The organism is Eubacteriales bacterium, assembly GCA_041390245.1.
Classification (GTDB): domain Bacteria; phylum Bacillota; class Clostridia; order Christensenellales; family JAWKQI01; genus JAWKQI01.
Map to the genome: position 1 here is coordinate 115,344 of JAWKQI010000005.1, position 49,306 is coordinate 164,649.

40 protein-coding genes, 2 tRNA genes, 1 pseudogene and 1 riboswitch (1 of these 44 running past the window's edge) are annotated in these 49,306 nt (G+C 38.9%); of the genes and pseudogenes, 22 read left to right on the top strand and 21 right to left on the bottom strand.

What is annotated here, in order from left to right; translation table 11 throughout:
• The 3 genes from R2876_07235 to R2876_07245 form a co-directional block, all read left to right on the top strand.
• Nucleotides 1-433: the 3' portion of a glycerate kinase gene (locus R2876_07235; protein ID MEZ4358392.1), read on the top strand. 704 nt of this gene lie to the left of the window's left edge; the window shows 433 of its 1,137 coding nt (coding positions 705-1,137); its start codon lies beyond the left edge, outside the window; it ends in the stop codon at nucleotides 431-433.
• An 80-nt stretch (nucleotides 434-513) separates the two neighbouring features.
• On the top strand, nucleotides 514-657 hold the full coding sequence (locus R2876_07240) for a hypothetical protein (GenBank protein ID MEZ4358393.1): 144 nt from the start codon (nucleotides 514-516) through the stop codon (nucleotides 655-657).
• Between the two features lie 80 nt (nucleotides 658-737).
• Nucleotides 738-2,648 (top strand): hypothetical protein, encoded by a 1,911-nt coding sequence (locus tag R2876_07245; GenBank protein MEZ4358394.1) that lies wholly within the window; start codon nucleotides 738-740, stop codon nucleotides 2,646-2,648.
• Between the two features lie 44 nt (nucleotides 2,649-2,692).
• Here the strand turns inward: R2876_07245 and R2876_07250 are convergent, their stop codons facing one another.
• A complete protein-coding gene (locus R2876_07250; GenBank protein ID MEZ4358395.1) occupies nucleotides 2,693-3,928 on the bottom strand; it encodes an LL-diaminopimelate aminotransferase in 1,236 nt (411 codons plus the stop codon).
• Between the two features lie 156 nt (nucleotides 3,929-4,084).
• Here R2876_07250 and R2876_07255 point away from each other — a divergent pair, with 156 nt between their 5' ends.
• A complete protein-coding gene (locus R2876_07255) occupies nucleotides 4,085-4,759 on the top strand; it encodes an NlpC/P60 family protein (protein ID MEZ4358396.1) in 675 nt (224 codons plus the stop codon).
• Nucleotides 4,760-4,992: 233 nt separating this feature from the next.
• Nucleotides 4,993-7,464, top strand: a complete 2,472-nt coding sequence (locus tag R2876_07260) for an FAD-dependent oxidoreductase (GenBank protein ID MEZ4358397.1) — start codon at nucleotides 4,993-4,995, stop codon at nucleotides 7,462-7,464.
• A 234-nt stretch (nucleotides 7,465-7,698) separates the two neighbouring features.
• Here the strand turns inward: R2876_07260 and R2876_07265 are convergent, their stop codons facing one another.
• Complete coding sequence (locus R2876_07265; protein ID MEZ4358398.1) at nucleotides 7,699-8,163, bottom strand: methylated DNA-protein cysteine methyltransferase; 465 nt, start codon at nucleotides 8,161-8,163, stop codon at nucleotides 7,699-7,701.
• 337 nt (nucleotides 8,164-8,500) lie between these two features.
• Here R2876_07265 and R2876_07270 point away from each other — a divergent pair, with 337 nt between their 5' ends.
• Nucleotides 8,501-9,994, top strand: a complete 1,494-nt coding sequence (locus R2876_07270) for a sodium:solute symporter (protein ID MEZ4358399.1) — start codon at nucleotides 8,501-8,503, stop codon at nucleotides 9,992-9,994.
• Between the two features lie 66 nt (nucleotides 9,995-10,060).
• Here R2876_07270 and R2876_07275 read toward each other — a convergent pair whose 3' ends face one another.
• The 10 genes from R2876_07275 to yabP all read right to left on the bottom strand — a co-directional run bounded on the left by R2876_07275 (nucleotide 10,061) and on the right by yabP (nucleotide 17,025).
• Nucleotides 10,061-10,801, bottom strand: coding sequence for a hypothetical protein (locus R2876_07275; protein ID MEZ4358400.1), 741 nt, complete (start codon nucleotides 10,799-10,801; stop codon nucleotides 10,061-10,063).
• Nucleotides 10,782-11,291 carry an RNA polymerase sigma factor gene (locus R2876_07280; protein ID MEZ4358401.1) on the bottom strand — a complete coding sequence of 170 codons (510 nt, stop codon included), beginning with the start codon at nucleotides 11,289-11,291 and terminating at the stop codon, nucleotides 10,782-10,784. Before R2876_07280 ends, R2876_07275 begins: the two co-directional genes overlap by 20 nt.
• A gap of 220 nt (nucleotides 11,292-11,511) precedes the next feature.
• Nucleotides 11,512-13,623 carry a hypothetical protein gene (locus R2876_07285; protein MEZ4358402.1) on the bottom strand — a complete coding sequence of 704 codons (2,112 nt, stop codon included), beginning with the start codon at nucleotides 13,621-13,623 and terminating at the stop codon, nucleotides 11,512-11,514.
• A gap of 323 nt (nucleotides 13,624-13,946) precedes the next feature.
• Nucleotides 13,947-14,023 (bottom strand) — tRNA-Met (locus R2876_07290).
• A 51-nt stretch (nucleotides 14,024-14,074) separates the two neighbouring features.
• Nucleotides 14,075-14,151: transfer RNA gene (locus R2876_07295), tRNA-Met, on the bottom strand.
• A gap of 86 nt (nucleotides 14,152-14,237) precedes the next feature.
• Complete coding sequence (locus tag R2876_07300; protein MEZ4358403.1) at nucleotides 14,238-14,843, bottom strand: ECF transporter S component; 606 nt, start codon at nucleotides 14,841-14,843, stop codon at nucleotides 14,238-14,240.
• Between the two features lie 90 nt (nucleotides 14,844-14,933).
• Nucleotides 14,934-15,059: riboswitch (FMN riboswitch) on the bottom strand.
• Nucleotides 15,060-15,099: 40 nt separating this feature from the next.
• Nucleotides 15,100-15,990: a hypothetical protein gene (locus R2876_07305; GenBank protein MEZ4358404.1), complete on the bottom strand. Its 891-nt coding sequence runs from the start codon at nucleotides 15,988-15,990 to the stop codon at nucleotides 15,100-15,102.
• A gap of 52 nt (nucleotides 15,991-16,042) precedes the next feature.
• Entirely contained in the window at nucleotides 16,043-16,327 is a 285-nt protein-coding gene (locus tag R2876_07310) for a septum formation initiator family protein (protein ID MEZ4358405.1), read from the bottom strand.
• Nucleotides 16,328-16,390: 63 nt separating this feature from the next.
• Entirely contained in the window at nucleotides 16,391-16,720 is a 330-nt protein-coding gene (yabQ, locus tag R2876_07315) for a spore cortex biosynthesis protein YabQ (GenBank protein MEZ4358406.1), read from the bottom strand.
• An 11-nt stretch (nucleotides 16,721-16,731) separates the two neighbouring features.
• Nucleotides 16,732-17,025 (bottom strand): sporulation protein YabP, encoded by a 294-nt coding sequence (gene yabP / locus R2876_07320; protein MEZ4358407.1) that lies wholly within the window; start codon nucleotides 17,023-17,025, stop codon nucleotides 16,732-16,734.
• 151 nt (nucleotides 17,026-17,176) lie between these two features.
• Here yabP and R2876_07325 point away from each other — a divergent pair, with 151 nt between their 5' ends.
• Entirely contained in the window at nucleotides 17,177-18,202 is a 1,026-nt protein-coding gene (locus tag R2876_07325; GenBank protein ID MEZ4358408.1) for a DUF3048 domain-containing protein, read from the top strand.
• Between the two features lie 43 nt (nucleotides 18,203-18,245).
• Here the strand turns inward: R2876_07325 and R2876_07330 are convergent, their stop codons facing one another.
• The 8 genes and pseudogenes from R2876_07330 to metK all read right to left on the bottom strand — a co-directional run bounded on the left by R2876_07330 (nucleotide 18,246) and on the right by metK (nucleotide 28,238).
• Nucleotides 18,246-18,755 (bottom strand): flavin reductase family protein, encoded by a 510-nt coding sequence (locus tag R2876_07330; protein ID MEZ4358409.1) that lies wholly within the window; start codon nucleotides 18,753-18,755, stop codon nucleotides 18,246-18,248.
• A gap of 22 nt (nucleotides 18,756-18,777) precedes the next feature.
• Nucleotides 18,778-19,876: pseudogene (prfB, locus tag R2876_07335) on the bottom strand (peptide chain release factor 2).
• Nucleotides 19,877-19,888: 12 nt separating this feature from the next.
• A complete protein-coding gene (gene secA / locus R2876_07340; GenBank protein MEZ4358410.1) occupies nucleotides 19,889-22,585 on the bottom strand; it encodes a preprotein translocase subunit SecA in 2,697 nt (898 codons plus the stop codon).
• A 104-nt stretch (nucleotides 22,586-22,689) separates the two neighbouring features.
• Nucleotides 22,690-23,388, bottom strand: a complete 699-nt coding sequence (locus R2876_07345) for a DNA alkylation repair protein (GenBank protein ID MEZ4358411.1) — start codon at nucleotides 23,386-23,388, stop codon at nucleotides 22,690-22,692.
• A 138-nt stretch (nucleotides 23,389-23,526) separates the two neighbouring features.
• A complete protein-coding gene (gene raiA / locus R2876_07350; GenBank protein MEZ4358412.1) occupies nucleotides 23,527-24,060 on the bottom strand; it encodes a ribosome-associated translation inhibitor RaiA in 534 nt (177 codons plus the stop codon).
• A 157-nt stretch (nucleotides 24,061-24,217) separates the two neighbouring features.
• The gene (locus tag R2876_07355) at nucleotides 24,218-24,865 is read right to left on the bottom strand and encodes a ComF family protein (GenBank protein MEZ4358413.1); all 648 of its coding nucleotides are present in this window, start codon (nucleotides 24,863-24,865) and stop codon (nucleotides 24,218-24,220) included.
• 11 nt (nucleotides 24,866-24,876) lie between these two features.
• Nucleotides 24,877-27,069 (bottom strand): ATP-dependent RecD-like DNA helicase, encoded by a 2,193-nt coding sequence (locus tag R2876_07360; protein MEZ4358414.1) that lies wholly within the window; start codon nucleotides 27,067-27,069, stop codon nucleotides 24,877-24,879.
• The gene (metK, locus tag R2876_07365) at nucleotides 27,066-28,238 is read right to left on the bottom strand and encodes a methionine adenosyltransferase (GenBank protein MEZ4358415.1); all 1,173 of its coding nucleotides are present in this window, start codon (nucleotides 28,236-28,238) and stop codon (nucleotides 27,066-27,068) included. Before metK ends, R2876_07360 begins: the two co-directional genes overlap by 4 nt.
• 184 nt (nucleotides 28,239-28,422) lie before the next feature.
• On the opposite strand from metK, the gene R2876_07370 reads away from it, so the two are divergent.
• From R2876_07370 to radA, 7 genes are all read left to right on the top strand, one after another.
• Nucleotides 28,423-30,054: a polysaccharide biosynthesis protein gene (locus R2876_07370; GenBank protein MEZ4358416.1), complete on the top strand. Its 1,632-nt coding sequence runs from the start codon at nucleotides 28,423-28,425 to the stop codon at nucleotides 30,052-30,054.
• Nucleotides 30,044-31,468 carry a nucleoside triphosphate pyrophosphohydrolase gene (gene mazG, locus R2876_07375; GenBank protein ID MEZ4358417.1) on the top strand — a complete coding sequence of 475 codons (1,425 nt, stop codon included), beginning with the start codon at nucleotides 30,044-30,046 and terminating at the stop codon, nucleotides 31,466-31,468. Before R2876_07370 ends, mazG begins: the two co-directional genes overlap by 11 nt.
• A gap of 105 nt (nucleotides 31,469-31,573) precedes the next feature.
• Nucleotides 31,574-31,846: an HU family DNA-binding protein gene (locus R2876_07380; GenBank protein ID MEZ4358418.1), complete on the top strand. Its 273-nt coding sequence runs from the start codon at nucleotides 31,574-31,576 to the stop codon at nucleotides 31,844-31,846.
• Nucleotides 31,847-31,931: 85 nt separating this feature from the next.
• Nucleotides 31,932-32,174, top strand: a complete 243-nt coding sequence (locus R2876_07385; protein ID MEZ4358419.1) for an RNA-binding S4 domain-containing protein — start codon at nucleotides 31,932-31,934, stop codon at nucleotides 32,172-32,174.
• A gap of 6 nt (nucleotides 32,175-32,180) precedes the next feature.
• Nucleotides 32,181-33,329, top strand: a complete 1,149-nt coding sequence (ispD, locus tag R2876_07390; GenBank protein MEZ4358420.1) for a 2-C-methyl-D-erythritol 4-phosphate cytidylyltransferase — start codon at nucleotides 32,181-32,183, stop codon at nucleotides 33,327-33,329.
• A 30-nt stretch (nucleotides 33,330-33,359) separates the two neighbouring features.
• Nucleotides 33,360-34,574 carry a hypothetical protein gene (locus R2876_07395; protein MEZ4358421.1) on the top strand — a complete coding sequence of 405 codons (1,215 nt, stop codon included), beginning with the start codon at nucleotides 33,360-33,362 and terminating at the stop codon, nucleotides 34,572-34,574.
• Nucleotides 34,561-35,919 carry a DNA repair protein RadA gene (gene radA, locus R2876_07400; GenBank protein ID MEZ4358422.1) on the top strand — a complete coding sequence of 453 codons (1,359 nt, stop codon included), beginning with the start codon at nucleotides 34,561-34,563 and terminating at the stop codon, nucleotides 35,917-35,919. The genes R2876_07395 and radA overlap by 14 nt, the downstream gene beginning before the upstream one ends.
• 4 nt (nucleotides 35,920-35,923) lie before the next feature.
• Here the strand turns inward: radA and R2876_07405 are convergent, their stop codons facing one another.
• Nucleotides 35,924-36,331 (bottom strand): DUF1573 domain-containing protein, encoded by a 408-nt coding sequence (locus R2876_07405; GenBank protein ID MEZ4358423.1) that lies wholly within the window; start codon nucleotides 36,329-36,331, stop codon nucleotides 35,924-35,926.
• Nucleotides 36,332-36,491: 160 nt separating this feature from the next.
• On the opposite strand from R2876_07405, the gene R2876_07410 reads away from it, so the two are divergent.
• From R2876_07410 to fusA, 8 genes are all read left to right on the top strand, one after another.
• Entirely contained in the window at nucleotides 36,492-36,965 is a 474-nt protein-coding gene (locus R2876_07410) for a CarD family transcriptional regulator (protein MEZ4358424.1), read from the top strand.
• Nucleotides 36,966-36,999: 34 nt separating this feature from the next.
• Complete coding sequence (locus R2876_07415) at nucleotides 37,000-38,106, top strand: TRAM domain-containing protein (protein MEZ4358425.1); 1,107 nt, start codon at nucleotides 37,000-37,002, stop codon at nucleotides 38,104-38,106.
• Between the two features lie 337 nt (nucleotides 38,107-38,443).
• A complete protein-coding gene (gene rpoB / locus R2876_07420) occupies nucleotides 38,444-42,181 on the top strand; it encodes a DNA-directed RNA polymerase subunit beta (GenBank protein ID MEZ4358426.1) in 3,738 nt (1,245 codons plus the stop codon).
• A gap of 66 nt (nucleotides 42,182-42,247) precedes the next feature.
• On the top strand, nucleotides 42,248-45,832 hold the full coding sequence (gene rpoC, locus R2876_07425) for a DNA-directed RNA polymerase subunit beta' (GenBank protein ID MEZ4358427.1): 3,585 nt from the start codon (nucleotides 42,248-42,250) through the stop codon (nucleotides 45,830-45,832).
• Between the two features lie 92 nt (nucleotides 45,833-45,924).
• Nucleotides 45,925-46,170 (top strand): ribosomal L7Ae/L30e/S12e/Gadd45 family protein, encoded by a 246-nt coding sequence (locus R2876_07430; protein ID MEZ4358428.1) that lies wholly within the window; start codon nucleotides 45,925-45,927, stop codon nucleotides 46,168-46,170.
• 71 nt (nucleotides 46,171-46,241) lie between these two features.
• Nucleotides 46,242-46,616 carry a 30S ribosomal protein S12 gene (rpsL, locus tag R2876_07435; protein ID MEZ4358429.1) on the top strand — a complete coding sequence of 125 codons (375 nt, stop codon included), beginning with the start codon at nucleotides 46,242-46,244 and terminating at the stop codon, nucleotides 46,614-46,616.
• A 67-nt stretch (nucleotides 46,617-46,683) separates the two neighbouring features.
• Nucleotides 46,684-47,154 carry a 30S ribosomal protein S7 gene (rpsG, locus tag R2876_07440; GenBank protein ID MEZ4358430.1) on the top strand — a complete coding sequence of 157 codons (471 nt, stop codon included), beginning with the start codon at nucleotides 46,684-46,686 and terminating at the stop codon, nucleotides 47,152-47,154.
• 47 nt (nucleotides 47,155-47,201) lie between these two features.
• Nucleotides 47,202-49,277 carry an elongation factor G gene (fusA, locus tag R2876_07445; protein ID MEZ4358431.1) on the top strand — a complete coding sequence of 692 codons (2,076 nt, stop codon included), beginning with the start codon at nucleotides 47,202-47,204 and terminating at the stop codon, nucleotides 49,275-49,277.
• Nucleotides 49,278-49,306: the final 29 nt, after the last annotated feature.

Here is a 49,306-nt window from a genome sequence, read left to right on the forward strand (position 1 = left end):
GGAGCTTGATATAGATATATCAAATATGCCGTGTGCAGGTGCCGCAGGCGGTATGGGAGGCGGTATGATAGCTTTCTTAGATGCCAAAATAAAAAAGGGTATAGATACGATACTTAATACCGTTGATTTTGATTCTCTCTTAATGGATACAGATGTGGTAATAACGGGAGAAGGTACGCTTAACTCCCAGAGTTTTGACGGCAAGGCTGTTGTTGGTATTGCTGAGAGGGCAAAGAAATACTCAGTTCCCGTTATCGCTGTAGTAGGATATATGGATGAAGAAGAAAAAAAGGCAAAAGCACACGGGATTTCTGCCGTATTTGCTATAAATAAGGATTTAAGGCCGTTTGATGAAATAAAAGCAAACGCGAAAAAAGACCTTTATGCGGCAATGCTTAAAATGTTAAATCATATAGGTAAATATATAAATTAAAACCTTTCTTTTAATTAAGTTTGAATAAAGCCTTTTTTATAAGGGATACTAAACTTATAAGTATAAAAGGAGGGAATAAATTGACAAAGCAAAGCAAGACGAAAAAAATGCCGGTTTTTACAACTCTTCCGTTAACAAATGTAGTCAATCAGGAAATGTCTAATAAGATGAAGGAAATCAACATTAAAGAAGCAAAAGAATGGGTTGATTATAACGAAAAATAAACTTCATTAATTCCGATAGACAAATTAATAATTGTTGGTATAATTAGGTATAACAAAAACATCTTACAAAAGAGGACATTATGACAATAACTCTCGTAATTTCAATGTTTATTATTTTTTCAGGCAGCATTATAGTTGCCGTTCTTTTGAAGAGACGCGGAGAAGAAGTTATTCCAACAGCTTTTTTATCAGCTGTATTTATTTTATATTTTTTCTATTGTTTAAACATTCTTAAAGTTGGCTGGTACCTTATATTAGGTGTCTGGCTATTTTTAATCGTATTTTATATCATAAAATTAATCATTAAAAAAGATTTGCTGAAAGTAAGTATAAAGACTGTCATAACGCCAGGTGTATTGATTTTTTGTATTTTATGCATCATTTTCATATTTATTTCAAGAGGTAAACTCGTAGGGCTTTGGGATGAGTTAAGGCTATGGGGTGCTTATCCTAAGATATTGCATTATACAAATACACTTCAAATAGGTGATAAAGCAATTTTGTTTAATATCATGCAGTCTTATCCGCCAGGAATGCCGCTGTTTATCTATTATTTAACTAGTTTTACTAAGACCTTTACAGATTGGCATATTTTTTATGGCTATGCAATTTTAGGCGTATCTTTATTTCTTCCTGCGATAAAGAATATGAAATGGAAAAATGCCTGGTTCATAATACCTATGGCAGCAATTATAATTTTTTTCCCAAGGTTGTTTTACAGTTTTGGTATAGACTTTGAATACTATTACAATAGTTTATTTATAGATGCAACTTTAGGCCTGTTTTTTGGCTATAGTTTTTATTTAGCTTTAACCTCTTGCTTTAAGACAAAATTTGATACATATTCTTTTGCTATGAGTTTATTTATGCTTGTGGTATTAAAGGATTCGGGAACTATTTTTGCGCTTATGTCTTTAACTACAGCTATTGTAAATTATATTTTGCGCAAAGGTAAATTAAAACTTATAAAGTGGAAGTTAGGGTTTGTTTCTTTACTGCCTTTAGCAGCAGTGTTGGTTTGGAAACTTTTAATGGCACAAAATGGAATAACAAACCATATTTCGTATTCATTGGAAAGCATGCGGTTATCGTCTTTAATAAAAATTATAAAACAGCTTATTATAGAGCCTATGACTTCTTTAAACCTTTATTTTGGAACGGTATCATTATCGTTTATAGCACTAGGTTTTATAATGGCATTATTAGATACATTCATGATTTTCAAAGCAAAAAAAGAAGAAAGAAAAACATTAATAATTACATCTGCAATTTTAATCATAACAAATATTTTATTTATAATCGGGTACTATATTTTAGTTGATTCTGCTTTTTATGGATATATACCGAGTTTTCATAGATATATGAGTACTATATTGCTGGGGGATGCATTATATTTGTTTTTACGTTTTATAAGCTATCGGTTTTCATCTGGCACATTATTTAAAGAACATAATACCCTACCTAAATTGAAGACTCCGGTAAAAGTTTTTGTTATGACTGCATCAACTCTTATTTTAATAGCATATTCAGCCTTTTTAATATCAAACTGGGCAAAGTTTGACGGAGGGTGGTACAGTAAAGCACAATATTATGCAAATGATATACTGTCTGCCGTTGAAGATGACGGGTACGACGATACTGGCGGGCCTGCAAATGTATACATTCTTATAAGTGGAGATGAGGTTGTAAGTGCGGGGCTTCATCATAGAATATATTACGATTTAATAGGTACGTCTGCAAATATAAAAAATTTCTATGATGAAACAAATATCACATTAGACGAAGCCTCTGATAAGGAAATAGATACAATAGTTTTGGAATGGAAAAGTACTTTGGTAAACGATGGATTTGACTATGTATATATTTCAGACGAAAATCCTCTTTTTAAAGAGCAATTTGGATCTCTGTTTAAAAATTCAAATATAACACCTGAAACTTTATACCGCATAGAGGGATCCGGTGATTCAATACAATTAGTGCCATGCGATTAATGAAAAAAAGCCTGTAACGGTTTGTTACAGGCTTTTACTATTTTTTAAAGTTTTAAATTGGACAGCCTTTCAATAGCCTTTAAAGTATTTTCTTTTGTATTAAATCCGGTTAATCTAAAGTATCCTTCTCCAGCACGTCCGAACCCTGCACCAGGAGTTCCGACTATATAGGCGGAGGATAAAAGCTTATCGAAAAATTCCCAAGAGGAAAGGCCTTTAGGGCATTTAAGCCATACATAAGGCGAGTTTATACCGCCGTAAGCAGCTATGTTTATTAAAGCTAACCCTTCTAAAATTATCTTTGTATTTTCAAGATAGTACTTTACTTCATTTGCTATTTGTTTTTTTCCTTCTTTTGAGTAGCAAGCCTCGGCACCCCTCTGTGTCATATACGATACGCCGTTGAATTTAGTCGTATGCCTGCGGTTCCAAAGAGCATTTAAGGAATGTGCTTTGCCGCGGCTGTCATATCCCAAAATTTCTTTTGGAACGACAGTGTATGCACATCTGGTACCAGTAAATCCCGCTGTTTTTGAAAAAGACTTAAATTCTATAGCGACTTCCTTGGCATTTGGGATTTCATATATGCTTTTTGGAATATTCGGCTCCGTTATATATGCTTCATAAGCGGCATCAAATAATATGAGCGCTTTATTTTGCCTTGCGAAGTCCACCCATTTTTTAAGCTCGTCCTTATTTAAAACAGTGCCTGTCGGGTTGTTGGGATAGCATAGGTAAATAACGTCTGGATTGTTTTTAGGAAGGTCTGGTATAAAGTTATTTTCAGCCGATACCGTTATATATTCTATATTTTCATAGCAGCCTGTTTTATCGTTGAAAAGCCCGCTTCTGCCAGCCATTACATTGGTATCTAAATATACCGTATAAACCGGGTCTGTTACTGCTATTTTAGCGTCAGCGCTGAATAGTTCCTGAATATTCCCTACGTCGCATTTAGCACCGTCTGATACAAAGATTTCATCTGCTGATATATCTATACCACGGGATATATAATCTCCTTTTACAATTGCTTCTCTTAAAAAATCGTACCCTTGTTCAGGGCCATAGCCTCGAAAAGTAGAAGAAGAACCCATTTCATCTACAGCTGCCTTCATTGCTTTTAAAACCGCATCGCAAAGAGGCAATGTTACATCCCCGATACCAAGGCGTATTATATCTGCATCGGGATGCTGGCCTTTAAACGCTGAAACCCTTTTTGCTACGTTGGAGAAAAGGTAACTTCCCTGAAGGTTTAGATAGTTTTCGTTAATTTTGATCATCTTAATTCTCCTATTGTGTTAAAGATATATTGATATTGTATTATACAAAGGATAATATATCAAATGGTTTTTGCCTTTTTAAGTGATATATGTTGTTAAAAATTTATGTTTATAATAGAATATATGTAAATACAAACTTGAGAGAGGATTAAGCTTTTGGAAAAAGAAAAAAGACTTAATACCGCAAAATTCACACAAAGAATAATACTTCCTGCATTGGTAATATTGGTTGCGATTGCAGTAGTAACTATATTTTTATTCCGTGCAGCTAAAGTTGCCGAATATAATAACCCACTTGATCAAACTAAAATAAATGAAGCAATTGCAAGAAATGAAGGCCTTTCAGTTAAAAGGCAGGCTTTAGTTGATGCGGCAGTATCCCTTGTTGGCAAAGTCAACTATTTTTGGGGCGGTAAAAGTGACGCTATCGGCTGGGATGATGAATGGGGCACACTAAAGGAAGTAGACTCTCAAGGAAGCGACACAACGGGAAGCATGCGCCCTTATGGGCTGGACTGTTCCGGATATATATCCTGGTGTTATATACAGCTTGGAATGTCTTTTAGAGAGATGGAAGAAAAAGTCGGCAACGGATCTACCAACCAATGGAAAAAGTCTTTTGAAATTGAGTTAAGCGAGGTAGAACCAGGAGATTTGATATTTCAGTATGAACCAAACAGCTCAGACGGAAACCATGTCGGTATATGTATCGGGTTTAACGAGAACGGAGACCCTCTTATCGCGCACTGTTCAGCACAATTTGACAATGTGGTTGTAACTACTAGGGGCGTCATTTTCAATTACGCAAGACGTCTATCATTTCTAGATTAATTTTATTTATAAAAAGCTTTTAAATATATATAAAAAACGCGCCGCCCATAATAAGGCCAAAAATACCGTAAATTATAAACGGCACGTTTAAATTTTTTTCTTTTAGCGAATTTTATTGCAGTTAGGACATACTATACCGTGACTAAATCACTATCATATTTAATTTTGATGATTATAATAAAAATAGTTAATATTCTTTCGTAATTTGCTTACTGAAAGTAAGGAGGGTATTTATGAGCAAAAAAATATTAATAGTCGGGGGAGTTGCAGGCGGGGCCAGTACTGCAGCAAGGCTTAGAAGGCTTGACGAATCGGCTGAGATCATTTTATTTGAAAGAGGAGAGTATATTTCTTACGCAAATTGCGGGCTTCCATATTACGTGGGCGATGTTATAAAATCAAGGGATTCTTTATTGTTACAGACACCTGAAAAATTAAGTAAGAAGATAAATACAGATATAAGAATTAAGCAGGAAGTTATTTCGATAGACAGGGAGAAAAAGACTGTTTCAGTCAAAAAGGTCGATACTGATGAAACCTATGAAGAAAGCTATGACAAATTGGTATTGGCAACAGGGTCTTCTCCTATAAGGCCGCCAATACCGGGAATAGACTCTGACCGCATTAAAACGCTTTGGACTATTCCTGATACAGATAATATTAAACAGTTTATAGACGAAAAACAGGTCAAAAAAGCTGTTGTTGTAGGTGGAGGTTTTATCGGCCTTGAGATGGTGGAAAATCTACACGCTAATGGATGCGAAGTAACTTTGGTTGAAATGCTTCCACAGGTTATGCCTACATTGGATTTTGAGATGGCGCAATTGCTTCATGAAAATTTAAGGCAAAATGGAGTTAACCTACACCTAGGAGACGGTGTTTCAAGTTTCAAAGAAGAAGAGTCTTTTATAAATATCACTCTATCAAGCGGCAAGGAAGTAAGCGCAGAACTTGTTATCCTTGCTATCGGCGTTAGGCCAAACAGTAAATTAGCTGCAGATTGCGGTCTTACACTTAATGCAAGGGGCGGCATCGTAGTAGATGAATATTTAAAAACTTCTGACCCGGATATTTATGCGGTAGGTGACGTAATTGAAGTTGAAGATTTTATAGATAAAAGCCGTACGATGATACCGTTAGCCGGCCCGGCCAATAAGCAGGGCAGGATATGCGCTGACAATATCTGCGGATTAAATCAAAAGTATGAAGGGACACAAGGGACTTCTGTAGCCAAGGTGTTTGATTTAACTGCGGCATCGACAGGGGCTAGTGAAAAATTACTGATAAAACGTGGCTTAACTTATGGTAAGGACTATGAAAGGGCAATAGTATTGCAGCATTCCCATGCAGGATATTATCCTGGAGCTACGATGCTTACGATGAAGATTTTATTTTCGCCGGACGGAAGTAAAATTTTCGGTGCACAGATAGTAGGCCGTGAAGGTGTAGATAAACGTATTGATACGGTTGCCACGGCGATTAGGTTAAATGCATCGGTCATTGATTTAAAGGAACTGGAATTTGCTTATGCGCCTCCTTATTCTTCAGCCAAAGACCCGGTAAATATGCTTGGCTTTGTAGCTGAAAATATAATTACTAAAAAAGTTGCGTTTGTTAAGTGGGATGAACTTAAGGAAAAAGACGAAAACAGAATTTTGCTTGACATTCGTGAAGATATGGAAAGGCTTGCATATGAAATTCCGGGAGCTAAAGCTATTCCACTTAATCAGTTGAGAAACAGACTTGATGAAGTAGATAAGTCAAAGGAGATCGTAGTATTTTGCTCTATGGGCGCAAGGTCGTATAATGGTGCGAGAGTCTTGATGCAAAATGGGTATGAAAACGTCAAGGTATATCCTGGCGGAACTATGTTCTTTAGGTCGGTATTCCATGATGAAACAGATCAAATCAAAGAGGGAGGCGTTGAAGATATGAAAGAAAATGAACAGGTACGTTCGGGGGATATAGTAACTGCTGTGCAGGTAAACTGCAGCGGGCTTCAGTGCCCCGGGCCAATCATGAAAGTGTTTGAGACTATAAAAGGAATTGAGGACGGGCAGATAATAGAGGTTTCGGCAACGGATCCCGGCTTTGCACGGGATATAGATGCTTGGTGCAGAAGAACAGGCAATACTTTGCTTAAATCAGAGAAACGCGGCAACGAATATTTTGTATATATACAAAAGGGAATAGCTAAAAATGATTTAGCCGTCCCCGCTAATGTTTCCGGCGGTAACGACAACAAGACTATTATAGTATTCAGCGGAGATCTAGACAAAGTAATTGCTTCCTTTATAATAGCCAATGGTGCGGCCGCTATGGGGCGCCACGTAACTATGTTCTTTACCTTCTGGGGGTTAAACGTGCTTAGAAAGCCAAAAAAGCAGCATGTTAAAAAGTCATTTGTGGAGTCTATGTTCGGCGGAATGATGCCAAGAGGCCTAGGGAAACTTAAATTATCCAAGATGAACATGGCAGGCATGGGTACTGCTATGATGAAGAAGGTCATGAGAGATAAAAATATAGATTCTTTGGAGACGCTTGTTAAAAAAGCTATGGATAACGGAGTTAAGATCATCGCCTGTACAATGTCTATGGATGTAATGGGCATCCGCGAGGAAGAACTGATAAACGGTGTTGAACTTGGCGGAGTTGCAGCCTACTTAGGAGATGCAGAAGAATCAAACGTAAACTTGTTTATATAAAATATAAATTAAAAGCCCTACCATTTAAAAAACGGCAGGGCTTTTAATTTACGACAACAATAAAGGGTTTAAGCCTCTTTAAGTACGCTATGCGAACCGATTAACGGAGGTCTTAAACCCTTATGTCAACACCAAACTACCGTATATACGGTAACGGCGTCAATAGTAGTATATGCACAAAAAATTGATATGATACTTAAAATATAAAATTTGTATTAAGTAACTAAAAAATTATTATGTAATATCCCATAAATATTTTTCGAAGTCTTTTACAAAATATTTTTTGCCTTTTTGTACTATTTCAAACCCATCCATTATAAGCTTTAACTTTTGATTATCATATCCACCAGGATATTTTTCATTTAGTTCGCCTTTTGCCTTAAGAGTGCGCCACCATGGGAAATTTTTGTCTTCTCTTTCAACTGCGGCATTGGCACAGATATTTATAAAAATACCTGCCGTAAGAGGGCATGTGATATCCGCACCTTCCTTACGGGCAAGATGCTCACGGATTTTATCTATAGTAATAAGCTTATTTTTTGGTACTTTTGCCATTACCTCGTTATATTGTATCGGTGCGGCAATTAACATAGTAGCCGCTTTATAACGTGCAACTAATTCCGGCTTTTTATTAAGATTTTCTATTTTTGGCAAGTCTCCTGTAAAATTAAGTTTTTCATTAAAGGTTTTCTTAGCCATATAAAGCGCCTCCTTTTATTTAATACCATTTTATCATAATGTCATAAAAACATACCAATATTGAAAACAAAGGACAAAAATGATATATTTAAAAATAGAGTGTAAAAGAGTGAGGGAAACATATGAAAAGGGACATAACAGTAAAAATTGATACTTTAAGTATCTAAGTTTTACGATTTTTAGATGTTTAAATAAGCTAAAATAGACTGTTATTATGCAATTTTTCCTTGCATAATAATATCTATTATAGTAATATTATTTTACAAATAGCAGGAAAAGTAGTATGGTAGGTTATATTTTTTTGCTTAAAATTGTGTAGTATGGGAGGATGGTACTTATGGCTTTACAGTACATTATTATTAGTGCATACGTTTTAATTTTATTGTTCATTGCAATTTATTCCAGAAAAAAAGCAAAAACAACTAATGATTTCTTTTTAGGCGGCCGGAAGATAGGCGCGTGGATGTCTGCTTTTGCCTACGGCACGACGTATTTTAGCGCAGTAATTTTTATGGGCTATGCCGGTAACTTTGGGTGGAAATTAGGCCTTTCCGTAACATGGATAGGAATTGCCAATGCAATCATAGGCACATGGCTGGTATGGAGGCTTATGGCAAGGCAGACCCGCAGTATTACTCAGAGGCTGGATGCCTCTACTATGCCGGATTTCTTTTTGAAGAGGTATAAATCCCGTGGGATGAAGATAACTGCGGCGCTTCTTATTTTCGTTTTTCTAGTTCCTTATTGCGCAAGCGTATATCAGGGGCTTGGATACTTTTTTGAAAGCGTTTTAGGGATAAGTTACGAATACTGCATGGTAGCCATGGCTGTTCTTACAGCAATATATCTTTTGGCAGGAGGCTATATCGCGACAGCTATGACTGATTTTATTCAGGGTATTATCATGGTTTTCGGTATTATTCTAATGGTTGTGTTTGTTGTAAGTAATGAAGCAGTCGGCGGAATTTCAGCAGGCCTTTCAAAAATTGCGGAAATCGATCCGTCTTTAGCTTCGCCGTTTGGTTCGGCCGGTAACATAATAACCCTGGTTTCGCTTGTATTACTGACTAGCCTAGGCACTTGGGGAATGCCACAGATGGTTCATAAATTTTATGCAATAAGAGATAAGAGTGCTATTAAAAGAGGAACTATAATTTCAACGCTGTTTGCATTATTAATCGGCGGTTCCGCATATTTTGTAGGAACTTTCGGGCGTTTGTTTTTAACAGAAGCACCGGAAAACTTTGACACTATCATGCCAGCAGTATTAGGCGCGGCGCTGCCTTCTGCAGTTCTTGCTTTAATTCTAGTACTTCTGCTTGCCGCTTCAATGTCTACTCTTTCATCATTGGTATTGGTATCGGCATCATCTATTTCTATGGACTTAGTTAAAGATACGTTTAAACCGAATATGAAGGATAAAAGCGTAATGACGCTCTTAAGGGTGCTTTGTGCGCTGTTTGTGCTTCTTTCGCTTATAATAGCTATCTTTAAGCCTGCGGCTATAGTAACGCTTATGTCTTACTCGTGGGGCGCTTTATCCGGCTGCTTCTTAGCGCCGTTCTTATTGGGCGTCCGCTGGAAGGGCATGACCAAGGCAGGAGCGTGGGCAGGTTTTCTGACTGGTATCGTAGTCGTTGTGCCTTTGATGATATTAAACGTTATAGGCAACATACTTCCTTCATGGATGAGTGCACCTGCAATCGGTTCCATGGCAATGATACTTTCCTTGATAGTTACGCCTATAGTAAGCAAATTAACTAAAAAATTCGATGAAGAGCATATAGTAGCAGTGTTTGGTGAAACGGGTGCTGCTGAAGAGGCAATATAGCAAGTAAAGATGTAAATAAAAAGAGGCTTTTAAAAGCCTCTTTTTTGTTATGTGCTAAAAATTAAATTACAATAATTTAAGATTATCAACTGTCGCATAATAATAGCCCGTTTCATCTTGGGAGATATAGATTGTTTGCCTTCCTACGATAGTATCGTTAGACAAGGCATCGACAGTTATTGTTATATCTTTTATATCAGAAGCATTATCGTTAAAATCAGGCGACCAGTAAATAGTTTCTCCGATATCAATTGTGGCAGAGGGCCCTATATTTGACACGATACCCGTATTATAGTCCCATTTACTTAATTCTCCACTGCTAGTGGATACATTTATTGTTTTTATATCATTTTCATCATCTGTTATGTCAATGGTGAACGGAAGCCCGGGTACACTGCTCATAGCAAGCGAATATTTAGATAACAATATTTTGACATATGGTGAAAGCACCAGCTTTTCAGCCTCTTTGATATAGTTATCGCTTAAATATCCATTTTCGTTATTTGCTGCATATGCTGTTAAAATAAAACCATTGAATAAAACGTTTCCATCTGAAGTGCTTGGTAAGCTGTTTACTTTAGATGGCTGAGTTGCATTGTTATTACTGATAGGGGTATTTACTATGAATACGGCTATTGATACTAGTATAAAACAGGCAATAACAGAATACGCCAGTTTAATTTTAAAATGCACTTTTCTTTTGTACTTACCTGTCTGTTTATTTATTATAGATTCGTAGATGTTTTCCTGCTGTTCTTCAGATGGCGAAAAAGATTCAAAAGTATCTTTAATGTTCTTCTTTTTCATAATAACCTCCAAGATCAATTTTCAAAAGTTTGCGTCCGGAAGATAGATGGTTACGCAGGGTACTTTCTTTACGATTAAGCAGATTGGATATTTCTTTAACAGAATAACCTTCGATGTAGTAAAGATAAATCACATCCTTATATTTTGAAGGCAATTTTAAAAGTGCAGCAGCCAAGTTAAGATCATCGCTGTCTTTGTTTGTAGCAAGAACCTGCATTTCTTTTAAATCGACGCGTTTTTTTCTCCAAAATTTTCTAAGTTCGTCTTTACAGTGATTTTTAGACACAGTGATAAACCAGGCTTTTTCATGATGCTCATTTTCAAAATATTTATTTAAATTAAGGTACTTTTCAAATATGGATTGAGAAGCGTCCTGTGCATCATGGCGGTTTTTAAGATAAAGATAGCATATTTGGTATACACGTTTAACATTACGGTTATATACCTTTGCAAATTCTTCATCCGTATGCAATAAAGAATTTGATCCCATGCTTAACCATCACCTCCTATACTTTAAACGATTGAGGTAAAGAATTTGTCCGGTTAATTTTCTACTTAAGCTAACATATCAGTTATATATTATAATATCGGCATAAATTTTACAAAATCAATCCCCTAGATGGAATTAATGGATTGTTACAAAAATAAGGCTCTATCATATGATAGAGCCTTAAATCAGTTATGTTAATGTTTTCCTGAAGATATATATTTTAAGCCTCAGTTTGGCTCTTTTTCTTTTTGAGGATTAACACAATGACCCCAATTAAAAGCCCTGCAACCACTATGGCAACGGGCAACGCTATCCAAATAATGACTTTTGTATTACTTGCGGATATAGGCTCGATTTCAACGTCGGTTGCGTAATCATCATTAACACCGTCAGTTACAGATATATATTTTCCATTTTTACTCACACCTCCGTCTAAAGGAGTAAAAACGGCGAGAGATGGCTCGATTTTAATTCCGCTGTTTGCATAAACCGCCGCAGATAAAGATTTTGCCTTACCGCTTTTTGCCGTGATATATGCGGAGCCGTTTATGATGATTTTTTCGTTGGAGGAAATTCCGGCGCTAGTTTCCTCAGTTGCTTCACCGCTTTGAGCAACAATTGTACCGCCGCTTAATTCGATATCGCCTTGTGCAAAAATTGCCTTGCTGTTTTTAGCTTTAGCACTGCTGGCCTCAAGGTTACCGCCGGTCATTATAAGTTTGCCGTCGTTTTCGCCGGCATTGTCACCAACGCTTTCGCTGTCTAGGACGATGACAATTCCGAAGCTGTTATACTTCCCGCCACCAGCATTGATGGTAACATTTGCTTTTTCGCTTATTATCATATATCCATTTGTAATGCTAATGCCGCTGTTTTCACCTTCCTCTATGTCTGCGGTGCTAATGTCGACACTAGCATTACCGTTTACAATAAACGCTGCGTTGCCGAAAGAGTTCTGCATATTGACAATAATGCCGCCAACAGCCGTAACAGTTGCATCACCGCCTATGGCCAGTGTACCGCCGCTGCCGTCCTGAAAGCTCTTGTTTAAATGGATACCGCAGATGCTTTCGCTTTCGCTTGTGCCGCCGGATGCATTTACAACTGCATTATCGTCTATTAATACGTCGCCGCCTAGTGCATAAATGCCCATTGAATTAGCATAGCCGCCTTCTTCGGCGTTCTCGCGGGAAAGTTTAGCTGTACCGCCCGTCGCATTAACTGTCGTTTCAGTTCCATCTATTGTAATGCCTCCTGATTCAGAGGCAATTCCTGTAGTGCCTACATTTGTAGAAGTACCGCCGGTTGCGTTTACAGTACTTTTTCTTATCTCTATGGCGCCGATTGCGAATATTCCATAGCTAGAACCGGCCGTGCCGCCAAGTGCGGTAATTTCACCACCGCTTATTGTAATTTCACCATCATTTTTGTTTTTGCCGTTATTAGCATCCTCAGTTGTATTTGCATCTGCATATATGCCGTAGCTGACACTGTTGCTTGAGCCAGCCGTTGCACTGATACATGCGGTTTTGTTTATTGCAATTCTGCCGAACTTTGCGCAGATACCAAAAGACTGATATTCAGATGACGTACCACCGAGTGCAGTAATCTCGCCACCGCTTATAATAACCTTAGCGCCGCCGCTAGCATTATTTCCTCTGGCTAGAATGCCGCTGCTACCTTTTGCAGTAGCGCCCGTTGCGGAAACCGTACCGCCGCTTATATTAATCACGCCGCCGTAACCGTCTTCATTCATGTTAGCATAAATACCAATGGATTCATTTGATGCGTCACCGCCATCTGCGGTTATCGTGCCTCCATTTATGTCAATCGTGCCGCCATATGAGCTTATGCCGTAGCTATCTAAAGATGCGTCACCGCCTGCGGCAATCAATGTACCGTCGCCTTCTATAGACAAAGTGCCCTCTGCGTATATAGCGGAACTGGAACCAGTGCTCATATCGCTTCCGTTTATAGTATTTGTCGTCCCATCAGCAAGAACAATTTTTGAATTTGCAGGGAGATGGATGCCGTAGGTTGTCTCGTCGTTAGAAGAAACATTAATATTAACGCCGGAAAGCGTTAGCGTTTTGGGAGTTAAATTTGTGTCATAAGACCAGCCCTGCACCGTATTTGTGTAAATGCCGTCATCTAAAGTTACATCGTCTTCTGCTGCTAAAGCCCTAAGCGCGGCAGTGTTGTATAAATTAAGTGTTGTTGTACGTTCAGATGAAGCAGTAGCCTCAACTTGTGCTAATGCCGGAGAAGAAATTTGTGGCATTGTGATGAAGATCATCGTAAATACAAGCAAAACAGACAATAGTTTTTTCACTGCTTAAAGACTCCTGGTTTATTAAATTTAGGTTATTTTAAGGGCTAACCAATAAGCCCAAAGTACTTTTGTTTAATTGAATTTAAGAATATCAAATTTCCTAATATTATACCATATACACGATACTATATATACAATTATGCAAAACAATATTGTTAACTTTTATATATTATCGTATCATTAAAGAGAGTGCTGCTTCCGTTACGGAAGTAAAGCAGATAAAACAAAAAAGCTCCTGTATAGGGCTTTTTAAATATGCTAATAAAAAAATACCGCGAACTTTTTTAAGTTAGTTCGCGATATTGGCTGCAGGCACTGCCTGCTGGTAGCGGCGGTGGGATTCGAACCTACGACACTCCGGGTATGAACCGAATGCTCTAGCCAACTGAGCTACGCCGCCATAACGCGATAATTCGCCAACTATTGTAAGCTGACGAATCATCTATAAGATTGGTTGCGGGGGAAGGATTTGAACCAACGACCTCCGGGTTATGAGCCCGACGAGCTACCAGACTGCTCTACCCCGCGACGTTTTGCCGCTATTAAAGCGGCAAAATATATTGTATTATATTTTCACATAAAAGTCAACTTATTTCACCCGTTTAAATTATATTTTATGCAGGACATTTTAGTTTATTCTTCTCACCTTTAAGTATAGGGGAGAGCTTTTTATAGATAACAATTGTTATTATCACACTTAAAAGCCCTTTGATAAATGTAAACGGCAGGTTAAACATTAAAAGCGCATCCCATAAGGTATTGACAGATGGATTGAATACCTGATATGCAGATATAATAGTCTCCATTGGCATAAATGCAGTGTATATAGGATATACGATGTAGTAGTTTGAAAATAAACTAACGATAGCCATTGTAGCGGCCCCGACTAAGGAACCGATAAGTGCGCCTTTTTTGGATTTCATCTTTTCATAGATAAGGCCTGCCGGCAATACAAAGCATACACCTAAGATGAAGTTAGACAGTTCGCCAACTCCGCCGGAAGTAGTAAAAAGCAAGTGTATCAAGTTTTTGATAAAGCATACTGAAACACCGCTTAAAGGCCCGAGGGAGAAAGTTGCTATAAGGGCGGGAAGCTCTGAAAAGTCCATCTTAATAAAAGACGGGATCAGCGGAACGCTGAATTCCAGTACCATAAGTATTGCTGCGATTGCAGACAGCATACCTGTCATTGTGATTTTTCTGATTTTTTTACTGCTCATTTTTTCCTCCTAATAACCAAGGGGTCATTTAGATGTAAATTTTAAATAAAAAAACCTCAGATAAAAATCCGAGGCAAATAATTCTCTAAAACACATCTTCTTTCATCCAGACTTTAACTGTCGGCAATGGAATCACACCATTTCAGCTTCACGCTCGCGGGCTAGCATATATGCATTACCGCCGATCGGGAATTTCACCCTGCCCCGAAGTTCATTTATTAATTTATATTTAAAATATCACAAAAGGACTTTAAAATCAACTGTAATTTTTAATTAAATATCCTTCCAAATTATCACTGTCGCTAACGACGATCTCGTTTAGATTTAAAGAGTGCATGACAGATATAAGTATTATTGCTCCAAAGGGAATGATATCAGCACGCGACTTTTCAAGGCCTACTATATTATACCGCTGCTCAATTGTAGTAGACGTTAAAAGATCTGCCATCTCTTCAATCTCGTCAAGCTTTAAACAAAGCCCATGTACTTTTGATGCATCGTAATCTGCTATTTTTAACTTCATGGTGCAAAGCGTGGTTGCAGTTCCACTTATGCCGTATACAGGAAGAACGGGGGTAAGCAAGTTAAGTTCAGAAAAAAATTCATGAGCCATTTCCGCACATTCATCGTATACGCTTTTGCCAATTTTGTCTGCATCAGGGTACTTATATAGCCATCGTACCACGCCGGCTTGGAAGCTCTTTGAATAGTTGAGCACGCCATTTTCACCGAATATGATTTCAGTGGACCCGCCGCCTATATCGATTATTCCACCAGTACCGTTTTTACCGACCGCTCCTAAAAAACCCAGTTTGGCTTCTGCAGCCCCGGAAATAATTTCTATGTTAAGGCCGGTTTCATTAAAAACAGTTTGAAGGAATCCTTTTTTGTTTTTAGCGTCTCTAACTGCGCTTGTCCCAAAGCAGATTATCTTGTCTGCATTTAGTGACTGTGCTTTATCGCGGAATTTTAAAAGGGCATCTATTGCACGCTTGGTTGCAGCATCGGTAATCATACCGTCTAATATCCCTTCGCCTAAGCGTACCAATAAAAGCTCTTTACTAAATACATTAAAGCCTGATAAAGCCTTATCTGCTATCATCATTCTAATGGTATTTGTACCTATATCAATAATTGCGTATCTCATTGCTTAAAACGTTATAAATATCAAAAAAAGATAAAAAATACTTATACCACTTTCATGATTCTTTAAATTTTATTTCACCCTCCATTATCCAGCCCAATTTTTCCCTTGCAACTTTTTCAATGTATTCATTTGAAGTTACATAAGAAATATTTTCCTCGGAAAATTGGTTTTCAATTACGGCTTCTTCTTTTTGTTCGGTAAGTGTGGCTATTTCTTCGTTTTGAGACCTTATAAGCGTTTCCTGGTTAAAAAACACAATAGCAGCATATACTGCACACAAAAACAGCAAAAAGAATTTAAATCTGGGTGATACTTTTCTTTTTTTTGCTATAGACATATAAAAAACCTCTTTTATACGCTAGTATATATATACTATTACCGTTTTTCACTAATAAGTCAATTACGTTTTGGGGTTTTTAATAAAAAGTTTGATAATTTTGGTAAAAATACTGTTAAATACTCTGGATATACTTAAGCTATACATTAAAAATCCTGCTACATAACCTAAGACCACATAAAATCTGAGTTCACCGGAACTTGTTATATATGAAACATATATGAAAATTAAAACGGCAGTCGCCGCAAACAATGTATCAAAGATAGCTGTAGTTATTTTTTTAGATAAAAAAATACGACGGAGAATCCGGTAAAATTCGTATGCCAAACCCGCAATAATTCCACCGTAAACCGCAACAAGAAAAATATAAAACTGGCTTTCGTAAAGAGACATTTATCCCTCCGTTATCTAAAGACTTTTGAGAAAAATCCACGGTTACGCCGCTCTTCGTGGTCACTGTAATCTAAAGACTGTATAACGCCGTCTATAATAAGCTGGCCTTCCTCTAAGTTTAGCCTGTTTATATGTAGATCTTCACCATTTATGGTTATTGCTCCGCAGGTCGTTATGAATATTATTTCATTTTCGTTAAAACTGTCTACGTCTAAAACTCCGGTGACATTTGCACGTTCACGCGAATCAATGGTCACCTTATGTGATTTGTCCGATATGCGCTTGACCTCGTCCTCTTTTAGCATAGCTTTCTCCTTTTTGTACTTTTTATATTATAGATGTATACGTATAATTAAATTTAAATATGCTAAATTATTGACTTTAAAAGTCAATAATTATATTATTAAATGAAGCTAAAAAAGCTTTTAAAAATTAAAGAAAGATTTGAGAGTTTTTATGAAAAGGATATTGTTATTTTTATTGTCGATAGCATTGCTTTTTTCAATAACCGCGTGCGGCAGTGAAGAAGAGCCGCAGACCTCAGCTACTCAAACTCAAGAACCAGAGCCTTCGGTAACAGTAGAGGCGGGTTCGCCAACTACGGGGCTTCCAGGTAATACAGAATATAAGCCGGTTGCAGTAATGATAGAAAACTCATCCGCTGCACGTCCGCAGACCGGTATACAGGCAGCGGACATAGTATATGAAGCACCGGTGGAATCTTCTATAACACGCTTTATGTGCATATTTAACGATAACTATCCGGAAGTGGTAGGGCCGGTACGTTCTGCACGTATTTACTATATAAAATGGCAGCAGGAATGGGATGCGGCTTTTGTGCATTACGGCGGGCCGCAGGATGAAGGAAGAGAGTCCTACATATACGGAGACAATGCAGCCAGTGTTAAAGTCCGTATTAATGGTGTTTGGGGAAGGGACTCTAAATTTTTCTGGAGATCATCTGCCAGGAGCGCCCCGCATAATGCATATACAAATGTTGCAGTAGATGTAGGGCAGATCGATTATACACAAGTAGCCTTAAATACGCTTCTGTTTTCAAGTACAAAAGATTATGGCACGTCTACGGCAACGAGAATAGGGATACCGTTTTCTTCATCTAACAAGTATTTTGTTGAATATAATTATGATAGCGGCAAAGACGTTTATGTAAGAAGCATGAGCGGTAAAAAATTTACAGATGCAGCTACGGGAAATGCGGTGGAAGTTACAAATGTTATCGTGCAATATGCAAATGTCTATGTTATAAAAAATGACAGCGGCGGCAGAAAAAATATAGACTTGGTCGGTGAAGGCAAGGCGGAGTTTTTTATCGGTGGTAAACATATCACGGGAACATGGAAGAAGACGAGCTACGACTCCGGCACTGTATTTTATGATGACAACGGTAAGCAGATAGAACTTCATCCGGGGAATACCTGGATACATATTCAGCCTGATACTAATACAATAGTGTTTAGTTAAAAATAAAAAAGAGCGGTTAAGTAACCGCTCTTTTTTAAATCTCTTATTTTTTTATATAGACTTTTTCAATTTGATTTACAAAAGTATAATGGAAATCTGCTTCCGGATAAAGCTGCGGTATTATCGACTTATCTATAAAGCACTCTTCATCCAAGCGCTGGCAATACAGCTTTCTGACAAATATGACAATCTTTGATTCGGCGAAATACGGCGGATCTCCTAAAAGAGTAAAGCCACATTTGGCTATCTTGTCTTCATCTCTGCCGGAGACAGTTCCACAGTAATTCATGTCTTTTCTATGGCCGTCTTCTAAAAAATTAAGGGTAAAGCGGTCTGTGCTGTTTACAAATTCCAAAGTATATCGCTGCGGGCGTATATAACATACTGCAACAGGGCGGCGCCATAAAATACCGTAGCATCCCCAGGCCGCTGTCATTGTATTGATTTTTCCGTCTGGTTTTTTAGCTGTTATAAGCATCCAGTCTTTATCCATGAGTGAAAATACATTGCCGGTTAACTCACTAGGCGGTATTTCAACAAAGTTATTTTCCATTTTCTTTTCCTCCTTTAAATTTTCAGCTCATAATAAGATATGAGTTTATAAACGGCTCTATGTCGCCATCCATCACTGCGCGGATATTCCCGTTTTCAGTACCTGTTCTATGGTCTTTGACCAAAGTGTACGGGTGGAAGACATAAGAGCGGATTTGGCTGCCCCATTCTATTTTTTTGACTTCGCCTTTCAAATCTTTCATTTCTTTAATGCGTTCTTCTTCGCGTTTTTCCAAAAGCTTTGATTTTAGCATTTTCATAGCCGTCTCTTTATTTTGTATCTGCGAGCGTTCATTTTGGCACTGGACTACTATTCCAGTTGGCAGATGGGTTATCCTGATTGCGGAATCCGTCTTGTTAACGTGCTGGCCGCCAGCACCGGAAGCCCTGTATGTATCTATCCTTAGGTCATCTGTATCTATTTCTATGTCTTCATCATCCTCTATTTCAGGCATAACGTCAAGAGATGCAAAAGAGGTATGGCGCCTCTTAGCCGCATCGAAAGGGGATATCCTGACTAAGCGGTGCACTCCTTTTTCTGCACGCAGGTAACCATAGGCATTGAGGCCTTCAACCATAAATGTAACGCTTTTTATGCCTGCTTCGTCGCCGTCTAAATAGTCTAGCACTTTAACGGTAAAGCCTTTTTTCTCGCAGTACCTTAGATACATTCGGTATAACATAGAGACCCAGTCTTGTGCTTCGGTCCCGCCGGCTCCTGCATGCAAAGACAGTATCGCATTACAGTAGTCATATTTCCCGGACAAAAAGGATTTAAGCCTAATATCCTCAACTTCGACTAAAAGAGAAGTAATTTCCTCTTCACATTCTTTTAACATGCCCTCTTCGCCTTCTTCTTCTGAAAGCTCAAGCAGGGTTTTTACATCTTCAAGCCTTTTAGTTAGGGCACTGAATGAATTTATCTTATCTTCGAGGGGTTTTATGTGTTTATTGACTCGGGAAGCATTTTCTATGTCTTCCCAAAAGCCTTCTTGGTTCATTTGCTCCTTTAGGCCGTCTAGCTCTTGCTGAAGTCTAGGCAGGTCAAAGTGAATCACCTGCCTCTTTTAGCATTTGATCGGCTTTGTTAAGTGAAGCATAAAGTTCGTCTAGCTGTATCAAAGTATCACATCCTTATTCGTTTCTTCCGCAGCAATTTTTATATTTTTTCCCGCTTCCGCAGGGGCAAAATTCGTTTCTGCCTATTTTTCTTTTGCCTGTAGCTGCAGTATTTTTTGAAGCAGTATTTTCGCTTGGAGCCGAGGTAGACGTTGCAGTTGCAACAGCCTTTCTCTCAGGGACCTTTCTAACGGTAACCCCATAGATTGCGTTAACAGTTTCTTCTTGTATATTTTTAATCATTTCATCGAACATATCGAAGCTTTCCATACGGTATTCGACCAGCGGATCTCTTTGGCCGTAAGCGCGTAGCCCTATGCCCTGTCTTAACTGATCCATAGAATCTATGTGGTCCATCCATCTAGAATCTACAGAACGAAGCATCACTATACGTTCTATATCGCGCATATTGAATCCGGAATCGATAAATTCTTTTTCTCTTTGTTCATACAAATCTGAAGCCGCTTTTAAGATTCGTTCTTTTAATTCCTCGTGGGTCAAAGAGACAACTTCGTCTTCCGTATATAAATTTAGCTCTTTAACATGAAATAGCCTTGATAAATATTCTGCTAAAGATGTTAAGTTCCATTCTTCCGGATAAGAATTTGGCGGGCAATATAAATCAAGAGAATTATCCACTAAAGTTTCTATCATATCGAGTATATTATTTTTAACTTCTTCGCCTGTCAGAACTTGCCGACGCTGGATGTATATTATCTCACGCTGTTTGTTCATAACGTCGTCGTAATTTAATACGTTGCGCCTTATATCAAAGTTTTTAGATTCTATCCGTTTTTGGGAGTTTTCTATTTGCTTTGTAAGCATTTTAAACTCAAGGGGCATAGTACCGTCAGGGTCTATCCTGGACATAAGCATCTTTATACGTTCACCGCCAAACAGGCGCATCAAGTCGTCTTCCAATGATATGTAAAATTTAGATTTCCCCGGGTCGCCCTGCCTTCCGCTTCTGCCTCTAAGCTGGTTGTCTATACGGCGGCTTTCATGCCGTTCTGTTCCGATTATGTAAAGCCCGCCTAAATCAACGACTTTATTATGGTCGGTATCTGTTTGAGCTTTAAATTTATCTAAGTAATTTTCATAAGATTTTTTGATATTTATTAGCTCTTCGTCTGTTATTTCGTTAAAGGAAAGCGCTTTTTCTATAAGTTCCGGGTCTATACCTTCACGCCTTAGTTCAAGTTTCGCCATAGCTTCCGGATTGCCGCCAAGTATAATATCGGTTCCGCGGCCTGCCATGTTAGTTGCTATTGTAACGGTATTTAATTTACCCGCCTGCATGACTATTTCCGCTTCTTTTTCATGGTACTTGGCATTTAAGACCTGGTGTGAGACACCGCGATGGGCCAGTTTTTTACTAAGTATTTCACTGTTTTCAACAGAAACGGTACCAACCAAAATAGGCTGGCCAGTACTATGCACTCTAGATATCTCATCTACGACGGCATCGAACTTTGCGTTCTCAGTTGCATAGACTATATCGTTTAGATCGTTCCTGATCATTGGTTTGTGTGTTGGTATCTCTATAACATTTAGGTTGTAAATATCATTGAACTCGTCTTCTTCTGTCTTTGCCGTACCTGTCATTCCTGCTAGCTTTTTATACATCCTGAAATAGTTTTGGAATGTTATAGTAGCAAGTGTTTTAGATTCATTTTTGACGTGGACGTTTTCCTTTGCTTCGATAGCCTGATGAAGCCCGTCTGAATAACGCCTGCCTGTCATTAAACGCCCTGTAAATTCGTCTACTATTATTATCTGGTTATCTACGACGACATAGTCCCTGTCTTTATGCCAGAGGCGGTTTGCCTTAAGAGCCTGTGTAATGTGGTGGTTTAGCTCTGTATTTTCTATGTCGTTTAGGTTTTCTACCTTAAAGAAAGATTCTGCTTTTTTAATACCGTCGTCTGTTAAATTAATAGTGCGCTGTTTTTCATCAGAGGTATAGTCTACTTCATCTTTTAATGACTTAACGAATTTGTTTGCAAGGGTATACATCTCCGTAGATTTATCTCCTCGGCCGGAAATTATAAGAGGGGTTCTGGCTTCGTCTATCAAAATAGAGTCTACTTCGTCTACTATCGCATAATTTAATGGGCGCTGAACCATACGCTCTTTGTATATGACCATGTTGTCACGCAAATAGTCGAACCCGAATTCGTTGTTTGTTCCATAGGTTATATCACAGGCATATGCTTTTTGCCTGGATGAAGCATCCATATCTTTTAATATAAGGCCTACGCTGTAACCTAAGAAGGTATAAATTTTTCCCATCCATTCAGAGTCTCTTTTTGCAAGATAATCGTTTACCGTAACTAAGTGTACGCCTTCTCCGGATAATGCATTTAAACATATTGGAAGGGTAGCGACAAGTGTTTTTCCTTCGCCTGTTTTCATCTCGGCTATATTTCCGTTATGAAGTGCAATTCCTCCTAAAATCTGGACATAATAGTGCTTCATATTTAAAATACGCCAGGAAGCCTCCCGCACTTGAGCAAAGACTTCAGGTAAAAGAGAATCAAGAGTTTCTCCCTTTGAATAACGTTCCCTAAATTCCGCTGTCTTAGCGGCTAGTTCAGCGTTTGAGAGTTTTTCAAATTGTGGTTCTAAGGTTATTACCTTATCGGCCTGACGTCTAAGCGGCCTTAATTGCAACTCGCTAGATGGCGAAAGCAGTTTTTCAAAAAGTCCCATTTTATCACCTCTTTATTTAGATAAAGACTTTATTATTTTATCAGCATTAATAAATTTATTCAATTAAATTAAGCTTATTTAACTATTTATTTAAAATATTAAAGCTATCTTTTGAGCCTTTTAATCATTTCTTTATCTTCGCTGCTTACTCTAAAGGATTCGCAGGTTTTTTGGATTGTTTTATTATGCGTAAAATCATCCAGTTCATTATTTTCAAGTAAAGATAAAGTTTTGCCCCGAAATTTAACAAAACAAATGGATAGAGCCCAGGCCACAGCCATTTTGACATAGTATCCTTCGTGTTTAATATTGTTAAGGGTTTTTAATATAAAATCTATATGCTCTTCGTCAATGAAACTGCTTATAAGCATAACTATGAAAAAACGCAGTTCAAATTCTTCTTTGGAAGGTAGGTACCCGCAAATGAAATTAAAAACTTTTTGCTTTTCATTTTCGCTTGGTTTAAAACTGGAACAAAAAGTATCGCATACCGCCCAGTTGTTTATTTTATTGACAAAGCCCAAAGTATATTTTAACCTTTCGTCTATATCGGTTTTTGCATATGATATTACTATGCCTTGGAGCAAAAGTTCTTCGTGAGAATCATCTGATACTACTGCTAAAAAACCTCGCCAATCACTTTTTATTATTTCTTTAGCTATAAGGCGCAGTTTTGGCAGGGAAACACCGTATATTTTAACCGGCGAAGGAATAAGTTTTTCTGTAAACTTTTTATACTTATCGTCGCTTAAAGAGGAAAGTTTTAATAATAAATTTTGGTATTGCACTAAAGTAAACTCCATATTTTAAGCACCCTTATATATCGATTTTATGTATTAAACTTATACTTTGCATTTTAGCATAGTATAAAATAAATTCATATATAATTAAGGGGTAAAAAAAGCGCTTTTAAAGCGCTTTTTTGTTTATAGCATATTAATTTATACTTTTGAAGGTTTTAATAACCCTAAGTTCCCGTCTTTTCTTAAGTAAAGTACGTTTACGTCTTGTGTATCGTCTGACACAAAGGCGAAGAACTGGTGCCCCAGCATTTCCATTTGCATAATGGCTTCATCTAAACTCATTGGTTTAGACGGGAAAGTTTTTGTTTTAACGACTTGTAAATCGTCTTCTTTGATTTCTTCGTTACTAAAAATAGGTTCAATGTTTTTAAGGCTTCCGCTTTGATAGCGTTTTTCAAGCTTAGTCCTATGTTTGATTATCTGGCGCTCCATCTTTTTTAAAGCGCCATCAATTGAGGCATACATATCTCCAGTTACTTCTTCGCCGCGAAGTACAAGCCCTCCGTATGTAATTGTTATTTCTACGATGTGCCTGCTCCGTTGTATTGACATAGTTACATGGGCTTCCGCTTCCTTAGGAAAATAACGGTCAAGACGTTTGACTTTTTTATTGATTGTGTTACTAAGGTAATCGGAAACCTCCATTCCTTTGCTATTGATAATGATACGCATAACTTAGGCCTCCTTTTAAAGTGAATTTATATGGATTATTTCCATATAAATCTAAAAATATATAATTATTTAAAAATTATACTTTAAGAAAAGAATATGATTTATATTTAAATTATATTTAAATTTGATTAAAAAAGCAATTAAATATTTGTAACCTTTAAGTTAATAAAGGGTGGGAAAAGCATAAAACAATTACTTGTTTTGCACCGGATATAAGGAGTGTTTTAGCGCATTCATAAGCAGTGGAACCGGTTGTAACTGTATCGTCTATCAAGAGTATGTTGGGTGGCAGAGAAGGCCTTTTAGCGGTAAAGGCATTTTTTACGTTAATCTTTCTTTCCTCATGGTTTAGCCTTGTCTGCGTTTTTGTATTAACCGTTCTGACAAGCATAGTTTCAAAAGGAAGGCTAAGTTTTTTTGCCAGGTGTTTTGCAATTAGCTGAGATTGGTCGAACCCTCTTTTTCTAAGCTTTGCCTTATGAAGGGGGACATAGGTAACAGCATCGGCAGATAAGTTGTTATTAAGGCATAAGCTAAACATTATGTCTGATATTTCTCGGGCAAGATATCTTTTGCCGTTATATTTATAGTTATGCAGCATATCCTTGACCGGCTGGTTAAAGTGATATACGGCAAAAAGGCTGGTGTTTTTATCTTCGCTTATTTTACCAACAGGAACAAGAAGTTCTTTGCAGTTCTTGCATGCGTGGGTTTTAGGGTCTATATCCGTTTCGCTGCCGCAGTAAATACAATATGGATAAGAAGCACAAAAGAGATATTCAAATGCTTTTTTAAGGATATTCATAAATTTTCCCTTCAGGCAAGTATTTTATTTAATTCATTAAGCTCCAACCTAAGTGAAGTGACGCGGCGATGCGTATCTACGTTATTTACCATATGTTTTATACAATCCTCAATGCCTATTATTATCAATTTGTTTTTCGCGCGCGTTATTGCAGTATAAAGCAGGTTCCTTGTAAAAAAGTCACTTTTTGAAAACAGCAAAGGAAGTATGACTGTATCAAACTCGCTGCCCTGGGATTTATGGACAGTAATTGCATAAGAATGCTCAAGTTCATTTAATTCGTTTATATCGTATTGGGCTTCGCGTTCAGAATCGAAGAGTATGTGCAGTTTTTGATCCAGGGTATCGATACTTATTATCCGCCCCATCTCTCCGTTGAATATCCCAGAAGATTTGACTGAGATATTATTTTTGTTTAAGCAAGTCCACTCTTTTGAATAATTGTTTTTTATCTGCATCACTTTGTCGCCTTCGCGAAAAGTGGTAGACCCGTAAGTGATTTCAGTTAAAGTGCTTTTTGCCGGATTTAAATAATTACGCAGCAGTTCGTTTAAATTAACGCAGCCAAGGGCGCTTCTTTTAATAGGGGTTATGATCTGGATATCTGTGCCCTTAGCCTTGGATATTTCGTTTAAAAGTGTGTCTATTGCGGCAGTTGAATTAGGCACCTTTAAAAATACAAATTCCTTGTTGGATTTAAGGTTGGGTAAAAGTCCTTCATTAACTGCATGGGCGGCGGTTACTATATCGCCTCTTCCGTCCTGGCGGTAAAAGTGGGTTAGTTTATTCGTATTGAATATCCCGCTTGAAATGATATCTGAAAGCACGTTGCCCGGGCCTACGGACGGGAGCTGGTCGCTGTCGCCGACTATTATTAGGCGGCTGCCGTCTTTTATTGCTTTAAGCAGTGAGCGAAATAAAAATATGTCTATCATAGAAGCTTCGTCCACTACTATGACTTCGGCATCGAGGGGGTTTTCCTCGTTCCTTGAAAATATAGGATAATCTTCGTCGGAAGAAAAATCGTATTCTAGTAAACGGTGTATGGTTTTAGCTGCCCTTCCAGTAGTTTCTTCCATGCGTTTAGCCGCCCTGCCTGTAGGGGCGCAAAGGGCAACTGTCACACCGGACCTTTCAAGTATGTTTATTATCGCGTTTAATATAGTTGTCTTTCCGGTTCCAGGCCCGCCGGTTATTATAGTCACGTTGTTGCTGACGGCGAAAACCACTGCATTTTTTTGCTCTCGTGAAAGAGTTATGTCCTTGATGCTGTCTTTTAACTTTTTGTCAAAATCCGAAATATCTATTTTAGACGGGCTTTTTAAAATGGATATGAGGCGGTTTGATATGTCTGCCTCGGTTATATAGCAATAAGATAAAAATACCATTTGCTTTCCTAGGTATTCTTTCATGGATAAGTCGCCGTTTACTAAAAGCTCATTTATTGAAGATAAGATTTCCTCTTCGTTTAGTATCTTTAAGATACGGCCGCATTCTCTTTTGATATAAGTTAAAGGCAAGCAGGTATGCCCTTGTTCCATACCGGATTTAAGCACGTGTTTTATCCCGCTTTGTATCCTAAAGGGCGAATCAAAGTTTATGCCTATATTTGATGCTATCTTGTCTGCTTTTTCAAAGCCGATATCCCGCACACTGTCAATCAGGATATAGGGGTTTTGGCGGATAGTTGCAATAGTAGTATCGCCTAAAACCTCATATATCTTTATTGCTTGGTTGGTGGAGATGCCCATCTCCTGCAGCCAGATTATTATGTTTTGTACGTTTGAATGGGCTATGACACTCTTGCTTATATTTAAAGCAATGGGTTTGCTTATGCCTTTTATCTCAGTTAAAAGCTCTGGATCGTTTTTTATGATATTAAAAGTATCTAATTTAAAACGTTCAACTATACGGTCTGCTAAAACTTCGCCTACGCCTTTAATAAGCCCGCTTGACAAGTAATATTTAATACCATCTAAGTTTTCGGGAAGGCTGCTTTCGTATATATCTACTTTAAACTGGCTCCCAAAGGTTTTATGCTCTGCCCAGTTACCGCGTAGGCGAACGAACTCACCCGGTTTTAAAAAAGAGAGTTTGCCGACGGCAGTTATAAGTTCGCCATTTACATCGAGGTCTATGACCGTATAACCGTTTTCATAGTTTGTATATATTATATTTACAACGCTACCTTCAATATTTATCAATAGATCCTCTTTTTAATCTTATTAACTAGATCAGTTTTTTCCCAAGGAAGATCTAACTCTTTTCTTCCGAAATGGCCATAGGAAGCTATCTGGCGATAAATCGGGCGGCGTAAGTCAAGCGATTCTATAATAGCCTGCGGGCGCCAATCGAATGCCTCCGTTATTGCCTTTGCAATACGGTCATCAGGGACAACGCCTGTCCCAAATGTATTAACAAAAATAGATACGGGGTTTGCAACGCCGATAGCATACGCGACTTCTATCTCGCAGCTTTTAGCAAGATTCGCGGCGACTATGTTTTTGGCTACATATCTGGCAGCGTAGGTTGCGCTTCTGTCCACTTTTGTAGGGTCTTTCCCTGAAAAAGATCCACCCCCATGGCGGGCATACCCTCCGTATGTATCGACTATAATTTTGCGCCCCGTTAATCCGCTGTCTCCCTGCGGGCCGCCTATAACAAAACGCCCTGTTGGGTTTATTAAGATAATCGTATCATCGTCTATCAATTTTGCCGGGACAACTTCTTTTATTACATGTTTTATTAAGTCGGCATGCAGCTGACTGATGGTAACACTTTCAGAGTGCTGTGCAGACAATACTATCGTATGCACCCTAAGCGGTACGCCGTATTCATCGTATTCAACTGTGACCTGGGATTTCCCGTCTGGCCTTAAATAACCAAGGATATTTTGCTTCCTTACATATGAAAGCCGCTTTGTCAGTGCGTGTGCCAGCATTATTGGCAGCGGCATCAATTCTTCTGTCTCGTCGCAGGCATATCCGAACATCATGCCTTGGTCTCCTGCGCCTAGATTTTTGTCTTGCCCGCGTTTTTCCTCCAGAGAATTATTGACGCCAAGAGCTATGTCGCTTGATTGTTCTTCTATGCTTGAGATTATCCCGCATGTATCGGCATCCAGGCCGTACTCCGCATTGGTAAAACCGATTTCTCTAATAGTTCTGCGTACTACTTTTTGTATTTCAACATAACAATTTGTCGTTATTTCGCCCATAACCCAAACAAGCCCTGTCTTAATAGCTGTTTCACAGGCAACACGGGCGTTTAAGTCGTCTTTTAAAATTTCATCTAATATGGCATCGGATATCTGGTCGCATATTTTATCAGGATGTCCTTCTGTCACAGATTCTGATGTAAAAAGTTTGTTCATTTTCTGTTTGTTTCCTTCCGTTTAATAAGCTATAATCCTAAATAATTATATAACTTAATGTTTATAAAAGCAAACTGCTTAGGCCATATTTTACAATATGATAATCAAAGAGAAAAGGTTGTTTTAAGTGGCTATCTTTTGTAGTATAATAAAATGACATTAGAAAAAATATAGAGGATAAGATATGACTAAAAAACAAAAATCTTTCGTGCAAGGTGCGGCGCTACTTGGTATTATAGGCCTTGTATGTAAGGTGATCGGTGCTTTTTACCGTATCCCTATTACAAATATAATAACTACAGAGGGTATCGCATTTTATCAAACTGCATATACAGTCTATGCTTTTTTATTGGTCATATCAAGTGCAGGTATCCCTGTTGCAATATCAAAAATGGTTTCGGAACGTGTAACCCTAGGCGATTATAAGGCGGCACATCAAGTCTTTAAAAAGGCATTTAGATCCTTAACTATAATCGGTGTCGTTACAAGCGTGTTGATGTTTGCATTATCGCCCATAATATCAAAAGGTTTATCCCGTCCCGGGGCAGAGTATTCTTTTATGGCGATTGCGCCTTCACTCTTCTTGGTCTCTGTTTTATCGGCATACAGGGGCTATTTTCAAGGATTAAATTTAATGGCGCCAACAGCCATATCACAGTTTGTAGAGCAGTCTGTAAAATTGGGCGTAGGCATCTTAGCTGCAAGTATCCTTATAGAAAAAGGATTTGAGTACGGTGCAGCCGGAGCAATGATAGGCGTTACTGCGTCGGAATTGTTAGCGCTTTTATTCATTATGTTCTTATACAGAATAAAAAAACCGGACCTAAAGCGCCGTATGCGCAAAAACGTATTGAGCCATTTGGATGATGAAGGAAGTATAGGAAGAAAACTTTTGATGATAGCTCTTCCTATAATAATAGGCGCATGCGCTATGCCTTTTGTACAGTTAGCAGATACTTTTATCGTAACGAAGTCCCTTTTAGGCCTTGGTTATACTGTAAGTGAGACTAATTCGCTATATGGGAATTTAACAGGGGTTATAAACCCACTTATAAATATGCCGGCGGTATTATCCTTAGCTCTAGCTATGAGCTTGGTACCGGCCATATCTGCGGCCAAAGCAAAAAAAGACCAGGTTGAAGTGCAGCGTACGGCTAGCTTTGGTTTTAAACTGTCGATGCTCATAGGATTGCCGTGCGCAGCTGGCTTTTTTGTCCTGGCAAAGCCGATCATAAGTTTACTATATCCGAGCTTAGGAGCAGATGAGCTTGCAACGTCCACGGTTTTACTGCAGATAATGTCTGTCTCCGTGCTCTTTTTAACTATAATACAGACCATGACGGGAGTATTTCAGGGGCTTGGAAGGCCGGGTATACCGGTTATAAACTTATTTATAGGCGTTACTGTCAAGATAGTTGTCAGCTTAGTTGCAATAAAAGTTCCGGAATTAAACATAAAGGGAGCGGCTATCGGAACTGCGGCCTGCTACGCAATTGCCGGTATTTTGGATATTATAATGATAATCAGGCTGTCCGGCATTAAGTTGCGGCTATTTAGCAATATTATAAAGCCGGTAATTTCTGCGGCTATGATGGGGGCATTTGTGTATTTCTTTTATCCGGTTATCGCAGATGTATCAGCAAATTTTGCAACGCTTGCCTCTATAGCGATAGGCGCAGTATTTTATGGTATGTTCGTACTGGCAATAGGAGCCTTAAGGCAGGATGAAGCCAGCTTTATTCCAGGAGGAGGCCATCTTGAAAAAGCCATGATAAAAATAGGAGTTTGGGAAAAAGGAAAAACAGATGAGCAATAAAGTAACGTTGATCGGAATTTCTTATAACGAATCTGAACTTACATTAAGGCAGCGTACGGCTGTTTTAAAAGGGAAAGTTTTTTTACAGACGGACAAGCTTTCAGTTTCAAACTTTCTTTTAAAAGAAGGTATATCGTTTGAAACTATGGATGAGATTTACGATACGGCGAATGATTTTGATGCCCTTTCATCTGGTATCTCAGAAAAACTTTTAAAAGAGGATTGTATATATATTCTGGCCGGTAGTGTAAGCCTAAATAGTTCTGTTCGCGCTTTAATTAAAAATGCGAAGGAAGACACTAAAATAGATATTATATTAAGCGATGCTACTGACGAGGCGGTTGCAAAGTGCATGTTAAAAAGCAAAAATGTTTGTTTTTCTTCTGTTATAAGCACCTCTGCAAGGATGCTTAGCGGCTCTTATATAAATACTCGGGAGGCACTTTTCATAGGTGAGGTAGAAACTGTTTTCAGCGCTCTTGATTTAAAAATTTACTTGTCTAAATTTTATGACGATAAAAAGGAGCTTTACTTCTTTGACGGGAAAAGCCTAAAGTCTATACCGCTTTTTGAATTAGACAGGCAGAAGAAGTACAGTTATTTAAGCTATATAGTTATCCTTCCGGACGATATATATAAAAAGAAAAAATATGAATTTAACGATTTATCATATATAATGTCCATTTTATATAGCGAAAACGGATGCCCGTGGGATAAGGAGCAGACGCATGAAAGCCTAAGGCAGTATCTTATAGAAGAGTCTTACGAAGTTTTAGACGCGATAGATAAAAAAGATATGGATAGCTTGGCAGATGAATTAGGCGACGTATTGCTTCAGGTGGTTTTCCATGCTAAAATAGCTGAAAAATTCGATGAATTCAGCGAAACGGATATTTTTACAGCCATATGCAGAAAAATGATAAACCGGCACCCACACATATTTTCTGACGTTAACGTAAGCGGTTCATCCGATGTAGTAAAAAACTGGGATGCCATAAAACGTGAGGAGAAGAACCAAAACAGCATATCTGAAGCACTAAACGATGTGCCTTCCATTATGCCTTCTCTTATGAAGAGCTTAAAGGTACAGAAAAAAGCAGCCAATTTCGGATTTGATTTTAAGGATGCAGCCGATGCAGCCAAGAAAGTAAATGAAGAGTTAAAAGAAGTTTTTGCAGCAAGCGGGCAGGAAGAGATAGAAGAAGAAATTGGGGACTTACTTTTTAGCGTTGTCAATGTTGCGAGAAAGTTACATGTAAACCCTGAAATCGCACTTGTAAAGAACGTAGATAAGTTTATCGGCCGTATTTCTAAGATGGAGTCAAAGGCAAGAAATATGGGTTTAAATTTAAATAAATTGACTTTAGCGGAGCTAGATAAACTATATAATGAAATAAAAGAAGAAAATGCATAAATTTTAAACAAAAACTTTGACAAACTTTGCTAGTAGAGGTAATATAAAGAAAGATATTATTTTTTCGAAATTTATTGTAAAAAATAAAAAGGAGGATCTTTTTCCGTGAACAAAACTGAACTTATAGCAGCGGTAGCAGAGAAATCTGGATGCACAAAAAAAGATGCAGATTCAATCGTAACATCAGTTATAGATGTTATAACAGACGCATTGAAGAAAGGTGAGAAGGTACAACTCGTTGGCTTTGGGACCTTTGAAACGAAAAACAGAGCGGCAAGAGTAGGCTTAAATCCAAGAACGAAAGAGACCATTAATATTCCTGCAAGCAAGGTTCCTACATTTAAGTCGGGCAAGGCTTTAAAGGACGCTATTAAATAACTCTTATTTTTAAAGCCATTATTGATGGAGCCTATTTCAGGCTCCATATTTTGTTTATATATTTTATATTAAAAATGAGGATATAATGAGACTGGATAAATATTTAAAAGTTTCCCGGATAATAAAAAGAAGGACGGTTGCTGCAGAACTTTGTGATGCAGGTAAAGTTAAAGTAAATGGGAGCGTTGCAAAACCTGCCCGAAACATCAATGTAGGGGATATAGTTGAGTTGCGTTTTGGAGAAAAGATATTAAAAATTAAAGTTAAATTACTTAATGAAAGCATAAAGAAAGAAGATGCACAGGAAATGTACTGTGTAGTAGATTAGTAATATATGGTAAGTGCAATTATTTTAGCTGCCGGGCAAGGCCGGCGCATGAAGAGCGACATAAATAAAGTATATTTAAAAATCGCGAAGAAAAGCGTACTTAAAAGGGCCCTTTCGGCCTTTCAAAATTGCGGTAAGATAGACGAAATAATTATAGTTTGCCGTGCCAACGAAAAAAAATGGGCAAAGAACGAGGCAAAAGAGGTAACTATTCCTTTGAAGATAATTGAGGGAGGAGATGTTAGGCAGCAGTCCGTTAGAAACGGACTTAGCGTAGTCAGCCCCGATGCAGACATAATATGCGTACACGATGCGGCCAGATGTTTAATCCGTGAAAGCGTTATCAAAAGGTGTATTACCGCTGCTAAAAGAACGGGGTCCGGCGTGGCCGGGGTAATGGCCAAAGATACGTTAAAAAAAGTTGAAAATGGTGTTATAATTGATACAGTAGACAGAAGCGGTATAGCCTTTGTCCAAACGCCGCAGGTATTCAAACGGGATATATTGCTTAAAGCCCATGAACAGGCGTTAAAAGATGGGTATATAGGAACAGACGAATCCGTTTTAGTTGAAAGAACGGGATTGAAAGTTACTCTGGTAAAATCCGACTATGATAATATAAAAGTAACTACCAGAGATGACCTTGCATTTTTAGAGTTCTTGTTAAGTGAGGAAAAAATGGATGTAAAGGTAGGGCATGGATACGATGCCCATGAATTTAAAGAAGGGCGAAGCCTCGTATTAGGAGGCGTTACGATACCAAATGATAAAGGTTTAAACGGGCATTCTGATGCAGATGTAGTTGTGCATGCTATCATGGATGCGCTTCTAGGTGCAGCCGGCCTTCCGGATATAGGCGTTTTTTTCCCGCCGTGCGATAATGAATTCAAAGATGCAAGCAGTATAAAACTGCTTGAAAAGACAGCTGGAATTGTAAAAGAGGCCGGGTTCTTAATAGCTAACGTAGATGCGACTATAATTTTGCAAAGCCCAAAGGTACAGGAATATATTTATAAAATGAGAAAAAATATATCTTGTGCACTGTCCATAACTGAAGACCAAGTAAACGTTAAATCGACTACTACCGAGCATATGGGATTCATAGGGAGGAAAGAAGGTGCAGCTGCTCATGCGGTCTGCTTAATCAAAGGCTAATTATAATTTTGGGTGAAGGTTAATTTTACTATGAAATTTTTAAAAAACCTATCAAGAAGGCAAGCCAGAAGAAGATACAAAATTGGCTATTACCGAAAGAGAATCCTCAATCAATTAAAAAACAACAAGCGTAAAATAATAATGGCTTTAGTAGCAGTGCTTTTAGCGGCTGTTTTATTAATAGTTTTACTTTCGCTTCCAAAAAATGAAAGCGAGGTTGAAGAATCGCCGGCTCCTACTATTAGCAGTGAAGAAATAGACATTTCAGATGCGGGAGTAGAGCTCGTACTTAGTTATAAGTCTATAAACAACCCCTATATATACGGACAGGAAATAGTATTTTCCTGTGGGGAAGCAAACAAGATGAACCCTGACCTTAAATATGTAAGCGTTGTAGATTTAACTAAGGAAGATACGCCTACAACTCAATTAGAAGGAATTGAGTGTAAGTTTAGCAACTTGTTTATGCCTGAAATAAGTGATAATTGGATAGTGTATATAGATTCTAATAGTTCCGGCGGCGGGCGTATTTGTCTTTATGACAGAGAAGCTAAAGAGACATATTCGTTAAGAACGTATTATTATGCAATGCCTAAAGTGTGTTTAAGCGGCGATTTTGCGGTATATGCAGTTCAAACGGGAATAAATTCAGATAAGATTTATCTTTGTTATCTTCCAACTCAAGAAACAGTATTGATAGACCAATTGTCAACCGATTTGTATTCTTTAGGAGGGATTTATATAAACGGCAATGAACTTGTATGGTCAACTTTAAGCAGAGATGACAGCGATGCAGTTAAGCAAAGTGTGGTAAAACGCTTGCCATTGAACGGAAGCGCTACTAAAGCTTCTGAATTTGAGCCGGGAAGTTTGGTTTATTCGCCAAAAACATATGGAAACTACGTAGCATTTTTAGACGGCAACGGCATTGACGGTTCCCGCCTTATGATAAGCGACGGCACAAATGTAGCGAAGAGTATAGATACGGGTGTAATTAATTTTGACGTAGGAAACGGATTCATCGTCTATACTAAGCAAGAAACGCTGCATGTATATTTTATTGATCAGGGAATAACCGCGACATTGACATCGAAAAACTCCAGGGGGCTTTTATCTTCGGCAAGTGGAGATTATGTCTGCTGGTATGATATAACGGATGGATTTTTTGAAAGGGATGTTGTCAATTACGCAAAGATAACTGTACCCCAAATAGATACGGAGGAAGACAGCGATGCCCAAGAGTAACACTTGTTACTTATGTTCCGAATGCGGATACGAAAGTGCAAAGTGGTATGGAAAATGCCCTTCTTGCGGCGAATGGAACACCATGTCACAGTTTACGCCTGTAAAGGAACAAAAGCGCGGGATTTTAACCGGCGCAAGTGAAAAGAGTATTTTCGAAGTAAGTTTAGATGAAAACAGCAGGATAAAAACTTCCTTTGCAGAACTAGACAGGGTTCTAGGCGGAGGCATAGTCTTGGGTGGAGTCGTCTTGATTGGCGGCGAACCAGGAGTTGGCAAATCTACTTTGCTGCTGCAGGTAGCGGAAAACGTATGCGCAAATGAAGATAAGGCAGTACTCTATGTATCCGGTGAAGAGTCGGTTGGCCAAATAAAGATGCGCGCGTCAAGAGTGGGGGTAAAATCTAAAAAACTTTTGGTTTTAAACGAAACCGAAGTGTCTTTGATAATACAAAAGATCGAAGAGTTATCGCCTTGTTTAGTTGTAATAGATTCTATCCAGACGTTATATGATTCTGCCATTAACGGTGCGGCAGGGGCTGTCAGTCAGGTGAAAGAGTGCGCGGCAAAGCTGACTAAAATTGCAAAAATGAGTTCTATTCCCATTTTTTTGATAGGGCATGTGACCAAAGAAGGATCTATTGCAGGGCCTAGGATATTAGAACATATGGTAGATACTGTGCTATATTTTGAAGGAGAAAATCTAAACTCATACCGTGTGATACGGGCAGTAAAAAATAGATTTGGTTCTACAAATGAAATAAGCGTGTTTGAAATGGGTATAAACGGCATAAGCGAAGTTAGTAATTTCGGGGGGCTGTTTATTGCAGAAAGGGAAATCAATGTTCCGGGTTCTGCTGTATTTTGCGCAATGGAAGGCACTAGGCCGGTATTAATGGAAATACAAGCACTGGTTTCTAAAACTGCATTTAATATACCAAGAAGGATGACCTCCGGCGTCGATTTTAACCGTACGTCTTTAATTCTCGCTGTGCTTGAAAAAAAAGCAGGTATTAAGCTTTACGATCAGGATGTCTATGTTAATGTGGCAGGTGGGATAAAGTTAAACGATCCATCTGCTGATTTAGCGATAGCCGCCGCTATAGTATCAGCTTACAGGAATAAAGCGCTAAACGATTGTGTAATAGCAGGTGAGATAGGTTTGACCGGCCAGATAAGGACAGTTGCAAGAGCAGACAGGCGTGCAGAGGAAAGCAAGAGGTTTGGGTTTAAAAAACTTATTTTGCCAAAGGGAAATGCTTTTTTAAATACAGATATGGATATGGTGTTTGTTAAAAATATATGGGAAGCGTTGGTTGCAATGTTCCCGAGGGATAAAGAAGCCTAGTGTTTTATTTCAAATTAAATTTCCCAAGCGTTTCAAGAGTCTTTTTCTCGTTTAGAATAATGTCATAAAGGCTAAGCCCAAGTGTTTCGCAAAGAGCTGCCATAAAGAACATGGTTTCGCCGAGTTCATGTTCTATTATGCTTTTACAGTTTTCGCAAAGCTCTCCCTCCAGATGTGTCTGAGTCTGCTGTGTTAAAGAAGAATATTCAGTTTCTCCGTCTAAATTTTGTTTTGACGCATGGATCTGCATGCAACCGCAGCTTGTAATCGCTTTGGTAACTGCCCGGTTGGACTTTGCGAAGAATATGTTCAGTTTGGATAAAACGTCGAGCAGGCTTTTGTTTCTTATTAGGTTTTCGCTTACAACTTGTTGAAAGTCTTCAAATTGCATGTCTTTAACAGAAATTTTCATATTCCCACCTATGATTTAAAAGATTTGTATTTAACTTAATTATATTTCATTAAAATCTCTTGTCAAACGGATAGACAAAAAAAGCTAAAATCTTCTAGTAGGTGGATTTGTTGACAAAAGGAAATGGGTGCTCTATCATAATGTATAAGGGGAGTTTTATATGTTTAAAGTGGGAGACCATGTAGTTTATCCCATGCATGGGGTGGGCGTTATTGAGGCAATTGAAGATAAGATCATCATGGAAAAGGAGATAAAGTATTATGTCCTTCGTTTTTCTGTTGATGAAATGTGTGTAATGATTCCGGTGGACAATGCCGCTAATGTAGGGCTGCGTTATGTGTCTTCGCCCGAGGTATGTTTTAATATCATAAAATATTTAAACGATGAAATTAAACCCGGTGAAACAAGTGCGTGTAAACTTTTTAAACAAAACTTGGAAAAGTTAAAGACTGGGGAAATATCAGAAGTAGCTCAGGTCATACGTGTTTTAAAGGCAAAATATTATCAAAACGGGCTTTCTTCCGGAGAAAAAAGGATGCTTGCGCAAGCGCTTACTATATTGACTTCCGAAATAGCGATGTCCATTGATTCGACCCCTGAAGAGATAAAGGATAAGATTGTAGATTTTATATAATATCATTTATTTATTCTAAAAAGGAGAAGCGTATTTGAAAAAACTTTATAGAACACTAATTATATTGTTAGGTTTTGGAGTTGGGCCTATGATCGTCGGCATAGTTGAATATATTATCGCAAGGGCTGGCATTATAGGGCTAAGAGACGTTTTTACACCACTTGGCGTTTTAATCATTTATTTTTCAAGTGGGATTTTAACCGGTATTATTTTTATTATATTATCAAAACGTTTATCGCAGTCTTTAATGAACTTTGTTGTTTCAACTGAACGCAAGATAGACAAGCTGCCTTCCGGTATAATCTTATCCGGCACTATTGGCCTTTTAATTGGGCTTTTAATGTCTTACTTACTTTCTGGCCTTATAAATAGCATACCAATATCATGGCTTTCTATTGCTATATCTGTGATAACATATGCTACGCTTTGTTACATAAGCACCGGTATTGCAATAAGGAGGCGGGCGGACATACAGCTCTTTAAGTTCGGGCGCAGCAAAAAAACAAATAAAGAAGTCAGCAATAATAAAACAACGGGTATTCCTCCCAAGATATTTGACACAAGCGTTATAATAGACGGTAGGATATTTGATCTTTGCCAGACAGGGTTTATAGAAGGGCCTATCATTATTCCGAGGTTTATTTTAGAAGAGTTGCAGCATATAGCAGATTCTGATGATGCGCTTAAACGCAAAAGAGGAAGGCGAGGGCTTGATATAATAAGCAGAGTCCAAAAGGAACTTAAGTTAAAGGTAAGTATAATCGATAAAGATTATGATGATATTTCAGAAACAGATTCTAAACTTATAAAGCTGGCGCTGGAGTTAAAAGGCCAGGTTTTAACGAATGATTACAATTTAAACAAGGTGGCTTCGGTATCTGGAGTTAAGGTGCTTAACATAAACGAACTTTCAAACGCTATAAAACCTGCGTATATACCGGGTGAAGAGATGGACGTCCAGGTAGTTAAAGAAGGCAAAGAACAGGGACAGGGCATAGCGTATTTAGATGACGGAACCATGATAGTAATAGAAAACGGCAACGGGAAGACAGGGGAACACATAAGGGTTGTTGTAACCAGCGTTTTGCAGACTGCTGCCGGACGCATGATATTTGCAAAATGTGAAGAGGCATATTTATAAAAAAATATTTTATATATTTAGATAAAAAAGCGGCTTTCGGGTCGCTTTTTTAAAGGGGTTTAATAATTGTTAAATTTATCATATAAAATGATTTTTTACATTGACAGGATAAAAACGCTATGGTATTATAATAAATTGTATTGATATGCTGTATTGTGGAGTAATATTCGAAAAAATTGATAATAAAGCTTTTTTACAAGCAGAAAAATTAAGGTATATTATCCCTGCAGTTTTTTTAAGTTTTATGTATAAATGAATAGTTTATTGGTATAAAATGACTATTGTATAGGTATGTAATTTTCAATTCTTCATTATTCAAATTTAGGAGCGTTTATCTATGGTACATGAAGTCGTTATGGGCAAGAGCAAAAGAATGAGTTTTTCGCAAATCGAAGAAGTTCTCGATATGCCAGACTTAATCGAAGTACAAAAAGATTCATTTAATCAGTTTATAAAACAGGGTTTAAAAGAGGCATTTGAAGATATCTCACCTATCACCGATTATTCGGAAAATTTAATACTTGAGTTTGTAGATTATTATATAGAAGAAAAACCTAAGTATAGTGTTGAAGAATGCAAGGAACGTGATGTTAATTATGCTGCCCCGTTAAAAGTCGTTGTCCGCCTTATTAATAAGGAAACGGGCGAGATGAAGGAGCAGGAAGTTTTCATGGGCGATTTCCCGCTGATGACGAGAAAGGGAACCTTCATTATAAATGGCGCAGAGCGTGTAATAGTCAGCCAGTTGGTTCGTTCACCTAGCGTATACTATGAAAGCTCTAGGGACAAGACGGGCAAACAGCTTTTTAATGCAACTGTAATACCAAACCGTGGCGCTTGGCTAGAATATGAAACGGACAGCGCTGATTGCCTATGGGTTAGGGTTGACAGGACAAGGAAACTGCCATTGACTGTGCTTTTGCGTGCATTTGGCATAGGCACTAATGATGAAATAGTAAATTTGTTTGGGGACACTAGCTGTTTTGAAAGCACATTTAAAAAAGACAGTTCTACAAGCGAAGAAGAGGGCTTAATAGAAATACATAAAAGGTTACGGCCTGGCGAACCGCCGACAGTTGAAAGCGCGCGCCAGCTTATTAACTCGCTGTTTTTTGATAAGAGAAGATACGACTTAGCAAGAGTCGGCAGATATAAATTCAATAAAAAATTGTCTTTGGCCACGCGGCTTGAGGGTTTGGAGTCTGCTGAAAATATAGTTGATCCTTTCACGGGAGAACTGTTTGTGGCGGCAGGCGACATAATCAACGAGGACGTAGCTAAAGAAATAGAAAATGCCGGCATTAACGAAGTGCTTGTTACTGTAGATGAAGAGACGGTAAAGGTCATAGGAAATAATTTTGTTTATGCAGATAAATACTTAGATTTCGATTTGGCTGAAGCCGGTATTAATGAAAAGGTACATTTCCCGACATTAAAGAAGATTCTAGACGAATGCGAGGGAGATGAAGCTAAATTAAAAGAACAAGTAAAAGCAAATATAAATCAGCTAATACCTAAGCACATAGTTATAGATGATGTAATAGCCTCTATAAGCTATTTGCTGGGGTTAAAACATGGAATAGGCAATACGGACGATATAGACCATCTTGGCAACAGGAGGATACGTTCGGTTGGCGAGCTTTTACAAAACCAGATAAGAGTAGGGCTTTCACGTTTGGAGCGTGTTGTTAAGGAGAGGATGTCTATTCAGGACATGGATGCGGCAATGCCTTCTAACTTGATAAACATTCGCCCTGTTACTTCTGCAGTAAAAGAATTTTTCGGTTCTTCTCAGCTGTCCCAGTTTATGGACCAGACCAATCCTTTGGCGGAACTTACGCATAAAAGGCGTCTGTCTGCATTGGGACCCGGCGGGTTAAACCGTGAACGCGCAAGTTTTGACGTTCGAGATGTTCACCATTCTCATTATGGCAGAATGTGCCCGATAGAGACTCCTGAAGGACCGAATATAGGCCTTATTGGTTCTCTTAGTACTTATGCGCGTATAAATGAATACGGATTTATAGAATCACCGTACCGTTTGATAGATAAAAAAACTAACAAGATATTAGAAGATATAGTTTACTTAACGGCAGACGATGAAGATAGCTATATAGTAGCTCAGGCAAATGAGCCGATAGGCGAAGACGGAAGGTTTGTAAAAGACCGTGTTATGTGCCGTTATTTAGATGAGATATTAGAAGTTCCAAGAGAAGATGTAGATTTAATGGATGTATCGCCAAAACAATTAGTTTCGGTAGCTACATCTATGATACCTTTCCTTGAAAACGACGATGCGAACAGGGCGCTGATGGGCTCTAACATGCAGCGTCAGGCAGTTCCGCTTCTTTGCCCTGAGTCACCGATAGTCGGTACGGGCATGGAATATAAGGCCGCTAGGGATTCCGGCGTTGCTGTATTAGCGGAAGAAGACGGAATAGTTAAATCAGTTTCGACCACTATGATAGTCATAAAGGATAAAGAAGGAAGGCTGCATGAGTACAAACTCTTGAAATTCATGAGGTCTAACCAGGGCACATGCATAACGCAGCAGCCGTTGGTATTTGCGGGCGACAAAGTCAAGACAGGAGATATAATCGCCGACGGGCCGTCTACTGATACCGGCGAACTGGCACTTGGAAGAAATGTCCTGGTCGGGTTTATGACCTGGGAAGGATATAATTACGAGGATGCTATTTTACTAAGCGAGCGCCTAGTTAAAGATGATGTATTTACATCTATTCATATAGAAGAATATGAGTGTGAAGCAAGAGACACTAAACTTGGGCCGGAAGAAATAACAAGAGAAGTTCCTAATGTCGGTGAAGAAGCGCTTAAAGATTTAGACGCAAACGGCATTATAAGGATAGGAGCGGAAGTTAAGTCTGGAGATATGCTGGTTGGAAAGATAACTCCAAAAGGCGAATCTGACCTAACTGCCGAAGAAAAATTGCTGCGCGCAATTTTCGGCGAAAAAGCAAGAGAAGTAAGAGATACTTCACTTCGCGTTCCTCACGGAGAAGGTGGCATTATAGTAGATGTCAAGATATTTACCCGTGAGAATAAAGATGAACTTTCTGCCGGTGTAAACAAGATGATACGTGTTTATATAGCACAGAAAAGAAAGATCTCAGTTGGAGATAAGATGGCAGGGCGTCACGGCAACAAGGGTGTTATATCCCGCATACTTCCAGAAGAAGATATGCCGTTTTTACCGGATGGTACACCGCTAGACGTTGTATTAAATCCGCTAGGCGTTCCTTCTCGTATGAATATAGGGCAGGTTTTAGAAGTACATTTAGGCCTTGTTGCCAAGATGTACGGATGGAAGGTTGCAACGCCGGTATTTGACGGGGCAAAAGAAGAGATGATAGCAGACCTGGCTGAAAAGATAGGGTTAAGCCCAGACGGCAAGACAGTTCTTTACGACGGGCGCTCTGGTGAACCGTTCGAAAACAAGGTTACCGTGGGATACATGTATATATTAAAACTCGCTCACTTGGTAGACGACAAGATACATGCACGTTCAACAGGTCCATATTCCTTGGTAACGCAGCAGCCTCTTGGTGGTAAAGCGCAGTTTGGCGGTCAGCGTTTCGGAGAAATGGAAGTTTGGGCGCTTAAAGCTTACGGTGCAGCACATACGTTGCAGGAGATTTTAACTGTTAAGTCAGACGATGTGGTAGGGCGTGTTAAGACATATGAGGCAATAGTCAAGGGAGAAAATATTCCGGAACCGGGAGTCCCTGAATCCTTTAAAGTCTTGATAAAAGAGCTTCAAAGCTTGGCTCTAGATGTAAAAGTGCTTTCCGATTCTAAGGAAGAGATTGCAATAAAAGAGTCAACGGATGACGATGCAGGCCTTCTTAATATAAATATTGAAGGTATAGAAGATCTGCCGACAACGGAAATGCCGCTTATAGAAGGCGACGAAGAGATAGAAGAAGAACTATCTATCGATGACGACTTTAACTTAGAAGAACTTGAAATAGAAGATATAGACGACTTGGAAATCGACAAACTGGATTCTTCTATAGAAGATATAGAAGAATTTGACGATTTAGACAAAGAATAAGCCCTATATAAAGAAAAGAGTTTTATATAGGTACATATGTTTAAATAACGAAGGGAGACGAAACTTTTGTTCGAGCTTAATAACTTTGATTCCATGCAAATAGGGCTAGCTTCACCGGAAAAAATCAGGGAATGGTCAAGAGGCGAAGTAAAAAAGCCAGAAACTATAAATTATCGTACGTTAAAACCAGAAAAGGATGGCCTTTTCTGTGAAAGAATTTTTGGGCCGACAAAAGACTGGGAATGTCATTGCGGAAGATATAAGAGGAATCGCTATAAGGGGATTATCTGCGACAAGTGCGGCGTTGAAGTAACGCGCGCAAAGGTCAGAAGAGAAAGGATGGGCCATATAGAACTGGCTGCACCTGTATCTCACATATGGTACTTTAAAGGGATACCGTCCCGTATGGGGCTGCTTTTAGACATGTCTCTTCGTTCCCTTGAAAAGGTGCTTTATTTTGCATCTTTCGTAGTCTACGATCCTGGCAACACAACGCTTGAGTATAAGCAGCTTTTAAACGATAAGGAATACCATGAAGCGGTTGAGAAATTCGGAGAAGATTCCTTTAAGGCCGGAATGGGCGCTGAAACAGTAAAGATCCTTTTAAAGAACATAGATTTAGATGCCCTTTCAGCTGAGCTTAAAGAGGAATTAAAAACTGCGACAGGGCAAAAGCGTATTCGCACAGTAAAACGCTTGGAAGTTGTAGAAGCGTTCAGAAACAGCAATAACCGCCCAGAGTGGATTATTTTAGATGTTGTTCCAGTTATTCCGCCGGAACTTAGGCCTATGGTCCAGTTAGACGGCGGCCGTTTTGCTACGTCTGACTTAAACGATTTATACAGGCGTGTTATAAACAGAAACAACCGCTTAAACAGATTGCTTCAGTTAAAAGCACCGGACATTATAGTCAGGAACGAAAAGAGGATGCTTCAAGAAGCAGTAGATGCTTTAATTGATAACGGCAGGCGCGGAAGGCAGGTTACCGGACCTGGAAACAGGCCGCTTAAATCTTTAAGCGATCTTTTACGCGGCAAGCAAGGGCGTTTCCGCCAGAACTTACTTGGTAAACGTGTAGACTATTCAGGCCGTAGCGTTATCGTTGTAGGACCAGACCTTAAGATGTACCAGTGCGGTCTTCCAAAGGAAATGGCATTAGAGTTATTTAAGCCGTTTGTAATGAAAAAACTTGTGCAGGATAACTATGCACATAATATAAAGAGCGCAAAGAGAATGGTAGAACGCGTTCGAAGCGAAGTTTGGGATGTGCTTGAAGAAGTTATAAAAGACCATCCGGTTCTTTTAAACCGTGCGCCTACGCTTCATAGGCTGGGCATACAGGCGTTTGAGCCGATACTGGTTGAGGGGCGTGCTTTAAAGATACATCCTTTGGTTTGTACCGCATACAATGCAGACTTCGACGGAGACCAAATGGCGGTTCACGTGCCGCTGTCCGTTGAGGCGCAGGCTGAATCCAGGTTTTTGATGCTTGCATCAAACAACATATTAAAGCCGCAGGACGGGAAGTCCGTTGTAAGCCCGACGCAGGATATGGTTATAGGTAGTTATTACTTAACTATACAAAGAGAAGGCTTAATTGGCGCAGGAAGCGTATTTATGTCCGTTGACGAAGCTATCATGGCTTATCAGACAGGTCAGGTTGCACTTCAGGCTCCTATAAAAGTTAGGCTTGAAGCAGAGTTTAATGGTGAAAAGTTTGAAAAGATTATTGATACAACAACGGGAAGGCTGATATTTAATACAGCTATACCTCAGGATTTAGGTTTTGTAGACAGAAGCAAAAAGGAAAATGCCGGATTTCTTGAAATAGACAGGCTGGTAGATAAAAAAGTTCTAGGCAGAATAGTTGATGCTTGCTACAGAAAACACGGAAGCACCAGGACTTCTGAAGTTTTGGACAGCGTAAAGGACTTAGGATTCAGATATTCAACAGTTGGTGCTATTACGATAAGCGTATCCGATATAGTTGTACCTGAAGAGAAAAAGGCGTTGATTGCCGATGCCGAGGAAAGAGTTATAGCTATTGAGAAAAAATATAAACGCGGGCTTTTAACAAGGCAGGAAAAGAAAGAAAATGTAATAAAAATTTGGGATGAAACCACTAAAAAAGTTACAGATGCCCTGATGGACAATCTTGACAGGTTTAATCCTATATATATGATGGCAAACTCCGGCGCCAGAGGTAGTACAAATCAGATAAGGCAGCTGGCCGGAATGCGCGGACTTATGGCAGATCCATCCGGTGAAATACTGGAGATTCCGATAAGAGCTAATTTCCGTGAAGGATTAACGGTTCTTGAATTCTTTATTTCATCGCATGGAGCCAGAAAAGGCCTTGCAGATACTGCTCTTAGGACAGCAGACTCAGGGTATTTAACGCGCCGTCTTGTCGACGTAAGCCAAGATGTTGTAGTTAGGGAAGACGATTGCTTTAAGTCATTAAACGAGCCTGTAAGAGGAACTGTCGTTAAAGCGATGACTAATGGCAAAGAAGTCATAGAACCGCTACAGGATAGGATCAAGGGGCGTTATTCGGTAGATAAGATAATAGACCCTAAAACGTCTGAAGTTTTGGTAAATGAAAATGAAATGATAACTTATGATATAGCGCAAAAGATAGTTGATGCAGGTATAACCGAAGTCAACATTCGTTCGGTTCTGACTTGCAGAAGCGAACACGGCGTATGCGCTAAGTGTTACGGCGCTAATATGGCGACAGGCGGAGAAGTAAATATTGGCGAAGCAGTTGGCATAATCGCTGCACAGTCCATAGGCGAACCTGGAACACAGCTGACCATGAGAACGTTCCATACGGGCGGCGTTGCAGGCGGAGACATAACTCAAGGTCTTCCGCGTGTTGAAGAGCTGTTTGAAGCTAGAAAGCCAAAGGGCTTAGCTGTTATCTCTGGTATAACGGGTACCATTCAGATAAACGATACCAAGAAGAGAAGAGAGATAATGGTAAGGAACGATGTGGGCGAAGCTGAGACACATACCATACCATATGGTGCAAGACTTAAAGTAGCAGAAGGGGACGCGATCGAAGCCGGCGACGAACTCACCGAAGGATCGATAAATCCAAACGATATACTAAAGATAAAAGGCATGAAAGGCGTACAAAATTACCTGCTTAAAGAAGTGCAGATGGTATACCGTTTACAGGGCGTTGAGATATCCGATAAACATATCGAGATAATAATTAGGCAGATGCTTAGAAAATGTAAAATCGAAGATTCAGGCGACACTAACATGCTGCCGGGCGCATTAATAGATATATTCGAGTTTGAACGGCAGAATAAAGAAGTAGCCGATGCCGGTGGGCAGCAGGCAACAGCTAAGAGGACGTTGCTTGGAATAACAAAAGCATCTTTAGCTACGGAGTCTTTCTTATCTGCGGCTTCATTCCAGGAGACAACGAGAGTATTAACAGATGCTGCAATAAAAGGCAAGTTAGATCCGTTGGTTGGCTTAAAGGAAAACGTTATAATAGGAAAACTGATTCCTGCCGGAACGGGTATGACCAGATATAAAGATATAGAGGTTATAAAAAACATACCGGAAAACGAGAGTGAATTGCATCCTTTCCTTGAGGAAACTAAAAATTCAAGGCAAGTTTCGTTAGACCTCTAAATTTTGGTGATATTAAAGCAATTGACAGAAACTAACCGTAATGTTAAAATTGTATTCGTTTTTATCATAAGAAGATTTACGGAGTTTGCATAATGATAAAAGAGCTTGAAAGCGCACAAAACAAAGTCATTGGTAGTAAACAGATTTTGAAGCATCTAAATGCTAAATCGCTTAAAAAGGTGTTTATAGCAGCTGATATCGACATGGCTTTAAAGGATAAGCTTGTTTTTGAGGCCAATAAAGCCGGTATCGAAGTTGTAATGGTTGCAAGTGCGCAGGAACTAGGCAAGATTTGCGGCATACAGGTTTCCTGTGCCGCAGCAGGTATTTTAATATAAGTTCTCATTCATGGGTTGCGTGGGGATTTAATATATATACGATAATTTTTATGGAGGTGCATTTAGAGAAAATGCCTACGATTAATCAATTAGTAAGAAAAGGCAGAAAAGAAGTTAAGGGAAAAGTTAACGCTCCTATACTAAAACAGTGCCCACAAAAACGTGGCGTTTGTTTAGCTGTAAGAACGATGACACCTAAAAAGCCGAATTCAGCTTTAAGAAAAATAGCAAGAGTACGCTTGACCAACCAGATGGAAGGTACAGCTTATATACCAGGTATTGGGCATAATTTACAGGAGCACTCGGTTGTTCTTATACGCGGAGGCAGAGTAAAAGATTTGCCTGGTGTTAGATATCATATAGTTCGCGGCGCACTGGATTCCGCAGGCGTTGCTAACAGAAAACAATCCAGAAGTGTTTATGGCGCAAAGCGTCCTAAAAAATAATAAAAAATCGTTACTTAATAGTAATGTGTCATAAAATTTAAATCTATTTAAGAAAAGGAGAAATTTCATGCCTAGAAGAGGTGGAGTACCAAAGCGTGAAGTTATAGCTGACCCTATATATGGTAGCGTAGTTATAACAAAACTTATTAATCAGATAATGCTTGATGGCAAAAGAGGAACATCACAGCGCATTTGCTATGACGCTTTTGATATAATAAAAGAAAAGACAGGTAAAGAGCCTGTTGAAGTTTTTAACCAGGCTTTAGAAAATATCATGCCTGTACTTGAAGTAAAACCTAGAAGAGTCGGTGGTGCTACATACCAGGTTCCTATTGAAGTCCGTCCTGAAAGACGCCAGACTTTGGGAATAAGATGGCTCGTTAACTTTACTAGAAAACGGTCTGAGCGCACGATGAAGGAACGTCTTGCAGGGGAGATCATGGATGCGGCAAATAGTATTGGCGCAAGCGTTAAGAAAAGAGAAGAGACACACAAAATGGCAGAGTCGAACAAGGCATTTGCACATTATCGCTGGTAGTTCTTACTTTTATCTGACACAAATAAATTGGAAGGGAAAGTCACAAAATGTCAAGAGAATTTCCGCTTGAGAAAACAAGAAATATAGGGATTATGGCTCACATTGATGCGGGAAAGACCACTACCACCGAACGTATTCTTTTTTACACTGGAAGAACATACAAAATTGGTGAAGTTCATGAGGGGAACGCGGTAATGGACTGGATGGAGCAAGAGCAGGAAAGAGGTATAACCATAACTTCTGCAGCTACTACCGCGAAATGGAGAGATCATAGAATAAATATAATAGATACACCGGGACATGTTGATTTTACTGTTGAAGTAGAAAGGTCGCTTCGTGTACTAGACGGTGCAGTTGCTGTATTTTGCGCAAAAGGCGGTGTAGAGCCGCAATCTGAAACCGTTTGGAGACAAGCTGACAAGTATAATGTACCGCGTGTTGCTTATGTTAATAAGATGGACATCATGGGAGCAGATTTTTATAATGTGCTTGAGATGATGAGAACAAGGCTTAATACAAATCCTGTGCCTGTTCAATTGCCAATAGGCAGCGAAGATAACTTTATCGGAATCATCGATTTAATTAAGATGAATGCAAAATTTTATAACGACGATCTTGGAAAAGACGTTGAAATAAGGGATATCCCTGAGGATATGAAAGAAAATGCGGATATATACCGTGAGAAACTTTTAGAGTCTGTTGCGGATGTAGACGATACTCTTTTGGAAAAATACTTTGCAGGTGAAGAAATAACAGTTGAGGAAATGAAAGCGGCAATACGTAAAGCTACGCTTAATATGAAGATGGTACCGGTAACTTGCGGTTCATCTTATAAAAATAAAGGCGTACAGATGCTTTTAGATGCAGTTGTAGATTACCTGCCTTCACCGCTGGATGTCGAAGCGATTATAGGTACTGTACCTGGAACGGATAAGACAGAGAAAAGGGAAGCTTCGGATAACGAGCCGTTTTCAGCATTAGCATTTAAGATAATGGCCGATCCGTTCGTAGGTAAACTTGCATTTTTCCGCGTGTATTCAGGGAAGTTAAAATCCGGTTCATATGTCTATAACTCAACTAAAGATAAAAGGGAGAGAATAGGCAGAATACTAAGGATGCATGCAAACCATAGAGAAGAGATAGAGGAAGTTATGGCCGGGGATATTGCAGCTGCAGTAGGCTTTAAGCAGATATCTACCGGAGACAGCCTTTGTGATGAAAAACATCCGATAGTACTTGAGTCTATGGAATTTCCGGATCCTGTTATCAGAGTTGCTATTGAACCTAAGACAAAAGCAGGGCAGGAAAAAATGTCTATGGCTATTGCAAAGCTCTCAGAAGAAGATCCGACTTTTAAGAGTTATACGGATACTGAAACAGGGCAGACCATAATAGCCGGAATGGGCGAACTTCATTTAGAGATAATAGTTGACAGAATGTTTAGGGAATTTAAGGTAGAAGCAACGGTTGGCACACCGCAGGTTGCTTACCGCGAAACCTTGAGAAAACCAGTTAGGTCTGAAGGTAAATTTGTACGGCAGACAGGCGGCCATGGCCAGTACGGTCATTGTATCATCGAAGTCGAGCCAAAAGAACCGGGCGCTGGTTATGAATTTGTCAATGCTGTTGTTGGCGGAGCTATACCAAAAGAATATATCTCGCCTATTGATGAAGGCATTAAAGAAGCAGCTAAGAACGGCGTAGTAGGAGGATATGAAGTCGTAGACTTTAAAGTCACTGTTGTAGACGGGTCATATCACGACGTCGATTCATCGGAAATGGCATATAAGGTTGCCGGTTCGCTCGCATTTAAGGATGCGCTTAAAAAAGCGGACTGTGCATTGCTCGAACCGATGATGAAAGTTGAAGTTGTTATGCCGGACGAGTATTTAGGCGATGTACTTGGCAACTTGAATTCAAGAAGAGGCAGAATAGAAGGAACTGAATCACGAAACGGGACACAAGTAATCAAGGCTAAAGTTCCGCTGTCTGAAATGTTTGGATATGCAACAGACTTGCGCTCTAGAACACAGGGACGAGGGCTATTTACAATGCAGTTCTCACATTATGAAGTTGTACCAAAAGGCCTTTTAGAAAAGGTTATAGGAATAAAAAGTAATTAATCAAAAAAGATAAAACACTTGGAGGAGAA

Coding starts and splice junctions, on each gene's coding strand:
- R2876_07245 (MEZ4358394.1), top strand. CDS start 738: ATGACAATAACTCTCGTAATTTCAATGTTTATTATTTTTTCAGGCAGC.
- R2876_07250 (MEZ4358395.1), bottom strand. CDS start 3,928: ATGATCAAAATTAACGAAAACTATCTAAACCTTCAGGGAAGTTACCTT.
- R2876_07260 (MEZ4358397.1), top strand. CDS start 4,993: ATGAGCAAAAAAATATTAATAGTCGGGGGAGTTGCAGGCGGGGCCAGT.
- R2876_07265 (MEZ4358398.1), bottom strand. CDS start 8,163: ATGGCTAAGAAAACCTTTAATGAAAAACTTAATTTTACAGGAGACTTG.
- R2876_07270 (MEZ4358399.1), top strand. CDS start 8,501: ATGGCTTTACAGTACATTATTATTAGTGCATACGTTTTAATTTTATTG.
- R2876_07275 (MEZ4358400.1), bottom strand. CDS start 10,801: ATGAAAAAGAAGAACATTAAAGATACTTTTGAATCTTTTTCGCCATCT.
- R2876_07280 (MEZ4358401.1), bottom strand. CDS start 11,291: ATGGGATCAAATTCTTTATTGCATACGGATGAAGAATTTGCAAAGGTA.
- R2876_07300 (MEZ4358403.1), bottom strand. CDS start 14,843: ATGAGCAGTAAAAAAATCAGAAAAATCACAATGACAGGTATGCTGTCT.
- R2876_07305 (MEZ4358404.1), bottom strand. CDS start 15,990: ATGAGATACGCAATTATTGATATAGGTACAAATACCATTAGAATGATG.
- R2876_07310 (MEZ4358405.1), bottom strand. CDS start 16,327: ATGTCTATAGCAAAAAAAAGAAAAGTATCACCCAGATTTAAATTCTTT.
- yabQ (MEZ4358406.1), bottom strand. CDS start 16,720: ATGTCTCTTTACGAAAGCCAGTTTTATATTTTTCTTGTTGCGGTTTAC.
- yabP (MEZ4358407.1), bottom strand. CDS start 17,025: ATGCTAAAAGAGGACGAGGTCAAGCGCATATCGGACAAATCACATAAG.
- R2876_07325 (MEZ4358408.1), top strand. CDS start 17,177: ATGAAAAGGATATTGTTATTTTTATTGTCGATAGCATTGCTTTTTTCA.
- R2876_07330 (MEZ4358409.1), bottom strand. CDS start 18,755: ATGGAAAATAACTTTGTTGAAATACCGCCTAGTGAGTTAACCGGCAAT.
- secA (MEZ4358410.1), bottom strand. CDS start 22,585: ATGGGACTTTTTGAAAAACTGCTTTCGCCATCTAGCGAGTTGCAATTA.
- R2876_07345 (MEZ4358411.1), bottom strand. CDS start 23,388: ATGGAGTTTACTTTAGTGCAATACCAAAATTTATTATTAAAACTTTCC.
- raiA (MEZ4358412.1), bottom strand. CDS start 24,060: ATGCGTATCATTATCAATAGCAAAGGAATGGAGGTTTCCGATTACCTT.
- R2876_07355 (MEZ4358413.1), bottom strand. CDS start 24,865: ATGAATATCCTTAAAAAAGCATTTGAATATCTCTTTTGTGCTTCTTAT.
- metK (MEZ4358415.1), bottom strand. CDS start 28,238: ATGAACAAACTTTTTACATCAGAATCTGTGACAGAAGGACATCCTGAT.
- R2876_07370 (MEZ4358416.1), top strand. CDS start 28,423: ATGACTAAAAAACAAAAATCTTTCGTGCAAGGTGCGGCGCTACTTGGT.
- mazG (MEZ4358417.1), top strand. CDS start 30,044: ATGAGCAATAAAGTAACGTTGATCGGAATTTCTTATAACGAATCTGAA.
- R2876_07385 (MEZ4358419.1), top strand. CDS start 31,932: ATGAGACTGGATAAATATTTAAAAGTTTCCCGGATAATAAAAAGAAGG.
- ispD (MEZ4358420.1), top strand. CDS start 32,181: ATGGTAAGTGCAATTATTTTAGCTGCCGGGCAAGGCCGGCGCATGAAG.
- R2876_07395 (MEZ4358421.1), top strand. CDS start 33,360: ATGAAATTTTTAAAAAACCTATCAAGAAGGCAAGCCAGAAGAAGATAC.
- radA (MEZ4358422.1), top strand. CDS start 34,561: ATGCCCAAGAGTAACACTTGTTACTTATGTTCCGAATGCGGATACGAA.
- R2876_07405 (MEZ4358423.1), bottom strand. CDS start 36,331: ATGAAAATTTCTGTTAAAGACATGCAATTTGAAGACTTTCAACAAGTT.
- R2876_07410 (MEZ4358424.1), top strand. CDS start 36,492: ATGTTTAAAGTGGGAGACCATGTAGTTTATCCCATGCATGGGGTGGGC.
- rpoB (MEZ4358426.1), top strand. CDS start 38,444: ATGGTACATGAAGTCGTTATGGGCAAGAGCAAAAGAATGAGTTTTTCG.
- R2876_07430 (MEZ4358428.1), top strand. CDS start 45,925: ATGATAAAAGAGCTTGAAAGCGCACAAAACAAAGTCATTGGTAGTAAA.
- rpsL (MEZ4358429.1), top strand. CDS start 46,242: ATGCCTACGATTAATCAATTAGTAAGAAAAGGCAGAAAAGAAGTTAAG.
- rpsG (MEZ4358430.1), top strand. CDS start 46,684: ATGCCTAGAAGAGGTGGAGTACCAAAGCGTGAAGTTATAGCTGACCCT.
- fusA (MEZ4358431.1), top strand. CDS start 47,202: ATGTCAAGAGAATTTCCGCTTGAGAAAACAAGAAATATAGGGATTATG.